General features: G+C 48.2%; 50 protein-coding genes and 4 tRNA genes. 17 read left to right on the top strand and 37 right to left on the bottom strand.

The genetic code is table 11. The annotated features are described in order from the left end of the window. Nucleotides 1–8 precede the first annotated feature (8 nt). The 19 genes from AC27IB_RS10475 to aspS form a co-directional block, all read right to left on the bottom strand. Complete coding sequence (locus AC27IB_RS10475; RefSeq protein ID WP_487120744.1) at nt 9–5,384, bottom strand: hypothetical protein; 5,376 nt, start codon at nt 5,382–5,384, stop codon at nt 9–11. A gap of 408 nt (nt 5,385–5,792) precedes the next feature. Beyond that, nucleotides 5,793–5,883, bottom strand: a tRNA-Ser gene (locus AC27IB_RS10470). Between the two features lie 156 nt (nt 5,884–6,039). Continuing rightward, nucleotides 6,040–7,098 carry a quinolinate synthase NadA gene (nadA, locus tag AC27IB_RS10465; RefSeq protein ID WP_487120742.1) on the bottom strand — a complete coding sequence of 353 codons (1,059 nt, stop codon included), beginning with the start codon at nt 7,096–7,098 and terminating at the stop codon, nt 6,040–6,042. Between the two features lie 328 nt (nt 7,099–7,426). Beyond that, nucleotides 7,427–7,502, bottom strand: a tRNA-Lys gene (locus AC27IB_RS10460). A gap of 46 nt (nt 7,503–7,548) precedes the next feature. Beyond that, a tRNA-Lys gene (locus AC27IB_RS10455) sits at nt 7,549–7,624 on the bottom strand. 27 nt (nt 7,625–7,651) lie between these two features. After that, a tRNA-Lys gene (locus AC27IB_RS10450) sits at nt 7,652–7,727 on the bottom strand. Nucleotides 7,728–7,947: 220 nt separating this feature from the next. Next, the gene (ybgF, locus tag AC27IB_RS10445) at nt 7,948–8,709 is read right to left on the bottom strand and encodes a tol-pal system protein YbgF (RefSeq protein ID WP_487120847.1); all 762 of its coding nucleotides are present in this window, start codon (nt 8,707–8,709) and stop codon (nt 7,948–7,950) included. 49 nt (nt 8,710–8,758) lie between these two features. Then, complete coding sequence (gene pal / locus AC27IB_RS10440) at nt 8,759–9,325, bottom strand: peptidoglycan-associated lipoprotein Pal (RefSeq protein ID WP_296048509.1); 567 nt, start codon at nt 9,323–9,325, stop codon at nt 8,759–8,761. Between the two features lie 45 nt (nt 9,326–9,370). After that, nucleotides 9,371–10,729: a Tol-Pal system beta propeller repeat protein TolB gene (tolB, locus tag AC27IB_RS10435; RefSeq protein WP_487120845.1), complete on the bottom strand. Its 1,359-nt coding sequence runs from the start codon at nt 10,727–10,729 to the stop codon at nt 9,371–9,373. Nucleotides 10,730–10,734: 5 nt separating this feature from the next. Then, nucleotides 10,735–11,505: a cell envelope integrity protein TolA gene (tolA, locus tag AC27IB_RS10430; protein ID WP_296048511.1), complete on the bottom strand. Its 771-nt coding sequence runs from the start codon at nt 11,503–11,505 to the stop codon at nt 10,735–10,737. Between the two features lie 15 nt (nt 11,506–11,520). Beyond that, a complete protein-coding gene (tolR, locus tag AC27IB_RS10425; protein WP_296048514.1) occupies nt 11,521–11,943 on the bottom strand; it encodes a protein TolR in 423 nt (140 codons plus the stop codon). A gap of 27 nt (nt 11,944–11,970) precedes the next feature. Then, entirely contained in the window at nt 11,971–12,654 is a 684-nt protein-coding gene (gene tolQ, locus AC27IB_RS10420) for a protein TolQ (RefSeq protein ID WP_296048517.1), read from the bottom strand. After that, nucleotides 12,644–13,078, bottom strand: coding sequence for a tol-pal system-associated acyl-CoA thioesterase (gene ybgC, locus AC27IB_RS10415; protein ID WP_487120739.1), 435 nt, complete (start codon nt 13,076–13,078; stop codon nt 12,644–12,646). Before ybgC ends, tolQ begins: the two co-directional genes overlap by 11 nt. A gap of 439 nt (nt 13,079–13,517) precedes the next feature. Continuing rightward, on the bottom strand, nt 13,518–13,703 hold the full coding sequence (locus AC27IB_RS10410) for a YgaP family membrane protein (RefSeq protein WP_296048522.1): 186 nt from the start codon (nt 13,701–13,703) through the stop codon (nt 13,518–13,520). A 99-nt stretch (nt 13,704–13,802) separates the two neighbouring features. Then, nucleotides 13,803–14,807 carry a Holliday junction branch migration DNA helicase RuvB gene (gene ruvB / locus AC27IB_RS10405; protein ID WP_296048525.1) on the bottom strand — a complete coding sequence of 335 codons (1,005 nt, stop codon included), beginning with the start codon at nt 14,805–14,807 and terminating at the stop codon, nt 13,803–13,805. A 35-nt stretch (nt 14,808–14,842) separates the two neighbouring features. Beyond that, nucleotides 14,843–15,475: a Holliday junction branch migration protein RuvA gene (ruvA, locus tag AC27IB_RS10400; RefSeq protein WP_487120736.1), complete on the bottom strand. Its 633-nt coding sequence runs from the start codon at nt 15,473–15,475 to the stop codon at nt 14,843–14,845. A gap of 42 nt (nt 15,476–15,517) precedes the next feature. Then, a complete protein-coding gene (ruvC, locus tag AC27IB_RS10395; RefSeq protein WP_296048625.1) occupies nt 15,518–16,039 on the bottom strand; it encodes a crossover junction endodeoxyribonuclease RuvC in 522 nt (173 codons plus the stop codon). Beyond that, nucleotides 16,036–16,476: a dihydroneopterin triphosphate diphosphatase gene (gene nudB, locus AC27IB_RS10390; RefSeq protein WP_487120734.1), complete on the bottom strand. Its 441-nt coding sequence runs from the start codon at nt 16,474–16,476 to the stop codon at nt 16,036–16,038. Before nudB ends, ruvC begins: the two co-directional genes overlap by 4 nt. Further along, a complete protein-coding gene (gene aspS, locus AC27IB_RS10385; RefSeq protein ID WP_487120732.1) occupies nt 16,476–18,239 on the bottom strand; it encodes an aspartate--tRNA ligase in 1,764 nt (587 codons plus the stop codon). The genes nudB and aspS overlap by 1 nt, the downstream gene beginning before the upstream one ends. A gap of 235 nt (nt 18,240–18,474) precedes the next feature. Here aspS and AC27IB_RS10380 point away from each other — a divergent pair, with 235 nt between their 5' ends. Next, nucleotides 18,475–19,323, top strand: a complete 849-nt coding sequence (locus AC27IB_RS10380; protein WP_487120730.1) for a DUF72 domain-containing protein — start codon at nt 18,475–18,477, stop codon at nt 19,321–19,323. Between the two features lie 15 nt (nt 19,324–19,338). On the opposite strand, the gene AC27IB_RS10375 is transcribed toward AC27IB_RS10380, so the two are convergent. The 5 genes from AC27IB_RS10375 to AC27IB_RS10355 form a co-directional block, all read right to left on the bottom strand. Continuing rightward, nucleotides 19,339–20,715 (bottom strand): hypothetical protein, encoded by a 1,377-nt coding sequence (locus AC27IB_RS10375; RefSeq protein ID WP_487120728.1) that lies wholly within the window; start codon nt 20,713–20,715, stop codon nt 19,339–19,341. 216 nt (nt 20,716–20,931) lie between these two features. Then, a complete protein-coding gene (locus AC27IB_RS10370) occupies nt 20,932–22,272 on the bottom strand; it encodes a sigma 54-interacting transcriptional regulator (protein WP_296048547.1) in 1,341 nt (446 codons plus the stop codon). Beyond that, nucleotides 22,269–22,850 (bottom strand): hypothetical protein, encoded by a 582-nt coding sequence (locus tag AC27IB_RS10365; protein ID WP_296048550.1) that lies wholly within the window; start codon nt 22,848–22,850, stop codon nt 22,269–22,271. Before AC27IB_RS10365 ends, AC27IB_RS10370 begins: the two co-directional genes overlap by 4 nt. A gap of 2 nt (nt 22,851–22,852) precedes the next feature. Next, entirely contained in the window at nt 22,853–24,310 is a 1,458-nt protein-coding gene (locus AC27IB_RS10360; protein ID WP_296048554.1) for a sensor histidine kinase, read from the bottom strand. A gap of 55 nt (nt 24,311–24,365) precedes the next feature. Next, entirely contained in the window at nt 24,366–24,614 is a 249-nt protein-coding gene (locus AC27IB_RS10355; protein WP_296048556.1) for an EF-hand domain-containing protein, read from the bottom strand. Nucleotides 24,615–25,023: 409 nt separating this feature from the next. Between AC27IB_RS10355 and AC27IB_RS10350 the strand changes: the two genes are divergently transcribed. Further along, the gene (locus AC27IB_RS10350; RefSeq protein ID WP_296048558.1) at nt 25,024–26,151 is read left to right on the top strand and encodes a TonB-dependent receptor; all 1,128 of its coding nucleotides are present in this window, start codon (nt 25,024–25,026) and stop codon (nt 26,149–26,151) included. Further along, nucleotides 26,139–26,576, top strand: coding sequence for a hypothetical protein (locus AC27IB_RS10345; RefSeq protein ID WP_296048560.1), 438 nt, complete (start codon nt 26,139–26,141; stop codon nt 26,574–26,576). Before AC27IB_RS10350 ends, AC27IB_RS10345 begins: the two co-directional genes overlap by 13 nt. On the opposite strand, the gene AC27IB_RS10340 is transcribed toward AC27IB_RS10345, so the two are convergent. The 4 genes from AC27IB_RS10340 to AC27IB_RS10325 form a co-directional block, all read right to left on the bottom strand. Continuing rightward, entirely contained in the window at nt 26,577–28,595 is a 2,019-nt protein-coding gene (locus AC27IB_RS10340; RefSeq protein ID WP_296048562.1) for a putative bifunctional diguanylate cyclase/phosphodiesterase, read from the bottom strand. 75 nt (nt 28,596–28,670) lie between these two features. Next, the gene (locus AC27IB_RS10335; protein ID WP_296048565.1) at nt 28,671–29,111 is read right to left on the bottom strand and encodes a tellurite resistance TerB family protein; all 441 of its coding nucleotides are present in this window, start codon (nt 29,109–29,111) and stop codon (nt 28,671–28,673) included. A 98-nt stretch (nt 29,112–29,209) separates the two neighbouring features. Then, nucleotides 29,210–30,886, bottom strand: a complete 1,677-nt coding sequence (locus AC27IB_RS10330; RefSeq protein ID WP_296048569.1) for an ATP-binding SpoIIE family protein phosphatase — start codon at nt 30,884–30,886, stop codon at nt 29,210–29,212. Between the two features lie 20 nt (nt 30,887–30,906). Further along, nucleotides 30,907–31,209, bottom strand: coding sequence for an STAS domain-containing protein (locus AC27IB_RS10325; protein ID WP_487120723.1), 303 nt, complete (start codon nt 31,207–31,209; stop codon nt 30,907–30,909). A gap of 135 nt (nt 31,210–31,344) precedes the next feature. On the opposite strand from AC27IB_RS10325, the gene AC27IB_RS10320 reads away from it, so the two are divergent. The 3 genes from AC27IB_RS10320 to pheA all read left to right on the top strand — a co-directional run bounded on the left by AC27IB_RS10320 (nt 31,345) and on the right by pheA (nt 33,934). After that, a complete protein-coding gene (locus tag AC27IB_RS10320; protein WP_296048605.1) occupies nt 31,345–31,671 on the top strand; it encodes a translation initiation factor in 327 nt (108 codons plus the stop codon). Between the two features lie 56 nt (nt 31,672–31,727). Continuing rightward, nucleotides 31,728–32,528 carry a response regulator gene (locus tag AC27IB_RS10315; protein ID WP_296048608.1) on the top strand — a complete coding sequence of 267 codons (801 nt, stop codon included), beginning with the start codon at nt 31,728–31,730 and terminating at the stop codon, nt 32,526–32,528. 221 nt (nt 32,529–32,749) lie between these two features. Then, on the top strand, nt 32,750–33,934 hold the full coding sequence (gene pheA, locus AC27IB_RS10310) for a prephenate dehydratase (protein WP_296048611.1): 1,185 nt from the start codon (nt 32,750–32,752) through the stop codon (nt 33,932–33,934). Nucleotides 33,935–33,989: 55 nt separating this feature from the next. Here pheA and AC27IB_RS10305 read toward each other — a convergent pair whose 3' ends face one another. From AC27IB_RS10305 to AC27IB_RS10295, 3 genes are all read right to left on the bottom strand, one after another. After that, nucleotides 33,990–36,314 carry a methyl-accepting chemotaxis protein gene (locus AC27IB_RS10305; protein ID WP_296048615.1) on the bottom strand — a complete coding sequence of 775 codons (2,325 nt, stop codon included), beginning with the start codon at nt 36,312–36,314 and terminating at the stop codon, nt 33,990–33,992. An 81-nt stretch (nt 36,315–36,395) separates the two neighbouring features. Beyond that, a complete protein-coding gene (gene tyrA / locus AC27IB_RS10300) occupies nt 36,396–37,547 on the bottom strand; it encodes a bifunctional chorismate mutase/prephenate dehydrogenase (protein WP_296048617.1) in 1,152 nt (383 codons plus the stop codon). Between the two features lie 3 nt (nt 37,548–37,550). Next, nucleotides 37,551–38,642 (bottom strand): 3-deoxy-7-phosphoheptulonate synthase, encoded by a 1,092-nt coding sequence (locus tag AC27IB_RS10295; RefSeq protein ID WP_296048620.1) that lies wholly within the window; start codon nt 38,640–38,642, stop codon nt 37,551–37,553. A gap of 332 nt (nt 38,643–38,974) precedes the next feature. Here AC27IB_RS10295 and AC27IB_RS10290 point away from each other — a divergent pair, with 332 nt between their 5' ends. Genes AC27IB_RS10290 through AC27IB_RS10270 form a run of 5 tightly spaced genes read left to right on the top strand, consistent with a single transcriptional unit; the run spans nt 38,975 to nt 44,063 of the window. Next, nucleotides 38,975–39,652, top strand: a complete 678-nt coding sequence (locus AC27IB_RS10290; RefSeq protein ID WP_296053326.1) for an ABC transporter ATP-binding protein — start codon at nt 38,975–38,977, stop codon at nt 39,650–39,652. Further along, a complete protein-coding gene (locus AC27IB_RS10285) occupies nt 39,649–40,638 on the top strand; it encodes an HlyD family secretion protein (protein ID WP_487120719.1) in 990 nt (329 codons plus the stop codon). The genes AC27IB_RS10290 and AC27IB_RS10285 overlap by 4 nt, the downstream gene beginning before the upstream one ends. After that, on the top strand, nt 40,628–41,626 hold the full coding sequence (locus tag AC27IB_RS10280) for an HlyD family secretion protein (RefSeq protein WP_487120717.1): 999 nt from the start codon (nt 40,628–40,630) through the stop codon (nt 41,624–41,626). Before AC27IB_RS10285 ends, AC27IB_RS10280 begins: the two co-directional genes overlap by 11 nt. Beyond that, nucleotides 41,623–42,807: an efflux RND transporter periplasmic adaptor subunit gene (locus AC27IB_RS10275; protein ID WP_296053320.1), complete on the top strand. Its 1,185-nt coding sequence runs from the start codon at nt 41,623–41,625 to the stop codon at nt 42,805–42,807. The genes AC27IB_RS10280 and AC27IB_RS10275 overlap by 4 nt, the downstream gene beginning before the upstream one ends. Next, nucleotides 42,807–44,063 carry an ABC transporter permease gene (locus AC27IB_RS10270; RefSeq protein WP_487120715.1) on the top strand — a complete coding sequence of 419 codons (1,257 nt, stop codon included), beginning with the start codon at nt 42,807–42,809 and terminating at the stop codon, nt 44,061–44,063. The genes AC27IB_RS10275 and AC27IB_RS10270 overlap by 1 nt, the downstream gene beginning before the upstream one ends. A 560-nt stretch (nt 44,064–44,623) precedes the next feature. Here AC27IB_RS10270 and AC27IB_RS10265 read toward each other — a convergent pair. Then, nucleotides 44,624–45,565, bottom strand: coding sequence for an RDD family protein (locus tag AC27IB_RS10265; RefSeq protein WP_487120713.1), 942 nt, complete (start codon nt 45,563–45,565; stop codon nt 44,624–44,626). Nucleotides 45,566–45,791: 226 nt separating this feature from the next. On the opposite strand from AC27IB_RS10265, the gene AC27IB_RS10260 reads away from it, so the two are divergent. Beyond that, nucleotides 45,792–46,847: a serine hydrolase domain-containing protein gene (locus AC27IB_RS10260; RefSeq protein ID WP_487120711.1), complete on the top strand. Its 1,056-nt coding sequence runs from the start codon at nt 45,792–45,794 to the stop codon at nt 46,845–46,847. A gap of 100 nt (nt 46,848–46,947) precedes the next feature. After that, nucleotides 46,948–47,676, top strand: a complete 729-nt coding sequence (locus AC27IB_RS10255) for a glucosaminidase domain-containing protein (protein WP_487120709.1) — start codon at nt 46,948–46,950, stop codon at nt 47,674–47,676. A gap of 25 nt (nt 47,677–47,701) precedes the next feature. Here the strand turns inward: AC27IB_RS10255 and AC27IB_RS10250 are convergent, their stop codons facing one another. The 5 genes from AC27IB_RS10250 to rpsP all read right to left on the bottom strand — a co-directional run bounded on the left by AC27IB_RS10250 (nt 47,702) and on the right by rpsP (nt 50,250). Continuing rightward, nucleotides 47,702–48,208, bottom strand: a complete 507-nt coding sequence (locus AC27IB_RS10250; RefSeq protein ID WP_487120707.1) for a maltose acetyltransferase domain-containing protein — start codon at nt 48,206–48,208, stop codon at nt 47,702–47,704. Between the two features lie 102 nt (nt 48,209–48,310). Then, complete coding sequence (gene rplS / locus AC27IB_RS10245) at nt 48,311–48,670, bottom strand: 50S ribosomal protein L19 (protein ID WP_070174949.1); 360 nt, start codon at nt 48,668–48,670, stop codon at nt 48,311–48,313. 18 nt (nt 48,671–48,688) lie between these two features. Further along, the gene (trmD, locus tag AC27IB_RS10240; RefSeq protein ID WP_487120843.1) at nt 48,689–49,405 is read right to left on the bottom strand and encodes a tRNA (guanosine(37)-N1)-methyltransferase TrmD; all 717 of its coding nucleotides are present in this window, start codon (nt 49,403–49,405) and stop codon (nt 48,689–48,691) included. Between the two features lie 45 nt (nt 49,406–49,450). Beyond that, nucleotides 49,451–49,972 (bottom strand): ribosome maturation factor RimM, encoded by a 522-nt coding sequence (gene rimM, locus AC27IB_RS10235; protein ID WP_487120705.1) that lies wholly within the window; start codon nt 49,970–49,972, stop codon nt 49,451–49,453. A 26-nt stretch (nt 49,973–49,998) separates the two neighbouring features. Then, nucleotides 49,999–50,250, bottom strand: a complete 252-nt coding sequence (gene rpsP, locus AC27IB_RS10230) for a 30S ribosomal protein S16 (RefSeq protein ID WP_070174859.1) — start codon at nt 50,248–50,250, stop codon at nt 49,999–50,001. A gap of 246 nt (nt 50,251–50,496) precedes the next feature. Here rpsP and AC27IB_RS10225 point away from each other — a divergent pair, with 246 nt between their 5' ends. The 4 genes from AC27IB_RS10225 to AC27IB_RS10210 all read left to right on the top strand — a co-directional run. Next, nucleotides 50,497–52,254 carry an ABC transporter transmembrane domain-containing protein gene (locus tag AC27IB_RS10225; protein ID WP_296049030.1) on the top strand — a complete coding sequence of 586 codons (1,758 nt, stop codon included), beginning with the start codon at nt 50,497–50,499 and terminating at the stop codon, nt 52,252–52,254. A gap of 110 nt (nt 52,255–52,364) precedes the next feature. Further along, nucleotides 52,365–53,423, top strand: a complete 1,059-nt coding sequence (locus tag AC27IB_RS10220; protein WP_296049029.1) for an efflux RND transporter periplasmic adaptor subunit — start codon at nt 52,365–52,367, stop codon at nt 53,421–53,423. Continuing rightward, nucleotides 53,416–56,523, top strand: coding sequence for an efflux RND transporter permease subunit (locus tag AC27IB_RS10215; protein ID WP_296049027.1), 3,108 nt, complete (start codon nt 53,416–53,418; stop codon nt 56,521–56,523). Before AC27IB_RS10220 ends, AC27IB_RS10215 begins: the two co-directional genes overlap by 8 nt. 563 nt (nt 56,524–57,086) lie before the next feature. Then, nucleotides 57,087–57,671: hypothetical protein (locus AC27IB_RS10210; protein WP_487120702.1), on the top strand; the 585-nt coding region annotated here is incomplete at its 3' end.

The raw sequence follows: 57,671 nt of genomic DNA, 5'->3' as shown, positions 1-57,671 counted from the left end.
TATCACGGCTATTGGCTGAACACTATATTGTCGATAAAGGCGGCGTCTTCCCCATCGCTGACACTGCTGTCTTTGTAATATCGCCATTCAATGGTGTTAACCCCCTGATTGAGGTCGAGGTATTCTGTGCTCCACTCACCGTTACTGATAGTCAGGGTTAGCGCATCATTGACATAAACCTCAAGAATATCGCAACAGGCCTCAGCAGAGACTTTTACATCAAACGCCAGGGTTCCGGTTGCGAACAATCCAGTAAGTGTCATGGAGCTAGTTTCGTTATCAGAAATAGTACCTGAGCGAACACTCTGACTCCCTTCCTGTGGTTCAAAGGTGGAGATTTGCCAGTTCGCGTCGCTTTCTGTGGTCGTATCAAACAAGGCCGGGATTGCATTCGCTTCGAAGGATTCACTATAGCTGGTGATTGCATCAGGTACCGAATTGGCATCTGAAGGATCGGTGCCATAGCGCAGCACTTCATCACCATCACTGAATGAATCAGAGTCAGAATCAACCTCAAGTGGCGAAGTGCCATGGGTTAATACCTCATCGCCATCGCTTAGCCCGTCTGCATCGGTATCGGCTGTTAACGGCCCGGTCTGATAGGTGTTTACTTCAGTGCCATCCAAAAGGCCGTCGCTATCGGTGTCTTCAAGCTCAGGGTTCGTGCCCAGAGTATATTCTTCAAGACTGGTTAAACCGTCAGCATCGTTATCCCAAAGCGCATCAGAGGCGTCTTCATCAGACAAGCTGTAGGTGACTTCCCACCAGGCCGGGATACCATCGCCGTCACTGTCACCGGTGTTGGACACAGAGAATGTAAACTCACCACTTTCGCGGCCGACCATAACAAGCTGTTGGCCCCACGGGAATATAGCAAACACACTGGCGTCGAGGGGTTGAGAATCCAATAAACGATGACTGTCATTACGGAATGTATTGAGTGTCTGGCTACCATTGTCTGCAACGATTGCCATAAACACTTCATCGAAACCTACTACGTCGGTCACTTCTACGCCAAGGTTTGTAGCAATGGTGAGATCGCCAGCATTATAAATAACACCGCTCCCCAGTACTACATGCTCGCCATTATTAATGACTCTGATTGGCAAGTTGATGTTACTACTATCATGGTAAGGGGTCTCGCCGTCGGCGGTAATTTCACCCGATGTCGGATTAATTTCCTCGAAGTGCAAATCGTTTGGCGATGTTTGATCACGGAAGAAATACACCCGATTGTTCGCTTCATTCCAGGCATATTCACGGGAGTAACGATTCCAGTCTTCGCTGTCCGTTAAGGTACCATTTTCATTAATAATATAATGTGTATTCCATGCACCGCTTGCGTCCTGAGCAAGCACAAAGTTTCCGGTTGCAGCCAGTCCGCCCACTGCTAACGGTAATCTGAAATAGGACTGTTGTGACAGGTCGCTATCCAGATTAATGTAGGTAATTGCACCGTCATCGTAGCCAAAATATAAGCGGCGGTGTGCCGCTGAATAGGCCATATGAGCAGGCGACTCTAATAACAGCCCATTGAGCTGGCCTGCCTGAAGCGGATTGAGGTAAGTCTCAGTTTCACTGCTCCAGCGGTATACCTTGCTATCTTGTGAGTTTAATAGATAAACCACACCGAGTTCATCGATAACGGTTTCAGACGGCGTAAAACTGGGTAAAGTTGCCGCATAATCACAGGTACCGTTGCTTGCGGCATGTTCTGCAAGCCAACAAGCAGACTCATTAGGAAATGCATCGAGCATTAGCCCGGTAGTAGAATCAGCTTCTGTAAACCCGCTATTCCAGTTGTCGGGATATCCATCAGCATCGGTATCTACTGAGGCTGCAATGTCCATTGGAAAATCATCCGCTGTATTTACTACGCCGTCGCCATCAGTATCATCATTAGCAACCACTGGTGTTAAGCCAAACGCACCATCATTTATAGTAAACAGAAGGTGATTGGTTCCGTTACTCATGAGGCTCGCCTGCTCGACGTCTAACGAGTACTCTTCAAGAGCTCGGTTTGTGTCATCCATCCTGACGACGTTAAAGCCCCCGGAGGTCTGACGAAGCAAGAGTAATTGGCCATTACTTAATGTTACTGCATCATCAAATCTGCCAATATTACCCAGCCAGGTTAAATCATCAGCGTCGTAATAGTCGCCAGAGCCAAGCAGAACACGTTGACCGCTTGCGGTAATCAATATGGGCCCCTCAATAATGTAATCACCATGATAGGGCGTTTCACCGCTGTCGGTGATAAGACCCGAGTTTTGATCAATCACTTCATAATGCAGATCATTGGGAGATGTAGTACTTCTGAAAAAATAGACGCGTTGGTTAGCTGGATTCCAGGCGTAATCGGTAGAGTAATGATTCCAGTCCTGACTATCGGTCAGATTGCCATTCTGATCGATAACATAATGAGACTCCCAGGACCCACTTGAATCCTGAGCAAGAACAAACTCGCCCACAGCTACCAGACCGTCAACTTGCTGTGACAAGTTATAAAATGGCTGTTCTGTCAACTCGCCCTGCACGTCTACAAAGGTTATTTCACCATCTGAATAGCCAAGATACAGTCGCTGTTGACTACCTGAGAATGCCAGCGCGGTCAGTGTAGATTGCACAAACCCATTACTCTGACCAAGACGGATAGGATTAATATAGTCCTCAGTAATCGAAGACCAACGATAGACAGTGGCATTGTTTGCATTCAACAAATAAACAATACCATTATCATCGATAAGCGTATCGGCAGGTGTAAACTCGGGCATGGTGGCTGCGTAATCACAGTTTCCGTCTTCCGCCGCATGAGAGTCTAACCAACATGCTGAGTCTGCTGGAAAGGCATCCAGCGCTAAGCCCGATGTGGAGTCGGCTGCGGAATAGCCCGAATTCCACTCATCCGGATAGCCGTCATTATCGGTATCGACTGACGCCGAAGCATCGGTTGGGAAGGCATCAATGGTATTGTCTGTACCATCGCCATCACTATCGTTGTTGGCAACGAAATTCTCTACCACTAATTGGCCGTTTAACGGGTAGACCAATATTTGTTCATTTTCGGTAGAGACAATGTGCACATTAGCGGTGTCTAACCGAATACTTTCCAACACCCGGTTAGACGAGTCTTTGCGAAACAGCTGTGTAGCCGATCCCGTGCGGTTAACAATTAAGGTCTCGTTATTATCCAGCCCCACTATATCATGAAGCGGGCCATAGGAACCTTGCCACACCAGCGTCTCGGCATCGAAGATGTTGCCTGCACCGGTAACCACTTCGCGGCCATTATTAATGACTTTGATTGGACCATAGTGAACAAAGTCACCATGATAAGGTGATTCGGTTGCTTCAGAAAACAAACCGGTTGTCTGGCTTATTTCAGTAAACATTATATCGTTTGGTGAAATGCCATCCCGGAAGTGATACAACTTGTTATTAACAGCATTCCAGGCCAGGGTATTTGAAAAATAGTAGCCTGTATCGGAATCAGTCACGACACCATTCTTATCCAGCAGGTAACGTGTACCGAAGCTGCCCTGCATTTTCGCCAGCAGGAAGTCACCCACCGAGAATGACAGTTGCAGCACTTCCTCACCTTCAAATGTCGCTATTTCAAACATCTCTGCTACCTGCCCCTCACTGTAGTCCGAAGCAAATAAGATGTTGTCACCGAAATGGAAATAGAATCGCTCATGGGCAATGCTGTATTCGATATGCTGCGGGCTCTGGACATGACCTAACAACATATTTGCCGAAAAACCCAGAGATGCAGTAAAGGTGCCTGAGTCAGCATGAAAAACATAAACGCGTCCGGTCTCCGCCAGGTAAATAAATGCCGTATCATCAGGACCCGCCATTGTGATAGTAGGCATTAAAGCAGGTACCGTGGCCGCGTAATCGCATGTACCATCGGCTTGAGCATGGTCAGTTAACCAGCAATCGTATTCTTGAGGAAACGCGTCAAGGGTCAGGCCGGTCGTAGAATCGGCTGCTGACATGCCTTGATTCCAGGAGTCTGGATACCGATCATTATCAGAGTCTGTTGAGGCCGCGGGATCACTGGGAAACGCATCCGCGGCATTACTCACCGAGTCCTCGTCAACATCGTCGCTAAACTCAAAAATGTTTAACTGTAGATATGCAAGACGCTCTGTAATAACAATAGCGCGAGACTGGTTCTGGGCAATGGCAAGCGGCGAACCATCATAGGTTTGACTGGTGTATTCATCCAACTGGTTATTGAACCAGCTCAGAGAGGTATCACCTGCCACGTAATTGAGCGTAACCAGCCCGGTTTCGCTAGTCCATGAATGCGACGAAGACGCCATATCAATGGAGGCCATCTGATTCAGGGTGCCTTTTTCATAGATTTTGCCCGCATAAATAAAATATTCAGATTGCTGAGGCGGCAGCAACAGGTCGCGACTGGCTTGTGAGGAGGGTACCGGGTAAGTCTGATTCAGAGATTCAATCTGGCCGTTGTCAGGATTCAGCGTCACAGCAAATAAATTATGGTCGTTGCTAGTCTCTGTTGCATATAAATAAGCAATATAGGAAGCCTCATCCCACTGCATAGCAAAATGACCGCCGTATAAATACTCATCGGCCAGACTAACACCATTTTTATCAAAGATTTCCAGGTTAGCATTATTGGTAAAGACGCCGACAAACGCCCCCATAAGATAGATCTCATTGATGAGGTTGTTGGACTGATAGAAAGTTTCGATGGCGCCATCCATGTCGACTTTATAAATAGCTCCCTGAGCGCTACCGGCATAAAACTTAGCCTCTGTTGGCGCGTACACCAGGGTGGTAATGCGTTCATCCAGATCAATTTGAATGGGTGACTCGAAAGAGCCTGTATTACTACTCAACTGAATAATTTGGTTGGTAGAATCATCCAGAAAGGCAATTTTTTCATTAAACGAATAAGCATGAATATTGCGAATATTCTGTTTGAAATAAGTCAGGTAACACTGGTCACCATTACCGTCTTGCTCACTAATACATCTGGCATCCTGCGCATAGAAATCCGCATTGTCACCCGTTCCGTCACTATCGCTGTCGACAGACTCATCAGGATCGAGGGGAAACGCATCTTCCGTATCATTAACGCCGTCGTTATCATCGTCCTCATCGGCATTATTACCCGTGCCGTCACCATCGGTATCCACAGATTCCATCGCGTCAAAAGGAAACGCGTCGTTGACATCCAGTACCCCATCGTTGTCATCATCGGTATCGACAGAGTCTGCAATGCCATCATTATCAAAGTCAGCAATTGGCGCAGGAGGAGATGAATTGCCTGAACCTCCGCCTCCCCCACAGGCAGACAAAAGAGCAGACATGATTAGAACGTACAGCAGGCGTTTATGTTGCATATGCTCATCCCTAAGCGAGAAAATGTTATCGTTATTGGCTTAGATCTAATTAATTTTAAAAAACTTTATTACAGGTGTTCCTTGCGCTTATTTGAATTCAGAAACTGCAATTAATTAAGCCAGTTACACGTTGAGTGACAACTTATTCGAATCCGCGTTACAGGTCAAGATAATCAATATTTCGAAAGAATTAGCCAATGCGAAGTGACCATTTGGAAGGTCATAAAGCCGTTACAGTAATGACGCAATAAGAAGGATTTGACTGTCCATAGCCCCGCCCCGCAACTTGTGAGCCACGCTTTAAGTCCTGCAAAATAGCGCGGGGGATTTTATCGAACCCGACGTTCGGGTTCTGGCTCACTATCTTCCGGACATAAAAAAACCGGCAAAAGCCGGTTTCTTTGTATTTGGCGGAGAGAGAGGGATTCGAACCCTCGATACGCTATAAACGTATACACACTTTCCAGGCGTGCGCCTTCAGCCACTCAGCCATCTCTCCAAATTTTTTCGACAACCGAATGTTTACCCACTCAGCCATCTCTGAAAAATTGTTTTTACCGCATCGCTGCGGATAAGTGCGCGTATAGTAGGTAAAGCCGCGCCGCGAATCAAGAACTACCCTCAAAAAATCAGCCAAATGCTGATTAATTAAACACTATGCGCTTTTCTTTGCTTTTAGCTGCGCTGAAAAATCTAACATTCTGTTCAGCGGGATCAGAGCTTTTTCACGCAGAGCATCATCAACAAAGATTTCATGTGCGCTCGTGTCGTTGGTAGTAAGCGACTCATAAATAGCTTCCAGACCGTTCATGGCCATCCAGGGGCAATGTGCACAGCTTTTACAGGTAGCACCGTTACCTGCTGTAGGCGCTTCAATAAATTGCTTCTGAGGCATTAACTGCTGCATTTTATAAAAGATGCCTTTGTCTGTGGCGACAATAAACATTTGATTAGGCATATCCTGCGCAGCCTGGATCAACTGGCTGGTAGAACCTACGGCATCAGCCACCTCAACCACGCTGGCAGGTGATTCAGGGTGAACCAGTACGGCGGCTTCAGGATACAGCGCTTTCATGTCCAGCAGCGCCTGAGACGAGAATTCGTCGTGTACGATACATTCACCCTGCCACATCAGCATGTCGGCACCGGTTTTCTTCGCAATGTAAGATCCTAAGTGGCGATCAGGCCCCCAAATAATGGGTTTACCCAGGCTATCCAGATGCTCAACAATTTCAAGCGCGATACTGGAAGTCACTACCCAGTCGGCACGGGCTTTAACCGCAGCAGAGGTGTTGGCATAAACGACTACCGTGTGGTCGGGGTGCGCATCACAGAACGCCGAGAACTCTTCAATAGGACAACCTAAGTCCAGCGAGCACGTGGCTTCCATGGTCGGCATAAAAACGCGTTTTTCAGGGCTTAGAATTTTTGCCGTTTCGCCCATAAACTTCACGCCCGCAACCAGCAGGGTTTGTTCAGCGGCATCTCGACCGAAACGGGCCATTTCCAGAGAATCAGCCACACAGCCACCGGTTTCTTCTGCCAGCGCCTGAATTTCAGGATCGGTATAATAGTGCGCGACCATGGTGGCATTTTTTTCTTTCAGCAACGCTTTGATTTTATCTTTTAGCTGCGCCTTGCGGGCGTCAGACAGCACGGCAGGTTTTGCCGGAAACGGATAATCAATCTGGTCGATACGATACGCTATTGTCATGGCTACTAAATACCTAACCTGGTTATGGCTCAACGGGCGGCGATTATACACGAGTGTCATAAAAATTTCATACACTCAGACGATTGTTTATTAAATAATCAGGATAAAAAGCCACGCCCCTTCTGTCTTAAAAAGGTGGGGCTGATAATGCCGCTTTTCAAGCGGGCAGCCGGCGGGCACATAAAGGTGAATGCAGCACCTTATACAAGTAGTTAACTAAACATGTTTAGTGTTGAACAGCTTAGCGGGTGATTATGCATTACAGGCAAATATGATAAGCCGTCGTGTAAACGCCAGGTGTTCAGGAGATTGCGTATTGTCAGGAAGATGGTGGGTCGTGCTGGATTCGAACCAGCGACCAATTGATTAAAAGTCAACTGCTCTACCAACTGAGCTAACGACCCATCTTAATCTGGTATAAAACCGGGAGTTACTTGAGAATCTTTGAAATGGTGGGTCGTGCTGGATTCGAACCAGCGACCAATTGATTAAAAGTCAACTGCTCTACCAACTGAGCTAACGACCCATTTCAAATTGGTGATAAATCGGGAAGTGGTGGGTCGTGCTGGATTCGAACCAGCGACCAATTGATTAAAAGTCAACTGCTCTACCAACTGAGCTAACGACCCTTCGATTTATCGCGTCACCTTGTCTTGGCAACGGGCGCATATATTACTCATTTCCGGCGGCGGTGCAACCTTAAAAAACGATTAATTTGCACTTTTGTGTCAAAAACCGTTTAACCGCTTAAAAACAAATCAATTCGCGTAGTAAACGAACCGTTTATTCGCACAAAAAATAAAAAAGGAGCCGTAGGCTCCTTTTTCAACATTGATACTACGTCAGAAATTATAGTCTGGCTTCTGCCAATTTTCGAGCAGACGAATCAGGATAAGTATTAATCACTTCTTCGAATAACGCTTTAGCTCGTGCCTGATTACCTACCTTCTCGGCAATCACACCCAGTTTAAGTAGCGCATCGGGGCGCTTGGCAGAATCGGCAAACTTAGTCGATACCACTTCAAACTGCGCGGCGGCTTCCTGCCACTGCTGCTTATTAAACAGTAACTGCCCTAACCAGTAATGCGCATTGGGTGCATAACTGCTGTCCGGGAAGCGTTCGATAAAGGCCTGAAACTCAGGAATGGCTTTATCGTACTCACGGGACTTAAGGATCAGATTAACCGCTTTTTCGTAAGCGTCAGACTCCGACATTGCCGCTGAACCGGTGGCCGGTGTTGAAGGCGTAGAAGCAGGCGTCACACTGGGTTGAGTGCCGGTAGCAGCGGCTGCGCCGTTACCTGCACCACCACTAAATCCTGACTGTTTTAACGCCTCTACCCGCTTATCGATTTCCAGATACAATTCACGTTGCCGGTCGAGCACTTTTTGCAGTTGGTTGGTATGCACCTCAACCGCACCACGTAGCTCATCCAACTCGTTTTGCATGTTGTCGATCTGCTGTTGCAGGCGATGTTGCATTTGCGAGCGGTTATCAACTTTCCTTTCTAACACGGTTAACCGTGATTCAAGGTCGTTGTCGTTAACGTTGTAAACAGGCGCACCTGTTGACTGCGCTAAAGCACCTAACGGCAGACACAACAAAGCCATTGCAACCGGTGCAATGGCTTTCTTATAGGATTTATTGGGATTGCTCATCTTATTGGTAAACAATTACACCACGACGGTTCTGAGCAAATGCGTACTCAGATGAACCCATCACTTCTGGTTTTTCTTCACCGTATGATACTACTGAAATCTGGCTTGAACTCACACCTGCATTCAACAGGTAGGTTTGTACAGATTTAGCACGACGCTCGCCCAGGGCGATATTGTACTCTGGTGTACCACGACTATCAGTATGACCTTCAATCACCACTTTAGTCCCTGGATTCTTAATCAGGAACTCGGCATGCTTATCCAGTACCGGGAAGAAATCAGATTTGATATTTGAACGGTCAAAATCAAAATAAACGGTCTGTTCATTTTGCAGAGCCTGCAGCTCTTGTTGAACCATTTCTTCAGCCATTTGCTGACGTTTAACTGCTTCAGCTTGAACGCGCGCTTCTTCTGCTTCCTGAGCGGCTTGCTCTTCAGCGGCTTGTTGTTGCGCGATGCGGTTACGCTCTGCAGCCAGTTCCTCTTCGCTAGGACCTGATGAACATGCCATCATAGTCACCACTGGCAGGGCGATGATGAAGCTCTTCATTACTTTATTCATTTGCATCCTCTTAATCCTTATACTTATATAGTTGTGATTCTATCAAATCTGTTAAAACAAATAAGGTGACCAGCTCGGCGATTTAACCTGCCCGTCAGCCACCGGTAATCTCGCTTTAAAGCGCCCATCCAGTGACACCAACGACAATACCTGAGTATCCCCGTATAATGTACTATAAATTATCATGCTTCCATTCGGAGCGATACTGGGAGATTCATCTAAATATGTTCTCGTCAGTACCTGAATCGCACCGCTATCCACATCTTGTCTGGCAATGTGATAGTCGCCGCGGGTCCTGTTCACCAAAACAACCTCCTGGCCGTCAGGTGTAAAAGTGGCTCCTAAGTTCTGTTCACCCTCAAAGGTTAAACGTCTAACTGTGCCAGTATCTAAATTTACGCGATAAATCTGTGGTTTACCACCCCGTTCAGAGCTAAATATCAGACTCTTACCATCCGGCGCCCAGGCGGGTTCGGTGTCGATTGCCCGATTTCGGGTAATCCGGCGCAGATTTTTGCTGGCTAAATCCATCACGTAGATTTCAGGGTTACCGTCTTTCGATAATACCATGGCCATCTGCTTGCCATCCGGTGAAAACACCGGGCTGCCGTTAATACCCGGGAAATTCGTGATCCGCTCACGCTCCATGGTATAAATATTTTGTACAAAAATTTGCGGGCGTTTATTCTCAAAGCTCACGTAAGCGAGCTTTTCACCGTCCGGCGACCATGATGGTGACATTAATGGCTCTGGCGACGACAGCAATCGGGTTTCGTTAAAGCCATCGTAATCTGCGATTACCAGTTGGTATGGCAGCTTCACTTTGGTCCTGTCCCGTACAATCACGTAAGCAATGCGAGTCAGAAAAGCGCCTTTTACGCCGGTCAGCTTTTCGTATATCACGTCGCTGATGCGATGTGAGTACTGGCGGAAATCGTCACCACCAATCACTACCGCGCGCTCATCAATAATATGGTCTTTACTGTTAATCAGACCGCCGTCTTTGTTCAGGACTTTCGACTGACCACCGGTTATTTGTCCGCGCAGCACATCGATAATCTCGAAACTTACCAGGAAGCGATCAACCCCTTGCGGTTTTACACTGCCGACCACCACGGTATCGATTCCCTGCGCAGCCCAGGCACCATAGTTAACTTCGCCGTCGGTAGAGGGGTATTCCGGCATCGCAGAACGGGTTACCGGGTTAAACTTGCCACTGCGACGTAAGTCATTCATCACAACGTCGGTCAGATCACCGGGTAATATTCCCTCGCCTTCCCATTTGAAAGGCACCACTGCAATAGGCCGGGCACTGTCGACCCCTTCAGTGATTACAATTTCAAGCGCGGCCTGTAACTGGCCAACCACGCTAAAATAGGCCAGGGCAATCCAAAAACCCAGTTTTCTCATAGGCATTACAACTCCACTTTCAAATCAATGTCTTTCAGTTCTTCATAAACCGCCGGGTCATCTGACATAGGCAGCGTCTCCGCTCGTCTTACCGCGCTTTCAGCAGCCCTGCACAATGCGGCATCACCGCCCACAATACTGACCTGAGAAACAAAACCGGTTGTCGCCAGTTTTAATTTCAACCGGCAGCTCTTGCCTTTAAAATCTGCATTCAGATACCGCATAATGGTTTGCTGAATCATTATTTGATAACGCTCAACTTCCGACAAGACCTGCTGGCGACGTTGCTGTTGCATAGCCGCCTGCTCTTTTGCCAGTTGCTCTTGCATAATTCTTTCCATTTCGGCGCGTTCTTTAGCTTCTTTGGCTTTACGCACCGCTTCGGCTTTTTCTGCCTCTTCCCGCTCTTTACGTTCTCGCGCCTTTTGTTCAGCTAGTCTTCGTAACTCAGACTGACGTTTAGCTTCAGCCGCTTCCCGGGCTTTTTTCTCGCGGGCCTTGCGGGCGGCGGCTTCCTGACGTTTACGTTGTTCGGCAGCCTGCCGTTTACGCTGTTCCTCAGCCCTTGCTTGCGCTTCAGCCTGGGCTTGCGCACGCTGCTGGTCGTAGATTGCCTGCGCATCTATAAAGGTGGCCTTTATTACCGGCGCAGGCGTGCTGTTCGCCACCGGCATTACCGGTGACGACGACAAACTGACGCTTATTAGCAACACTATCACAAGGAGCAGGTGCAAACCCAATGATTTCACTAAGGCCGATTTATCCGCTTGAGTCACAATCAGAGCCCGTAGCTATTTTTCAACTGGATCGGTCATCAAACCGACCGAAGGTACGCCGGCTTTTTGCAGCAGGACCATCAGTTGAATCACTTCATTATAAGCAACCTGACCATCCCCTTTCACCACTACCGGTGTGTCCGGGCTTTGTTTTAACTGGGCCTGAACCAGGGCGGCCATTTCTTCCTCGTCTACTGCCTGCTCCTGATTATCGCCTAAGTTAAGGTAATAATTCCCCTGGATATCCACGGAGGCAATAATAGGTGGCTTGTCTTCCTGCTCAATAGGCTGGGCGCTGGCTTTGGGTAAGTCCACTTTTACGCCCTGCGAAATCAGCGGCGCAGTGACCATAAAAATGATCAATAGAACCAGCATTACGTCGATGTAGGGCACCACGTTAATTTCAGAAACCGGGCGACGGCGTTTACGCACATACATAGCGTTATCTCCTGTTAGATAAGGATGTTATGCGCTTGGCTGCGACGCATGAGCCTGCCGTTGCAGGATGGCAGAAAACTCTTCCATGAAATTCACGTAACTGTTTTCGAGCTTTTCAACCTGGTGACTAAAGCGGTTATAGGCAATAACGGCAGGGATCGCAGCAAACAAGCCTATTGCAGTGGCGATAAGTGCTTCGGCAATACCCGGAGCAACCATAGACAGGGTGGCCTGTTGGACTTCACCTAAGGCAATAAAGGCGTTCATAATCCCCCACACCGTACCAAATAATCCGATGTATGGGCTGATGGATCCCGCCGTTGCCAGAAATGACAAGCGGCTCTCGAGGTTATCTACTTCGCGGGACAAGGCTACCCGCATGGCGCGGTAGGTACCGTCGACCACGACATTAGCATTGGTATTGCTTTTGCGTAGGCGCACAAACTCTTTAAACCCGGCACAGAAAAGATGACCCATGCCGCTGACCTGCTCTTCGCTGGATAACTGCTGGTAAAGACGATTGAGATCGGCCCCTGACCAGAATTCATCTTCGAAGCTTTTCATTTCACTGCGCGCACCGTTAAGTGCTTTCTGACGCTGGAAGATGAACGCCCAGGAGGCAATGGAAACGCTGATTAGTAACAACATAACCAGTTGTACTACGAAACTTGCCTGTAAGAACAAGCCAATAAAGGTTAAATCAGATGACACGCGAAAATTCCCCTAACATTGCCTCTGGTATTCGACGTGGCCGCATATTGGCCAAATCCACACAGGCGATTTTTGCTTGCACGGTAACCAGCAATTTCTGGTCCTGTGCATTTATAATATCTTGTTTAAATGTCATGCTAGCGCCCTTCAATTCTACAATGTGGGACTGAATACTCAACAATTGATTGAAGCGAGCAGGCGCATTATTGTGCATTTCAACGTGTTTGACGACAAAGGCAATGTTTTGTTCCAGAAATTCGTCTTGTTCAAACCCTAAATCTCTTAACCACTCGGTTCTGGCCCGTTCTGCAAATTTTAAATAATTTGCGTAATACACGATACCACCGGCGTCGGTGTCTTCGTAATAAACCCGTATACTGAGTGTATGCACCGCGAAATTTCTCCTTATTAAGATGCGACACATGGTAGGAAAAAGCCTGCTGCCTGTCTATAGCGCACACCAATCACGACCAAATAAATGTATCGCAAGATAAACGACCAATACACCGAACATCTATCGTAAAAGCTTAACATTACTGGGTTAGACAGCAAAAGCCCAACGCTTAACATTTTATTTACAGATTAGTTTTTCTAATCTCGAAACTAAAATATTCTCAATTGTCGGCAATCAAATTATCTCTATAATACGCCTCATCAAGTCGACAGATGAATGAGTTCTCTATTTATTGCCTGTTAGACATGAGTTCCCTGGATTTTTTCCTTCAACACTTGTTGTTCTCACCCCGCTTCTCTGAAGCGGGTTTTTTTTGCCTGTTTTTCGGTCAGCCTTTATTCAGCTCACACTAAAGCACGCCAGCGTAAACGCTAGCGAGCAGGAAGATAATGAAAAAATACTGACTGAATTATTCTTTTTTACAGGAAGAAAGACCAAACGGCAGGTACAACGGACAAAAGTTAATAAGACCAGTGATCAGCATGACTGCACCAAGGGCCCCCCACCAGGACTGATAATAAACCCCTGCCGAAATGATAAGTAGCCCAAACACTACCCTTACTACTTTATCTATGCCACCAACGTTTGCGTTCATACGCTATCCTCCACTGATACGATAATCTCATCGTTATAGTAAGTACGCTGGATAATTAGTTATTGATTAAAATCAGACTGTGGGGAAATTGAGCAGCGCTTAGCCGCCCACCTGAAAGCCCAGATGCAAGTAGGCGCGCTGAGTGGCAATGCGCCCACGGGGAGTACGTTGCAAAAACCCTTGCTGAATAAGAAATGGCTCAATCACGTCTTCAATGGTTTCTTTTTCCTCGCCAATAGCCGCGGCCAGGTTTTCCAGGCCTACCGGCCCGCCATCAAATTTTTCGATAATGGCATTAAGCAGCTTGCGATCCATATAATCGAAGCCTTCTCTATCCACATCGAGCATGTCGAGCGCCGCCGCAGCGACCTCGCCATTCACCGTACCGTCGGATTTTATCTCGGCATAATCCCTAACGCGGCGTAACAAGCGGTTAGCAATACGCGGCGTACCACGAGAACGTTTAGCCACCTCAAAGGCACCGCTCTGGTCCATTTCTAACTGCATATAATGGGCACTTCGAGCCACAATGTCGGTCAGATCTTTGACCGAATAAAACTCCAGTCGCTGTACGATACCAAAGCGGTCTCTCAGTGGTGAGGTCAGTGAGCCTGCCCGTGTCGTTGCACCAATCAGCGTAAACGGTGGTAAATCGAGCTTGATAGAGCGTGCCGCCGGTCCTTCGCCAATCATAATATCCAACTGATAGTCTTCCATAGCGGGATAGAGTATTTCTTCCACCACCGGACTGAGACGGTGGATTTCATCAATAAACAGCACGTCGTTACGCTCGAGGTTGGTCAGCAACGCGGCTAAATCGCCAGCTTTCTCCAGCACCGGTCCGGATGTGGTTTTAATATTTACGCCCATTTCGTTGGCTACAATATTCGCTAGCGTGGTTTTTCCCAAACCGGGCGGTCCGAAAATGAGCAGGTGATCAAGCGCATCCTCGCGACGACGAGCGGCTTCGATGAAAATTTCCATCTGATCGCAAACATGGGGTTGTCCGGTATAATCCTGTAAAAGCTTAGGCCGAATCGCCCGGTCTATCACCGCGTCTTCGTCACTCTCACTGGCAGAAATTAAGCGATCCGCTTCAATCATTAACTTTTCTCTCTATACCTGCTGGCTTGTTGGTATTACAGGGCAGCTTTTAATGCCTGGCGGATCAGTGCTTCACTGTCCATATCATCCTGGTAAACCGCATTCACCATTTTGCTCGCCTGAGGCGGCTTGTAACCCAGCGCAACTAAGGCACTCATGGCTTCTTCTTTCACATCGCTCAATGCTACGATGGCGTTTTCACCACCGTTGTCGATACCACCGGCAGATAACAGCTCGCTGCCGGAAGTTTGCAGATTCTGAGTAAACTTCGCCAGTCGGTCGCGCAGTTCGACCACTAAACGCTCTGCGGTTTTTTTGCCGATACCGGGCAAATTGGTCAGCGACGTCACATCTTCGTGCTGTACCACCTGCAAAAATTGCTTGGCAGACATCCCCGATAAAATCGCCAGCCCCAGTTTAGGGCCAACGCCATTGGCTTTAATCAGTTCACGAAACAAGCCGCGTTCTAACTTATCGGCGAAGCCAAATAATAGCTGTGCATCTTCACGCACCACAAAATGGGTATATAACGTGCAGAGTTCACCCACGGCAGGTAATTGATAGAAGCTGGTCATGGGGAGCTGTAACTCGTAGCCCACACCGCCTACATCCACCAATACATCCGGCGGCGCTTTTTCCAGTAGCTGGCCGTGAATACGTCCAATCATGTTATTATTTTACTCCGTTTTTCATTACCTGCTGTGAGGCACTTAGCGCAACCGGCCGCGAACCGTTTTACGGGCTTGCCCGGCTAACTTCACCAGGTTTTGTTCGCTGTGGGCATGACACAAAGCCACTGCCAGTGCGTCGGCTGCGTCGGCCTGCGGTGTGCCGGATAACCCCAGCAGATGTTTAACCATATGCTGTACCTGGGTTTTATCTGCTCCCCCGGTCCCCACAACCGCCTGTTTAATCTGCCGTGCTGAATACTCTGAAACACTTAAACTGGCTTGGGTTGCCGCTATTATCGCCGCTCCCCGGGCATGACCTAACTTTAAGGCGGAGTCCGGATTACGGGCCAGAAACACCTGCTCTATGGCCAGACAATCGGGCTTAAACTGTTCAATTAGTTCGCCTACACCAATAAATATTTTATCCAGTCTTGGCGCCAGCGGTTTATCGGTTAACCGGATACAACCACTGGCAACATAGATTAATTTACTTTGCTGTCGACGGATTAAACCATAACCCGTTACACGCGAACCTGGATCTATACCCAGTATTACCATTATTTTGACTCAGGTACAAATGCCAGGATGGCAGCTTGATTAGAAGGTGACCAAACACGCTCTGCAGCAACAGATTTTTCTACCCATTCATAAGCAGAATGTTCGGTTAAAATGATAGGTGCCTGACTGCTTATTTGCACCACGAACACATATTCTGTATTCACAAACGCATCGGGCGGATAGCGGTATCGCCACTCAGGACGAATTTCGTACTGATTAATGTGCTGACAATCCACAATGTCACCAGACTCCGGTGACAATACAACGCCGGTTTCTTCAGCAACCTCACGGTAAGCCGTTCCGAGTGGGAGTTCCCCTTCTTCAATGGTACCGGTAACCGATTGCCAGAACTCCGCGTCATCATTACGCTGCATGATGAGTACCTGGTTGTGCTCATTGTAGAGCACAACCAGTACCGACTCGGGACGCTTATAAGCCATTACTCGGCGTCTTTCTTCACTGTGGCGATAGCCAAATCAGCCAGTTGCTGCGGATTAGCAGGACTTGGCGCGTCGGTTAGCGGGCAGGCAGCCGTGGTCGTTTTCGGGAACGCCATCACATCGCGGATAGACGTTGCACCGGTCATTAGCATGACCAGACGATCCAAACCAAAAGCTAAACCTGCATGGGGTGGCGCACCGTAACGCAGCGCTTCCAGCAGGAAGCCAAACTTAAGCTCCGCTTCTTCTTTGTCGATACCCAGAATGCTAAAGACTGTGGACTGCATGGTCTGGTCGTGTATACGCACCGAACCGCCCCCTAATTCAACCCCGTTCAGTACCATGTCGTAGGCATCAGACAGCGCTGTTGCCGGCGCTTCAGCCAGCTGCTCCGGAGATAAATCACGCGGTGCGGTAAACGGATGATGCAGCGCGTGCAACGCACCATCAGCTTCTTCAAACATAGGAAAGTCAACCACCCAAAGCGGGCGCCACTCACCTTCCAGTAACTCAAAATCTTCACCCAGCTTCAGACGCAGTGCGCCCATGGCTTCGGTAACAACCGTTGCATTATCAGCGCCAAATAACAGAATATCGCCATCTTCAGCGCCGGTACGGGCAAGAATTTCGGAAACGATTTCAGCATTCAAGAACTTAAGAATTGGCGACTGTAATCCATCCAGGCCGTTGGCTTTTTCGTTAACTTTAACCCAGGCCAGGCCTTTCGCGCCGTAGATGCCAACAAACTTGGTGTACTCATCAATTTGCTTACGCGACAGCGATGCACCACCCGGTACACGGATAGCGGCAACACGACCTTTCGGATCGTTGGCCGGGCCACTGAACACTTTAAAGTCAACGTTGGCCAGCAGATCTGCTACATCGGTCAGTTCCAGCGGGTTACGTAAGTCCGGCTTGTCACTACCATAGCGCTTCATCGCTTCGGCGTAGGTCATTTGCGGGAAGTCGCCTAAGTCCACATTGAGCATTTGCTTAAACAAATCGCGGATCAACCCTTCGGTAATGGCCATTACACCATCGGCACCTAAGAAGGTAGTTTCGATATCGATTTGGGTAAATTCAGGCTGACGATCGGCACGTAAATCTTCGTCACGGAAGCACTTAACGATTTGATAGTAGCGGTCCATTCCAGACATCATCAGCAATTGCTTAAACAATTGTGGTGACTGCGGCAAAGCGAAGAATTCGCCTTTGTGGGTGCGGCTCGGCACCAAATAATCGCGAGCCCCTTCAGGTGTCGCTTTAGTCAGAATTGGCGTTTCGATATCCAGAAAACCTTCGCCTTCCAGATAACGGCGTACTGCTGCGGTCACCTTGGCGCGAAACTGCAGTTTATTGCTCATTACCGGGCGACGCAGATCAAGGTAACGGTAGCGTAAACGCTGTTCTTCAGAGTTTTCCTGATTCCAGTCCAGTGGTAACACGGCCGACTTATTAAAGATTTCCAGGCCAGTACCCAGAATTTCCACTTCACCGGTGGACATTTGCTTATTGACCTGGCCTTCAGGGCGAGCGCGCACTGTGCCGGTCAACTTGATACAGAATTCGGCACGCAGCGTATTGGCAAGGGCCTGTACTTCCGGTAAATCAGGGTCAAAAACGACCTGTACTAAGCCTTCGCGGTCGCGCAGGTCGATAAAAATCAGGCCACCCAAGTCGCGGCGTTTGTTTACCCAGCCACACAGCGTGACTTCTTGTCCAATATAAGATGCGTTAATTTTCCCACAGTAATCTGTGCGCATGGTCTTCGACCCCTAATTACTTTGTTAGCTATTTTGTCGTTGCGTGAAGGTGCTGGCTCTACCGACTTGAATCTACCGATAATTACCCGATTATTCCTTTACCTGCTTTACCGGCATGAGGATAATGACCGCCAACGCGTCTGTTATGTTTTAAATTTAAGGCCGCATAGTATAAACAAATGCTACCCAAAGCCCAATGACAAATATCCACTCAACAAGCACATTAGGCCCTGTTTTGATCGGCCTGCCTTTATGGCAGCACAGTAGCTGGCCAAAACGCTGGTTTGCTAACCGATCCACAACCCAACTGGCCGACTATGCCCTGCAGTTAAACAGTATTGAGGGAAATACCACATTTTATCATTTACCGTCGACATCGACGGTAGATAACTGGGCAGCTGTCACACCGGCTAATTTTCGTTTCACTTTTAAGTTTCATAGCGACATAAGTCATAAAAACACTTTGCAGCACTGCGATAACATGGTGACTCAACAGCTTAATCTGCTGGCCAGATTAGAGCACCGGCTGGGCCAGCTTATGTTGCAACTACCGGCGGGGTTCGGGCCCGACCAATTGCCACTGCTTGAGGCGTTCCTGAAGCGCCTCTCCCCGGCATTCACTTACGCGGTCGAAGTGCGCCACCAGGCATTCTTCGCTAAGGGCGAAGAAGAAAAAGCCCTCAACAGGCTGCTAATAGACCAGGGCGTAAACCGGGTGATTATGGATACCAGAGCGCTCTTTAAAGGCCCGGCGGATAATGATATTACCGCGGAAGTCCGGACTAAAAAGCCCCGCGTGCCGGTTAATGTGATTGCCACAGCAAACCAGCCTGTTATGCGTTTTGTGGGTAATAATAACAACGACGACAATGCCGCCTGTTTGCAACCTTGGATCGACAAATGTCAGCTATGGCGGCAACAGGGCAAATCCTGCTACCTGTTTTTTCATCGCCCGGACAATCAGCACGCGCCCTGGTTAGCTCAGCAATTCATTTCCAGCTATAACCAACGCTACCCACAAACCCCGTTACCGGCACTTAGCTTTGCCCCGCAACAGGACGATTTGCAGAGTCAGCTATTCTGAAAAGAGACTGGTAGATTAAGCTGACGAGCGTGAACTGCGTCGACGACGGGACGATTGTTTTTGGTTTTTAAGGCGAATATAGAAGTAACTCAGTACCGCTATGCCGGCCATCAGTAGCCCCACAATAACGATTAGTAGGTTATTAAACGTGGCTTCTTTACCGACCGCTTCTTTCTCGCTTTCGAGCGTTTGATTAAGCGACAGAATCTCCCTTTGAGTGCTGCGCTGCATTGCTGCAAAATCCTGGGAGATTTGATCCATAGTCAGGCTTAACACCCGGCTTCTTTCTGCGTCCATCCAGGCAATCAGCTCTTCATAAGCAGAAGTAATGCCCTGAATGTTGTTATTAGCGGCGGCAAGTCCCACCTGATTGAGCAAATGTTGGCGGGTAGTAAGATAAGAAAATAACGCGCCTTCATCATTTTCGAGGGTTACTGAGTCCTGCAGCGCTTTAGCAGCAGGCAGGTTGCCTGTCTCAATTAAATAGGTAATTTTATTCAGGGTATAAAGCTCAGGCGCTTTCAGTTGCGGGTGTTCACTCAGCCAGTCTTCAATTTTTTGATGCCAACGCGTTACCAGATCCATATTCTGTTGCTGAACATTGACATGCATTAGCCAGTAGCCCGCGATAAACTGACCGTTAATACTGCCCTTTTCCGCGCTCTCTTCCAGCAGTGTCAGAGCCACTTTCTCCATGTCTTGCCACTGGTTATCGGCGGCCATTATGGCCAGTAATTTATCCTGCAGGGCATTACCGGCTTCACCGCTCATGTCTTTTGAAAAATCGACCAGCTGACGCACTTTCTCAAGCGCCCGGTCAAACCATTGCATGGCGATTAATAAATCAATTTGCTGATTCACCACTTCACGCCAGGAAGCATAGTTACTCTGTGTCCAGAATGCCTCTTGCGCCTGATTAAAATATTCAAGCGCCGACATCACATTACCGGTTTGTATATCAGCCAGGCCAATATCAAACAGTATTTGTGCTTTATCTTCATCAGATAAACGGCGGGTTAGTAAGCCCAGCAACTCCTGCTTGCTCAATTCAACATCGTCCGGCGAGGCTATGGCCTGGTATCGGATCCTCGCGCGCAAAGTGAACGCCTGGGAACGGTAATCCTGGCGTCTAACGGCGGTGGTTAGCACTTCGTCCGCCATACTGCGGACCGGTTCAAAGTTTTCCTGCTGCGCCGTCACTAACAACTTGTAAGCCAGAATAGCATTTTCCGCTGCATCGGCATGCAATGCGTTGGCACTGGCCAGTAATTCGTTGATTTGGTCGATTTGTTGATTGGCGGGGGTATTTTTTGCCCGGATAATGTCATTTAACCGCGTAACAATCTGCGACTCATTCATCGCCTGGGCCTGAGCAGGGAGCCCAATAAACATGAAGATAAAGCTTGTTACAACAATCCAGATTCTAATACGTGGTTCCATCACTAGCGATCAAAAGTTAGTTATCGTCCAATATCGACACACTATCCCACGACTGACTCACTTTGCCAACCCAAAAATAGGCTCTGTTTACTATTTATTAACGACCTGATGGCGGGCCCGGAAAGCCGGGGAAAGCAATGTCCTCCGGCGTGACCAGATAATATTGGCCTAGCGGAAGTCGCCGGCGTCGAGGTTGTGCTTTTTCATCAGTTTGTGCATATCTGTGCGGTTTCGACCGGCGAGCTCGGCAGCACGGGTAACATTGCCATCGGTCATTTTAAGTAACTTAAACAGATACTTCTGTTCAAACGCATCACGCGCCTCAGTGAGTGTTGGCCAGCTTTGGCGGGTAGCCGATAACGCCTGCTCTACTAGGTGTAGGGGAACCACTGGTGTTTGCGTGAGTGCCACACATTGTTCCACAACGTTTACCAATTGCCTGACATTACCCGGCCAGTCACTTTTTACCAGTAATTGCATGGCATCTTCGGAAAACTGGGTCACTTTAACGCCATGGCGCTCAGCGCTTTGTTTTAAAAGACTACGGGCCAGCAGGGGGATATCTTCGCTACGTTGTTTAAGCGCCGGTAACTTGAGGTTAACCACGTTGAGGCGATAGAACAGGTCTTCCCGAAAGCTACCCTCTTCCATTTCTTTGTGTAAATCTTTATGCGTGGCTGAAATCACCCGCACATCGATATCAACCGATTTACTGCTGCCTACCGGCCGAATTTGACGCTCTTGCAGTGCACGTAATAACTTCACCTGCAATGTCATTGGCATATCGCCAATTTCATCGAGGAACAAAGTACCGCCGTGAGCTTCACGGAATAAGCCCTGATTCGCGGTAACGGCGCCTGTGAATGCCCCTTTAACATGGCCGAATAGTTCAGATTCGAGCAGGTTTTCCGGTAACGCACCACAGTTTATTGCAACAAACGGAAAGTCTGCACGGTCACTGGCACGATGAATAGCATTGGCCAGCAGCTCTTTACCTGTGCCACTGGCGCCGGTTACCAGCACACTGACTTCCCGCTTTGCAATACGGTAAGCCTGGTCCAGTACATGCAACATTTCCGGCGAACGGGTAATAATTTCCTTGCACCATTCGCCGGGCTCAGCCGCTTTGGAATGTTGCAATGCCCTGCCTAGCAGTTCTCTTAGCTTATCGTGATCAACCGGTTTGGTAAGAAAGCCAAAAACACCCCGCTGGGTGGCTTCAACCGCATCAGATATGGTGCCATGAGCCGTCATCAGGATCACCGGTATATCGGAACGAACGGCCATAATTTCTTCAAACAGACTTAAGCCATCCAGACCCGGCATCCGCAAATCACTTAGCACCAGATCGAAGGTACCGGTATTGATTTTCTTGAGTGCGGCCTGACCATCCTCAACGGCCGTTACCTGAAAGCCTTCGCTTTGCAGGCGAATGGTCATTAACCTTAACAGGCTTTGATCATCGTCGACCAAAAGAATATGTGATGGTTGCTCTGCATTAACACTCACTGCTGTGTCTCCTCTTCCTGACTCATCAGGTTTGATTCGATATTGAGTAATGCCTCAAGCTGGGCTTTTAACTCGCTAATTTGGTTTTCCTGAGCCTTGATGGTTTTATCCTGGCCGTTATTCATCTTGCTCAACAGGGTCACGGCTGATTCAAACTCAAGCATGTGTTCACTGGGCTTATGAATAATCGCACTCAACCGCTGCTGATTGGCTGTCGTTAGAGCAGGCAAAAGCTGCTCAAACCAGTGCTGGGCGCGCAATCTGGCTTTATAGGGGGTATTCACCGGCTGTGACAAAATGACTTTTTGTAATAACTGATCGGGGGTATCACCAAGCTGCTCAATCAGTGACTCGCGCTTCGGCCAGGTCATCTGTTCAACTTGTGCCCAATAATCGAGCCAGAAGCCTATTTCACAACGCGCGGGATCTAACCGCCCGCTTGACTGAAACACGCAGTCGTCGGATATCGATTCTACCGCGGCCTGGTGGCTTTCTGGCTGTATTTGCCCTTCCTTTTCCGGCGTTAATGAACATCCGGTCAAAATCAAAGCTGCACTCATGGCAGCATATTTTTTCATTGTTATTGGTCTTCCTGCTGAGGGATCACCACCCGAAAACAGACCTCGGCGTAATCCACGTCAATCACCTTTACTTCTCCGTGCATGATCCTTGCGCAATCTGCCACAATGGATAATCCCAGTCCGGTGCCAATCACGTTATCGTTACGGGCACCATCCCCTCGCACAAAGGGTTCAAATAAGTTGCTAATTTTCTCCGGCGGTATCTTATTACCATGATTGGCCACATCGATTAGTGCCGCATCATCCTCCACCGAGACCCGAATATAAATGGTTTTATTCAGCGCGCCATGGGCTACGGCGTTTGACAATAAATTGTCGAATATACGCCTAAGCAACTCTGCATCAGCGCTGATATTACCGGCTTCAATGGTCACCGACAATTGATGGTTTTGTAAGGCCAATTGATAATCTTCGATGCACTGTCCGACCATTTGTTCCACGTCAACCTGAGTAAAACTGGCCTGCGCCTGTTGCAACAGAATATTGTAGTCCAGCAGTTTTTCAATCAGCGTGTTCAAACGCGATGTACTGCTGGCTAACAGACTCATGACTTCCTGCTGAGGCTCTGACAAAGCGCCAACTGTCCCATCAGTGAGTAAGGCACATCCCTCCTTTATACTGGCTAAAGGGGTTTTTAATTCGTGCGCCGCATGCCGCAGCAGTGCCGTACGAATATGTTCTAATTGTGCCAGCCGTTCGCCGAGCCAGTGAAGATCTTTTTCAACACCCACCAGTTCTTTGGGGGCCCGCGTGGATAAAGGGGGTAACCGACCCTGCTGCCTGGCGAGCATACGGATGATCAATTTGAGCTTACGCACCGGATTAATCACCAACTGACTACCCAGCAATATAAGCACTAGTGATACCGACACTAACAGCGCACTTAGCCATGACTGTTTGGCCTGCATATCTGCCACATCCTGACGTTGCAACATTAGTCGCGCCTCAATGGCATCATCCACGCTTTCATGGACATGAACCAGCGCGGTTCTCAAGCGCCCTAAGCCCGGTACTAAATCAGCTTCACTGGTAAACGCGGCAAACGCTTTGAGTTCGGCCAACACGGTTTCTACCGACTCACATCCTTCCACGCTGACCTGAGCATAACAAAGGGCGGCGTATCGCTCATCGAAGCGCGCCAGGGCATTATTCACCAACCCTTCGGCCACATCATTCTTGAGCACCTGAAATTGACGCAGGGAGCGCTCCAATACCACACTGGCACTCTCAAGCTGTTGCACTTTAGAGACGATACCGGCTATTTGCTGGGTTTCATCAATCGTCATCCGACTGACCCGGGTCAGGTCGCTATGACTTTGCCACAGCAATGCTGCCAGGGGGATGAGGGCAACCAAAAAGCTGCCAATAATAAGCTGACGAAAGGAGCCTAAACGCAAGAGCGAACCACTATCTATTAAACGTGACGCAAGCATCGCATAGCGTTGAGAATTCGACAACGTGTTAACGCCTATTTGGCTATTTCAACGGACTAAATCGCTCTGTAAAGCCGATTTAAACCGACAAAGACAACACTTCACGGCCATAATCTGAGCTAATCAGCTCCGCTTCGCTTATTTTGCCGTCTTCGTTAATGTCGATATCGCCAAACTCACGCAGTAAATCGGTATTCTTTACCGCTTCACGCAAGGTGATAAACCCATCATCATCAGAATCCATTTTCTCCATGAATTCCTGACTGGTTGGGATCGCTGCTGCTGAAAAGGTGGTTACTGCTGCTAATGCCAGAATTAAAGTACGCATGGCTGTCTCCGCTTTTTGTCTTTATTAGTTGCTTCAACTCAATAGAGCAGGACCCGTGCCATACTAGAATATTTTAATAATATCAAATACTTAAACAAAAACATGAGTTTACCGAATGGCTATACACCGTTATTATGTTGCAATTAAGCAACAGCTTATGGCAATTAAATCCCACTCGATAGCGGCTTCAGAGTGTTCGGTCTACGGTAAACCTTAGCTTTGCAATATAGGCTTCAAACATCACAAGAAATAAAGGCTCGGATAAACTTGTGAAAAGCCGAGGCTTGGATTATTTTTAGTTCATTAGTTTGTTTGGTCATTGACGATGTGGTTTAAAAAGCATTTATCTCCTGTCTTGTGTCTGATTTGCGCTTATACTTTGCTCTCCCCCGCTACAAGTCAGGCAAATATGGAGTCTGATTCTGCGTTTAAATTGTCTGGTTTCGGCCGTATCATTGGTGGTTATCTGGATACCGATGACGCCGCCTATCTGGATTATACTGACGAAGCAAAATTTGACAGTCAGTCACTGGCCGCGCTGCAGGCCGATTGGCAAGCCACTGACAAGTTGAGCATCACCACGCAACTGCTGGCTCACAGTAACTCAGACAGAGAGTCCGGGATTGAATGGCTCTACCTTACCTACCAGGCGAATGACAACTGGCAGTTTCGTGCAGGTAAACAACGCACACCTTTTTTCCACTATTCAGATGTGCGGAATGTGGGCTTTGCTTATCACTGGATTAACCCGCCTCAGCAACTATATAACGGCGTTCTGTTTCCCACCTACAAAGGCATAAACGTTAATTACCGGTTTGGTAACGAAGACATTCAGGCATCCATTGAAGCGTACTGGGGTAGCTTTAATGGCGCTTACGAGATTGCTGAAGTCGAAGTTAAACCCGATGTAAAAGACCTGCATGGATTTATTGGGCGCATACGTAAACAGAACATTCAGTTTACCCTGGCTTTCCATCGGGGCGACATTGATATCACCTTACAGGACCTCTCAGATTTCAGAACCATCCTGCGCTCAGCCGGCTACACGGTTGCCGCAGATTCGTTGTCAACAGTAGGCAAGGTGGAAGTGTTAACTGCCGGCATGTCTTACCACAGTTTTGACTATTTTGTCGAAGCTGAAGTGATGAAATTGGTGGGCGAGCCAACGCCCTTCCCTGATACATTAAGCGCCTACCTGACAACCGGTATTTATAGTCCACCAATGACCTACCACGTAACGGTAGCCACGTCATCGATGTCATATTCGGCGCCAGTTAATGAGATCCCGCTGGGGCTCGCACCAGAATTAGACCTGTTATCTGTTACCTATGATTCAATTTACGCCCAGCTTCCACGGGATTCATTAAACAGTCTGGCAGTGGGAATGCGCTACGACATCAATGCAAACTTTGCCATTAAAGGCGACGTTTCCTTGTTGCGCGGGCAAGGCCAGCAACGAGCCTTTTTTGAAGTCAAAAATGCCAACTTCGACAATTCTGCCACGCTTTACCAGGTGGCTTTGGAGTGGGTATTCTGATGAAACGCCTGCTGCTTATAACCTGTCTGCTGCTTAATAGCGCAGCAACCCTTGCGAAAAGTAATGATCACGTGATGGTAGTGACCCATCGGGACTCATCGATAGACAGCATCAGTAAATCACAGCTGAGAAACCTGTTTATGGGGAATCTTGCGCTGCCAGGCGTCACCCCGATAGCCTTATCTCCTGGTGAAGTAGCCCGTTCGATTTTTAATGTCAGGGTCATCGGTCTCACCGAATCGCGTATTCAGGCCTATTGGGCGCAGATGCGCTTCAGTGGACGTCAGCAACGCCCTGAAACGGCCGACACCATAGATGAATTAATATTAATGATAGAGTCAACAACCAATACCATTGGCTACCTGCCGGAAAATGCTACGCTACCAGATGATGTTAAAGTGATATACCGCAGTTCGGAACAGTAATCAGCCAGCCTGACGCTGGTAATCGGGTTGGTTTTTGATATCCGCTAATGGTCGCGGCTTACTAAACAGGTATCCTTGTACCGTGTCGCAGCCTAACGCTTTGAGATATTCCCATTGTGAAACGGTTTCCACACCTTCAGCACAAATCTTCAGTGACAGCCGACGGGCCAAATCAATGATCGAAATCGTCACCAAACGGCTACGTTCAGAGGTATCCAGCTCCATCACGAACTGACGGTCAATTTTGAGGGTATCTATCGTAATCTGGGTCAGATAACTTAGCGAAGAGTAGCCGGTACCAAAGTCATCCAGCGCGATGGTACAGCCAAGGTTATGCAGGCGTTTGAATAACGACTCACTGCTGGCAAAGTTATCCAGGTAGGCCGATTCCGTTACTTCAAACTCCACATTTTCCGGATTAACCGAGTGCGTCTGAAATGCGTTGTAAATCCAGTCGAACAGCTCGCTGTGCCGTAAGTCATGCACGGAAAGGTTAATCGCCAGACGAATTTTAGGCGAATAAATGCTGGTCAGTTCGGCCAGCTCCTTACTGGCCTGATTCAATACCCACTGAGTAATTGAGGTAATTTTACCCGCTTGTTCAGCGACCAGAATAAATTCCGACGGCATAACCGGCCCAAGTTCAGGATGGTGCCAGCGAATTAACGCCTCCAGAGAATCTATCTCGCCGTTAAGATTAATTTTGGGCTGGTAATACAAGCTAAACTGATTTTCTTCTATTGCCGCCTCGATGCTGTTAGCGATTAATATTTTACGTTTGTGCGACTCCGACATTTCCGGACTAAAGATGGTATATACCCCCCGTCCCCGGGCTTTGGAGCGATACATGGCAAGGTCAGCATTGCTCACTAACTGGCTCAGATCGTAACCGGCTTCACGGGCTTTCGCCACGCCGATACTGACCCCGACTCTCAGTGACAGCCCTTTCAGCTTAAAGGGTTCGACGAATGCCGACAGCACCCGTTCAGACACGCTGGCCATATTCAGTTCAGTGACATCGCGGTCTGGTATTATCAGAAATTCATCGCCGCCAAGCCGGGCTAAAATATCACCTTCGCGTAAGATGGCTTTAACCCGCTCTGCCACCTCGATTAATATCATATCACCGGTTTCATGACCCAGAGAGTCGTTAATCCCCTTAAAACCGTCAAGATCGAAAAACATCAGGATAATATCACTGTTAGCCCGTTTAGCCCGGGACAGCTCAATCCTGATGGTATCCATCACAAACTGCCTGTTGGGCAAACCGGTCAGGCTGTCAAAATTGGCCAGCCGGGTCATCGTGACCTGCTGCTCCATCAACGTTTGGGTTTGCTGCTGGTTAATCGATAACTCGTCTTCAATGGTCGCCATAAGACGGTTGATATGTTCACCAAGGCGCTTAATTTCAGACGTCCCCTGAACATCATGACGGGATGTGTAATCCTTGGTATCGACAACCATTTGGGTAAAACGTGATAATAACTCCAGCGGTTTAAAGGCGCGCCGCAACATTATCCAGGAGAGAAAAATGGTAGCGGTCAGGAGAAGAATTACCCAGGGAGTGGTTCTGAAAATCAAAGAGCGTCGGCTATCCGCCAGACTGGTGTTTAAGTCGTTAACGATTAACAGATATCCGACCGGGAAGGCCTGTTCACCGATCCGCTCGAGGCTAATAAGTTTACCTTGCTCGATATTAATGCCCAGTTCGTAAATCAGTGGGTCGATAGGCGGATCGAGTAACGTTTTTTCAGTGCGGCGAGCCCCTCGGCCTACATAATGCTCGACCTGGTTAAAATCGTTATCGTAGATTGTGGCATTTATCACGTTGTTATAAGGCTCCAGCCGCAACAACACAATACTCAGCGCAAAGCTGTCCCGTTCAGTCTGCTCCATAAAGGGCACTAAATCATTAGCCATATTCCGGGTTAACGCAAACAGGTTATTCTTCTGCGATTCGAGAAACAGCTTTTCATGTTCAGCAACAGCGAGCCATAGCACCCATGTTGATGATGTCATCACAACGATGCTCAATATCACGGCCATTGCCGTTCGGATACTACTGAACATTATAAGGTTTATCTCATCGTTATCTTATTGCGTGGATTGCGCTTCCAGCTTCGCCTTAATGAAACGGCTGTGAGGTATATAGAGCAAGTCGGCAATCTTACGTATTATATATTCTTCGTCCGGGCTCAGCGTTGCATCTGCGTAAGCAATCTGCCACAACCCTCTCATCACCCGCTCCTTGTGTTCAGCACTCATTCCATCATTCAATGCTTTGGTAAACTGAACTAAATCTACCGCTTCTTCTGAACGCTTTTCACCAACGCTGACAATATTTGTTATCTCTTCTTCAGTCAGATCAAAGTTTTCGCGGATTAACTGTGTAAGTGTAGCCAATTCTCGGTCATCAGACAGGCTGTCTGCTCTGACCACTTCACTCAGTAGCGCCGCGGTGGCAATTTCCAGTTGATGCGGACTCTGGCTGTCGCCTGGTGAATCTTTAAACAGATTCAGGATGGATTTCAACATGCTTTACTCCACTTTGCTATTGTCCATTAGTTTCAATAATTGGACCGCGCCTCACACCAGGAAATCTATCGTTAATCTTACAATTTGTAACACTGAACCTATTCTGGAATATCGGTATCATCTACGGTTGGCATCAGGGACATGATGATCTTAATCTGTTTACCTGAGTCGGAAATCTGCAAGGACTCACATAACTCTCTGATTAATACAAATCCCCTTCCGAAGGTCTGATCCTCGGAGCTTTGCAGCACAGAAACATCAAACCCTGGCCCACTGTCCTGCATACAAATTTCCAGCACGTTGTCTGGCATCAGTCGCTGAACGGTGATCCAAATGTCGCCTTGCTGCAGGTTTTCAATGCCTTCCCGGCGGCGTTCATAATATTCAATGAATCCTTCCGGTTCGGCTTTCAGATCAGACGATAAGCCCAGAATGCCATGTTCTATGGCGTTGTTGGTGAGCTCCGTTATCACGGTAAAAAGTTCTGAACGTATAGCCGCTAAGCCCGGAATGCTGTTTACGATAGCCACCACCTGATCGATCACATAAACATCTTTAATATGCTCTGCGGTTAAGTGAAAAGACAAATTAAAAGGCACTGGTTTTGCCAGCAGCTCCGGCGGCTTAAACTGGAAAGGACGACACTGAAAAAGCGCAATGGTGATATCATCATCAGCGGCTTCTCCCGCACGATATAACTCGGCCTTATCGACCAGTAATTGTGCACTGACCTGCTGATTCATCGTGAACCACTTTTCCACTCCCTCTTCGCCAAGCATGCCTAACTCTTTATGATGACTTTCCATCAGGCCGTCGGTGTAGAGTAGTAGAGTATCGCCCCACTCGGTTTCGAAGTATTGTGTTTGATTATCAAACTCATGCTCTTCGAGGATACCCAGTGGCATATGTTGCGGGTCAATAAGCAGGCGAATCTGTTGCTCAGGGGTTTTCACCGCCAGTCTTGGTAAGCCGCCACTCCACACCGTAAAGTTTTTACCATTAGCGTTAATCTCCAGAATGCTTGCGACGCAAAACATATCGGCGGGTAACAAATTTACCAGCAAGCGGTTAATCCTGCTGGCCATTTCACCCACCGCAAGGCCCTTTAGGGTCATAGCGGTAAATAGCTGGGCTACCGGAATAGCGCCAATCGCCGACGCCAGGCCATGACCGGTGAAATCGCCGATAAACACATAAACCCCGCCGGAAGGACTTTGTTCGCACAAAAACAGATCGCCGTTAAATTGCGCTTCAGGCTGGGTGTAAAAATCGAAATAATCGACCGCTATCGAATTCTGACCAATAGCATTATCGAAAATATGCTCAACAATGCGATGGTTTCTTTCAACCTCCAGTTGAAAATACGTCAGAGAGCGGTTTTTATCCTGAATTTCCAGGCTCAGTTGCCGGGTTCGCTCGTGTGCTTTTAACTTGGCATGCAGAATGATTTTTTCAAAGGGTTTGGAGATAAAGTCATCTCCGCCACTTGCCAGACACCTGACCAGGCTTTGTTCATCGTCGAGACTGGTGATAAACAATATCGGTAAATAACAATCCGGTGATGATGCTTTAATGTGCGGTGCAGCCTCGGTACCGGACATTCCCGGCATTATCACATCAAGCAACACAATATCCGGTTTATGACGACAGGCTAACTCCACCGCTTCCAGGCCATTTCCCGCTTCTATAAAATCACTGTAGCCAGCCTCACTGAGCATTTCCCGCAACATAATGCGGTTGATTTCTTCATCATCAACAATCAGGATTTTTACCATGCAGAAGGGTTCGCCTGTGGCTATTGAATATCGAATTTTTTATTAAATCGCGAAATTTGCAGGATCCGGGCAATTTGAGGCCGGGTATTAAGAATACGGTAGGTGAGATGACGGTCTGCCAGTACTTTCTGCATGTTAAGCAGCATCCCCAGAGCAGAGCTGTCCATATATTGTGTGGCCGATAAATCAATATCAATTTGTTTTACTTTGGGGTCCAGATCTTCATACGTGTTACGAAAATCAGTCACCAGCGAAAAGTCGAACCTTTCGCCAATTTGAATAGTGAAGGTCGAATCATTGACAACTTCAGTTTTTATACTCATTTGTGCTCCCACTCACAACTGGCGTTTGCTACTATTAATACTAGCAACGCATTAATTTATCCACTACAGAATAAGTTGTTATAACCACTTCGGCTTATTTGATTGTAGTCCAGTTTTAAAGAGTTACAGCAAAGTATGCAAAATTCGAGACTCGTTTACAGTACTGATGGCGGAAAAGTTGATCTGTCCCGGGAATCTAATGATACCCGCTCGGTAAATAAAGATGGCATCGCCCGTATACAACGGGAAACTAAAGGTCGCAAAGGCAAGGGGGTATCTATTGTTACCGGGCTTGACCAAAGCGCTGATGATCTAAAAGCGCTGTGTACCGTGCTAAAGAAAAAGTGTGGCTGTGGCGGTGCGGTAAAAGCCGGCACCATAGAGCTGCAAACCGACGACCGCAGCAAAATTCAGCAGTTACTTGAACAACAGGGTATAAAGTCCAAAGTAGCCGGTGGTTAGTATAAGCCTCATACTCAACAGAATAACAATTAGAATAAACAACTAAGAGAAATTGAATGGAAAAGTTATCAATCTCAGACCTGAATATCGTGTTGGTCGAACCTTCTGATACCCAGCGTAAGATTATTTCCGGCATGCTCACCAAAGAAAATGTGAAGCAAATCGACTCGGCAGCCAATATCGCTGAGGCCCGAAAGCTGGTAGACCTTCACGGTGCCGACCTGATTGTCAGCGCTATGTACTTTGAAGACGGCACGGCGCTGGATTTACTGAAGTTTACTAAAGAACATCCGTCGTTTAAGCATATTCCGTTTATGCTGGTTTCCAGTGAATCACGCACCAGTAAGCTTGAAGAGTTTAAACAAGCCGGTGTCGCTGCTATTTTGCCTAAACCCTTTGAAACCATTCATTTGCACAGGGCGCTGAATGCCAGTTTGGATTTACTGAATACCGACGAACTGGAACTCGACCTGTTTGATGTACACGAAGTGCGTGTGTTGCTGGTAGATGACAGCAAACTGGCCAGAAATCATATCCGCCGCGTCCTGGAAGGGATGGGACTGCAAAAAATTAAAGAAGCCGAAAACGGTGCGATGGCGCTAACATTAATTAAAGACGAGTCCTTTGATTTGGTGGTCACCGATTACAACATGCCGGAAATGGACGGCCGTGAGCTGTCGGAGTTTATCCGCTTCAATCCGGAAACCTCACATATTCCGATTATTATGGTCACGTCAGAGGCGGCTAACAGCGTTCATATGGCAAACATTCAGCAAACCGGTGTGAATGCGCTATGTGATAAACCCTTTGAACCGGCTGAAGTCAGAACCATGTTGGCGGCATTGTTGAGTGACTAATAATGTCAAGTACACACCAGCAATAATGTCGACTCTGGCGTAAAAATGAGTTGACAGCGAGGCACTGGCGAAATAAAGTACCGGTATGAAATTATGTAATCTAAATATCATCGCTCGCTTCTTCGTGTTTATTACCTTCATCTGAGGGAGGATACGTAGCGCGTGCGAATAAACCTCCCTACGGGAGGTTTTTTTTTGCCTGAAGTGTTAAGAGAGAATGTATGTCTGCCCCTGAATTAGATCAAATTAGAGAGCGCATTACTGCGCTGGATACCGAGCTACTCAGCCTGTTATCTGAACGTCGTGGCCTGACCAATCAGGTTGCTGAAACGAAAATTAAGCACCATATTCCGGTCCGCGATCAGGCCCGCGAAGAGCAGTTGCTCATTCGGCTGATTAAAGAAGGCCAGCAAAGGGGTCTCGATGCTCACTACATCACGCAAATTTTTCACGTGATTATTGAAGACTCGGTGTTAAACCAGCAAGCAATGCTCGCTGAACGCGCCAACCCAGGCAGTGCCCTGCCCCTCAATCGCGTAGCATTTTTAGGCGATCGAGGATCATACAGCTATCTGGCGACTCAGAAATATTTTTCCCGCCGCCCGGGCGATTTGCTGGAGCTTGGCTGTCAGAGTTTCCGTGAAGTGGTGGGTAAAGTTGAAAGTAACGAAGCAGATTACGCCGTACTACCGGTCGAAAACACCACTTCGGGCAGTATTAACGAAGTCTACGACCAGTTACAAAATACTGAACTAAGCATTATTGGCGAACTGACTCATGCCATTAAACATTCGTTGCTGGTAGCCAAAGAAACGACGCTGGCAAACATTAAAACCCTTTATGCGCACCCGCAGGTTTTCACCCAGTGCAGCCACTTCCTGGCAGAGTTGGGTAACGTAGAAGTAAAAACTATGGATGCCACGTCTTCGGCCATGCTGAAAGTCAGTGAACTGAACCGTGATGACGTAGCCGCCATAGGCAGTGAAGCCGGTGGTAACCTGTATGGGTTGTTTGCGATTAAATCTAACCTGGCTAACCAGAAAGAAAATCACAGTCGCTTCATCGTCGTGGCCAAACAACCGGTGGTTGTGCCATTGCAGGTACCGGCCAAAACGACCTTTGTTATGTCAACGGTGCAAAAACCCGGCGCGCTGGTAGAGGCCCTGATGGTACTCAAAGAAAACAACATCAATATGACCAAGCTGGAATCCCGTCCGATCCCGGGCAATCCCTGGGAAGAGTTGTTTTATATTGACGTGGAAGGGAATACTCAGGATGGCCCGGTGCAAAGCGCATTAATTGAGCTTAAGCGCATTACCCGTTATCTGAAAGTATTGGGTTGCTACCCCAGTGAAGAAATTAACCCCACTAAGGTTGCCGCCTCCAAGGCGCTGACAGCCGGCTAACGTCTTTCATTAACAAAGCACTCTGCTCCAGCAGAGTGCTCTGATTAATGTCTGATTACACTTTAAAGCGCGACACCATGGTGCGGGTATGACTGGCAATACTGGCCAGTTCCAGTGACGCACTGCTGATTTGCGCCGCACCGCTGCGTACTTCCGTAGACAAAGCATTGACCTTACTAACACTGCCAAGCACCATACGCGAGGTCTGGTCCTGCTCTTCTGTGGCCTGGGCAACAAGATCGGCCATTTCCTGCACCTGTTCTATCGTTGTGCTTAACTCCTTCATGGCTTTGGTCACCAGCTCTACAAGGTGAATACCGCCACTGGCTGCGGCTTCGGCTTTTTCCATCGCCTGCACCGACTTCACCGATGAAAGATTCATTTTCTCTACCAGGCGGCCGATCTCCACGGTGCTTTCCTGAGAACGGTTGGCCAGCGCGCGAACTTCATCGGCCACCACTGAGAAGCCCCTGCCAGCTTCGCCAGCCCGCGCGGCCTCAATAGCAGCGTTAAGCGCCAGCAGGTTGGTCTGGTCGGCAATGCTGGTGATCACATTAAGTAAATCTGTAATCTGACCCACTTCATCTTTCAACGAGCTAATAACGTGGGAGGAGTCTTTGATAAGCTTCACTAACAGCTGAATATTATCGGCTACATAATCCGCTCGCTCCTGGTTTTCCGTCAGGCTGGACGTGGCCTGTACGCCGTGGTCGCGGCTTTTAGCCGTTGACTTGGCCACTTCGCCTACCGAAGTGGATAACTGTGAAATAGCCTCATCCACCAGCTCGGTTTGCTTAACCTGGTCCACCGCATTTTGCTCTGATTGCTGCGTTACGGCGCTCAATTCTTCAGCCGCCGAGGCCAGTGAATCAGCATCGTCTTTGACCTGCGCAACAATAGTGCGGATCTGGCCGATAAAATGATTAAACGGCTCAATGATCCGGTTAATCTCAGGAATATTGGATTTGTCCAGTACGATGGTTAAATCCCCTTCACCAGAGGCTAAAGCTGCGCAGGTGTCCCCCACTTTATTGAGCGGTTTCACCAGGCGTCCTGCTAGCCAGATGGCCAGCACCGCTGCCAAACCAGCAATCATTATCACCGCAAACACCGTTCCGCTAATTAATTTATTGCGCAGTGAAACGGCTGGCAGCAGAGCCTCTTCAACATCAATCTCTGCTAGCAGAGCATAACTGTATTCGCCAATGTTAACCGTAGAGTAGTAAGAAAAGACTTCAACACCACGGTAATCGCTGATCCTGTCGAAGCCTGACTCTCCAGCGAGCGCTTTGTTCACAACCGGTGTTGTGACAGGCTGAATCCCCACGGTGGTACCAGACTGTTTTACCTGTTGCGCTACTTGAGGCAGGCTGGTTTTCAGCGCAGCGAAATAACCTTCAGGGTCTTCCAGAAAGAAACGGCTTTCGGTGACCAGCGTACTTTGCTTTGACACAATGTAAGTTTCACCCGATGTGCCAAGACCGGCGCTCTGCCAGGTTTCGCCATGTGTCATGATATGACTGATAACATCCAGAGGAATTTGATAAATCAGCACCGCAATGGTCTTGCCGCCCGCATCCACGACAGGCGATGAAACAAACCCCGCCATCGCATCGTATGAGGGTAAGTAACTGTCTAGACTACTGTGCTTGACGCTATCTGCTGAGTTAGCCTGAAGCGCCTTTTGAAACGCGTTACCAATTCCGGTGTCCGCGTACGGCCCGGTTTTCACGCTGGTTGCAAAGTCGAGCTCTTTATACACCGAGTAAACGATGTTACCGGTTTGCGCGTCAGCGATAAAAATATCGTAGTAGCCAAATTCCTTCAGAAAGGTTCTGAAATAATCGTGGTACTGCTCGTGCAGCTTCGCATAATCGGTGGTATTACCGAGGTTGTACAAACTGTCTTTTTCACCAATCGGAAATGAGGAACCAGCAATAAAATCATACTGTAACGTTTTGGCGGTAACGGGCAATGACTCCACCAGCGATAACGGACGCGGTAACACCTGGTTATTACGTTGCTCATAAAGTCCGGCAAAGTCTTCACTATAATAAGCATTGAGTTTAGCCAGCTGTGCCGGGGTTAATGACCCACGCTGAGCACTGTATTGATTATAAGCGCTGATAAACGCGCTGGCGGCAGCCTCTACCTGAGATTCCGAAGACATTATCCGAACCTGGCTGTCTACGGTGTCGATGTAACGCCTGATAGCTTCGCTGGTCTGGCGATTTTCAATACTGAGCTTTTCTTCAGCAACAGTTGTTAGTGCCTGCTGTGATTCACTGACTCCAAGTTGAAGCGCGACAACGGCCATAATGAGGATACCGGCAACTACCAGCGGAATAATACTCAGTAATAAACGTAACTTTAGGGTCATGGCGAACACATCCACTTAAACAATTATTCAGTGCTTTATAATCTTTCGCCGGCCAGAGTGCTGCTGCTACGCTGCCTGTAATCAGGTTCTCAGCATTTGGTCATCATCCGCTTTAAGCAAAAGGCGTTTACTATCTATCAGGCAAGTTTTTGCGTAATCACCGAACCATTCACCAATGTCGTTAAACTGGCGGATAAATTCGGCTTTGTCTCCTGAATCCAAAACGGATAAAGCTTCCCCAAAACGTTGGTGGAAACGTTTCAATAATAAGAAGTTTTCAGGATTATTAAAAATAATATCGGCATAAAGTTGGGGAGATTGAGCAAAAAGTCGTCCAACCATTGCCAGTTCCAGCCGATAAATCGGTGAACTCAGTTGTGTTAGCAAATTAAGATTCGGGTTTTCACCGGCTAAATGGGCACCATAAACAAAGGTATTGAAGTGGCGCATAACCTGAATGAAGGCCATGGCTTTATCGTGTTCCTGCGCCGACACTTCAAACAGCGTCGCCCCCCAGGTTTGCATTTGCTCCAGTAACCAACCGTAATGCGAGACTCCCCGTCCGTGACACACCACCACAACCTGCTTAATCATGCCCGGCGCGTCTGGCCCAAACATTGGGTGCAGCCCCACAACCGGCCCCTTGTGAGCCTCCATCATGGCATCCAGCGGTTTATGCTTAATACTGGTGATGTCGGCAAGAATACAGTCGTCAGGTAAACCCTTGAGTTTAGCGACTACATCGACAGTGAGATTAATGGGTACCGATACCAACACCAGGCTGGCTTGTGCAAACAGACTGTCGGCCCGGCTCCAGTCTTCTTTTTCGAGTATTTCCACGTGGTAACCACTGCGCTCAAACAGCCCGACAAACACTTTACCCAGTGCCCCGGCGCCACCGATAATGACGACTTGTTTGATCCCCGGATTAATACAACGATAGCGATTATTTTGAATATGGTAGGATTCGCGCATAATACGGCGCATAAGATCTTCAACCAGAGATCCGGACACACCATGACTGGCGGCCTGTTCCTGGCGCTTCTCCAGCATTTGCGCTTCGCGTTCCGGCACATAAATTGGCATGCCGGTTTTCGCTTTCACTTCACCCACCTTACTGGTGAGCGCCGCTCGTTTTGCGAGAAGTTCGATGAGCTGGGTATCCAGCTCATCAATGCCATGGCGTAATTCACTCAGTTGCTGAGCAAACTGTTCCTGGTCGTTTTGTGACATAGATTAGGCTAATTCCGTACGCTTATTTTGACGCAATGGTAGCACAGTAATCAATTTGTCACGCATCTGATCTAACAGGCTTTCCGTGGTTTCCCAGTCAATACAGCCGTCGGTAATCGATACGCCGTATTCCAGATCTTTAAAATCCACGCCGTCAGATTTCTGGTTACCTTCTTTCAGATGGCTTTCCAGCATGATACCGATGATTGACTGATTTCCCTCAAGGATCTGGTTTACCACATTCTTAGCCACCAGCGGCTGGCGACGATAATCCTTGTTAGAGTTTGCATGGGAGCAATCCACTACCAAGCCCGCGGTAAGGCCGGCTTTATCCATCCATTCCTCGCATTCAGAAACACAAACCGAATCGTAGTTAGGTTGCTTACCGCCGCGCAGAATAATGTGACCATCAGGGTTGCCGGCAGTTTCGATAACACTCACCTGCCCCTGTTTGTTGATCCCCATAAAACGATGAGAAGAGGCAGCTGAACGTAATGCGTTCACGGCAATATCGAGGCTACCATCCGTGCCATTTTTAAAGCCCACCGGCATCGATAACCCACTGGCCATTTCACGGTGAGTTTGCGACTCAGACGTGCGCGCACCAATGGCACTCCAACTGAACAGTTCAGCCAGATATTGCGGACTGATTGGATCCAGCGCCTCAGTAGCCACAGGTAACTCCAGTTCGGCCAGCCAGATAAGCAATTCACGGGCTTTGCGCAAACCGGTTTCGATATCAAAAGTATCGTTAATATGCGGGTCGTTAATCAGCCCTTTCCAGCCGGTAGTCGTTCTGGGTTTCTCAAAATATACCCGCATCACGATATACAGGGTGTCTTTATAACACTCATGAAGTTCTTTCAGGCGCAGCGCATAATCTTTCGCCGCTTCAATATCGTGAATAGAGCACGGGCCGCATACAACCAGTAAGCGATGATCACGACGGTGAATAATGTCAGAAATGATCTGACGGGATTGTCTGATAACGTCCAGTGCCCGTTCTGAGGCAGGAAGTTCCGCCGCCAGCGCGTCTGGCGTTACCAGTACCTTTTCTGCGCTAACGTGAATATTGTTAATAGTGTCCTTAATCATAGGGTCGCTCTTATTTGGTGAAAAGTCATTTCAGTGCCGCTTCAACAGGGCATCAGCCTTGTTATTAATTAAAGCAGAGCCAGGCAAAAAATACAGATGTACACTTATATTTACAATGAAATATTACTACATTGTTTTCAGGCGTTGACTTTTTACCAAGATTCTATAAGCGAAGCAAGTGAAAGTTCCAATTTTATACTTATTTGTAACGAACTGTTACCAGAGCTCATGTGGCGAATTTATTGGGTTGTATGAGAACACAGACACCACTAAAGTAGCATTCCGATGTCTGAGAATCTTATCCAGGACACAATAAAAATGAGCGAAGACAGATGATTACACTCAAGGATATTCGTAAGAGTTTTACCAATGGTGAAGAAACCATTGTCGCACTCAACGATGTTTCTTTATCCATTCAGGAAAATGAATTTGTTGCCTTTATGGGCAGTTCGGGGTCTGGTAAATCTACCATGATGAATATCCTGGGCTGTCTCGATACGCCCGACAGCGGTGAGTATTTGTTAAATGGTAATGCGGTAAACCAGTTAAGCGATGAAGCACTGTCGAAAATTCGCAACGAACATATTGGCTTTATTTTTCAGACTTTCCACCTGCTCCCCAAGTTGGATGCTGTCGGGAATGTCAAGTTGCCGCTGCGCTACAGTGATGTATCTGATGATGAAGCCACTCAGCGAGCACAGGCGCTGCTGGAAAAAGTAGGCCTTGGTCATCGTATGCACCACCGCCCTTTTGAAATGTCTGGCGGCCAGCGTCAGCGGGTGGCCATCGCCCGTGCCTTAATTAACCGCCCCACTATGATTCTGGCAGATGAACCGACCGGTAACCTCGATAGTAAGACGTCTGACGATATTATGGCTTTACTGACTGAGTTACACCAACAGGGCCAAACCATAGTCATGGTGACCCACGAAGAAAATATTGCCGAGTTCGCGCAAAAAGTGATCACCATGAAAGACGGTCAAATCATCAGCGAGAAAACCAACTCATGAAACAGTCTATTGTTTGTTTATTGATGTGCAGCGTGAGCCTGGCAGCCGCTGTTGCCAAAGCCGACAGCACAGAAAGCCAGCTTATTGTTACCGGTAAGATTACCTCATCCAATGTGCAGGTTGTAACAGCGCCCCGCACCGACCGCTGGAATATACAAATCCAGTGGATGGTGGATGAGGGCAGTATTGTTGAACCCGGCGATACCATTGCGTTATTTGACTCAGGCAGTGTTGATGCCCAATTGGAACAAAATGAAGATTCACTCAATACCCAGACGCTTGAAATGGAAAGTAAGCGGGTGGAATTGGATCAAGCGGTTGCCGATGCCCGCAGCGCTTTAAAAATTGCCAACCTTGAAGTAGAAAAAGCCCGCATTGAAGCCGAAATTGAAAGTAAAGACGTTAGCGAATACGACAAAGGTCAGTACAAGCTGGCACTGGAACGAGCGCTGGTTGAACAGTTTAAGGCCCAGCAAGCACTGGAACAAAAGCTGATAGAGCAAGAGAACACACTGCAAAAACAGCAGATCGAAATTACCAAACTGGAAGAGAACATCAATTACCAGCGTTATCAGCTCACCCGGTTAAAAGTGCAGTCAGCTATTACCGGCGTGGTCAGCCATATGTACCACCCGTGGACCAATGAGAAAATTACTGCCGGTACAACATTGCAGGCAGCCATGAAAGTTATGGAGGTGCAGGACATTGATGGATTTAAAGTGGATGCCTGGGTACACGAGATAGATGCTGATCGTGTTGCTGTTGGCCAGCAGGCACTGGTCTCGCTGGATGCCTATCCGGGAGTCAGTTATGCCGCCACTGTCACCAGTGAAGTGTCTCAGCCAGAGAAAAAAGCCGGCTGGGGAGATAGCGCCTATTATCAGATAGAACTGTCATTCAGCGACATCCCCAACAAAAAACTGTTGCCTGGTATGAGTGTCCGGGTGGTGATCCCTGCTGCAAAGGAGTTAAGTCATGCACGTTAAATGTTCTGTTTTGCTATGTGCCGCATTGATGCTCGGCGCCTGCAGCAATGATAAAACGGTTGAGCAGTCATCCGACAAAACGCTGAGTGCGCCGCTTACCGCATCCGGTGAAATTGTTTCGCTCGACAGTGCCAGTGTGTCGCCGCCTTCCATTCGCGGCATGTGGCAAATGAAGGTGCAGTTTCTGGTGCCGGAAAATACCAATGTGAAAGAAGGCGATATGCTGCTCAAGTTTGATGGTCAGCAATTGCAAACCAAGCTAATTGAGCAACAAAGTGAGCTGGATGCCGAGAAAAAGAATTTTGAAAAAGAACTGCTCGAAAATGAAGCCCGGGCGGAAGAATTAAAACTCGCGCTAGCCGAAGCACAAATGAACTATGAAAAGGAAAAGCGGCTCGCCGAAATTGTTGATATTTCTACCAAACGGGTAGAAAAAGAAAAGCAGCAAAAAGAGTTTGAAATCGCGAAGGCAAAACTGAGTCAGGCCACTCAGCAGGCCAAACAATTTGCCGAAACCCGCGAGCTTAATGAGCAACTGGCGCAGAGCAAAATAAACCGTCTGCAATCCAAGCTAGGACAAACCCAGCGCGACATTGCCAAACTTACCGTACAGTCACCTAAGCCGGGCTTAATAATGTATAAAGCGGCGCCGGATGGCGAAAAAGTGGCGGTGGGCGATTCCGTTTTTATGGGCCGGACCATACTGACCATTCCCTCGCTGGATAAGCTGGCGGTTAAAGCTCAGTTTGACGAAGCCGACACGGCCAAACTCAGTATTGGATCGAAGGTAAAAGTGACTTTGGATGCCTATCCGGAAGTCCCTTACGCCGGTAAAATCGTATCCCTTGGTGAAGCCTATAAGGAAAAGTCCTCAACCAATTTGAGTATTGTGTTTGACGTACAAATTGAACTGGAAAAAATCGATCCGACAAGGATGCGTCCTGGTATGAAAGCAAATATTGAAGTACAGGAGGATAACTTATCATGATGCCTAAATGGTTCTCCTGCCTTGTGGCAGCCACACTGATTAGCGGTTGCGGCGAAACAGAACAAACAACCCCCACCTATCAGGTTGAACGTCAGCCGTTTGAACTGATGGTGCCGGTAAAAGGTGAACTGGAAGCCGCCAGTGCCACCGCCATTGGCGCATCAAGTCGCCGTCCCATGACCATTGCATGGCTGGAAAAAGAATACACCAATGTAAAAAAAGGCCAGTTAATCGCCCGTTTTGATGCCGAGCAGCTCAACCTCGACATGCGCAAAGAAATGCTGGCAATGATGCTGTTAGAGGAAGACATGAAGCTGAACCGCTCTACCCTGACACAGGAAGAGCGTGATGTGGAAATGGACAAAGCCCTGGTGGTCAAGGAATTTGCCTTTGCAGATGAATTTACCATTGATGATTTGCGGGTGTATTCACGCATCGAAATTATCGAAAACATGCAGAATAAAGAATATCTGGGAGCCAAAGACAACTACCTGGATTGGAAAAAAGAAAGTGTGGTGGAACAAAACTCCAGTGCCATAGATGTGCTGAGCATTCGCAAGAAAGGCAGTGAACAAAAGTATAACCAGATTAAATCAGCCATTGAAACACTGGAAATCCATGCCCCTTACGACGGTTTGCTGGTGTATGAGTCCAACTGGCGAGGTGAAAAGCCTTCGGTAGGTGAAACGGTTTTTCCGGGCCGCCCCATTGCTAAACTACCGGATTTGTCGAAAATGCAGGCTAAAGGCTATGTGCTGGATAAGCAGGCCATTGGTCTTGCTCCTGGCCAGCGTGTAACCATTTCACTGGAGGCGTATCCCAATAAAGTATTTACCGGCTCCTTAAAGCAAGTCTCCGGCTTTTCCAGAACCATTTCCCGCTCCGATCCGACCAAATATTTTGAAGTCACCATTGATATTGATGATCAGGACTCCCCTATCCTCTCGCCGGGGCGTAAATTAAATGCCCGCATTGAGGTGTCTAAAGGTGAGAGTAAATTACTGGTGCCGATTCAGGCCATCTATAACGAACAGGGGATCAACTACGTTTTCCGTGAGGATGGCAGTGGTTTTAGTCGCCAGCAAATTGAAATTGGTCAGAAAAACCTGCACTTCGTGGAAGTGACCAATGGCCTTAAAGAGGGCGATAATATTGCCCTGTCATACCGGGAGCTCATTTAATGTTAAACCAACTCACACTAACCAAAACCCGGTTGCTGGTCGGTGACGCTCTGCATGAATTGCTGGCGCAAAAACTGCGTACTTTTTTAACCCTGCTGGGCATGATATTTGGCGTTGGAGCGGTTATCGCCATGCTCAATATAGGTAAAGGCGCCGAACAGGAAGCGCTGAAGATGATTGGTTCCATGGGGCTGCAAAACCTGATTGTGGAATCAAAAAGCTATACCGCTGAAGAACTAAAGGATATTCGCGAAGAGTCGCTGGGGCTCAATATTGCCGATGTGGAAGCGGCTATGTCCACACTGCCCTTTATCACGCATTACAGCGGCGAGAAGCAAATTAAATTGTTTGCACTATACAGCGATTATGCCAAAGCCGATGCCTCGGCAGTTGGTGTAACCAGCAGCTACTTTGACCTTGCCAGTATGACCCCCGCCCAAGGCCGATTGCTCAGCGATGATGATGAATTGCACGTATCACAGGTTGCCGTGCTGGGCGCCGATGTGGCCAACACCCTGTTTCCGGATGACGAGCCGCTGGGTCAGTTTTTAAAGATCAACCATGTTTGGTTTGAGGTGGTGGGCGTAATTGCGGCCCCGCAATTCAATAAAGAAGCCTTTCAGGGCGTTAAAATTAATGGTGACAGAAACCGCGTATTTATTCCGTTATCCACCAGCCAGAAAAAACTCAACATGGAACCCCTCGCCAGTGAACTGGACGTAGTGAAGTTTGAAGTGAAAGAGGATTATTCAACGGTGCTGGCTGCGAAAGCAGTTACCCAGTTGCTTGCTCAGCGCCACGGGGGCGTTGACGATTACAGCCTGATCATTCCTGTGGAGTTGTTGGCTCAACAGGAAAACACTCAACGCATATTCAATATCGTTATGGCGTGTGTGGCCGGCATCTCTTTGTTGGTGGGCGGCATCGGTATTATGAACATTATGCTGGCAAACGTACTGGAGCGAACCAAGGAAATTGGCTTACTGCGCGCGGTAGGTGCCACTCAGCAGGATATTAAATTGCAGTTTATCGCCGAGAGTTTTGTGATTTCAGTGATAGGCGGCCTGCTGGGCATTTTCTTCGGTCTGGTATTATCCGAAATTATCGGTTTTTACTCAGACTGGGCGGTTAGCTGGTCGCTGACAGCAATTGTCTTATCTGTATCGATTTGTTTATTGGTAGGCGTAGGCTTTGGAGTATTCCCGGCCATAAAAGCCTCAAAACTAAACCCAATAGACGCCCTCCATTCAGACTAAAACCGGACAAAGTCCGGTTTTATCCCGGAAACACCGTAAGGGGTTATCCGGGATCTCCCCTTATCAAAGTCCGGTTTTATCCCGGAAACACCGTAAGGGGTTATCCGGGATCTCCTCTATTACATAGTCCGGTTTTATCCCGGAAACACCGAAGGGGGTTATCCGGGATCTCCTCTATTACAAAGTCCGGTTTTATCCCGGAAACTCCGTAAGGGGTTATCCCATCGAGCTAGCCTTAACACGTCATGCCGGAAGCGGCAATAGCCGCTATCCGGTATCTCCTGAAAAGTTTTACTCCCACAATAAGACTATTGCCTTCATAGAAGAATCTGCATCGGAGGCCGATGTGTAGACTCTTAAACAAGTTTACTCAGTAAAAGATACTGATTGATAACGCTGGCACTCTCCACATTTTGTCGGGGTGCCGACAAAAAGTAGAGATTACCTTGGGGTTTCAAAAGAAACTTTAACCGCGTCAGCCTGTTAAGAAGATCCCGGCTAGAAGGCCGGGATGACGTGATAGGGCTATCCCTGAGGGCAACCCTTAGGGCGTTCCCGGCTTACAAACCGGACGGATTAAACTCATAACTACCTATCTCCCAACTCGACCAGATACCAATGTCATAGCCGTAATAAAGGTCGACAGAGATAGCATCTTTACCCCTGGCGTCGGGATAATTCGCTAACACTTTTTCAGCAAACTCCCTGGCATATTCCCTGTCATTCACCCGATCTGAATCAATGTATATCTGCAGATCCACACTCGTCTGTGAATTCTTTGCCTGGTCCTCGGGATCGGCGTAGTAGCTGGTTGAGCTGGCCATGATCCCTACGGTATTAACACCTGGCTCCTGCATTAATGCGGCCCGCGTTACGAGCATCTGTTCAAACTCGCCGGAGGAAAAAACTATGAAGATAAATCTAGGGCTGATAAAACCAATTATGAACAACAGTGCAACGATTACCAGGTGTGGCTTCCACACCTCTCTGACTTCCTCCTGTTGTGCACCGGCATAAACCACATATGTACCAACGACAAGGTCGTGCAGGGATTGCCGTGTTCGACGGTTAAACACGTACAAATACAGTATCGAGAAGGAACCGCCTATAAGTAGTGCCCCTATCGGATACAGGACCCAGAAAAAAGTACCGTCTGCCGGCAGAAAATCAACCTGTAAAGCAATAGGGATACCATAAACACAATATCTCAGCAGTGAACGACCCAGCGAGATAGTCTGGTTATTACCGTCGACAACCCGAATACCCAGAAGCTTTTTACCCAATGTTTGGCCCTCAGCGTAGCGACTGTTCATCACGCCGAAATAACCAAGTGAGATAAAGAAGCCTATGAATACCGACCAGCTACCCATTTGTATAAACACCGATTCGAGCACTACCCCCAGTGCAAATCCCCCCAACGCCAGTAATATTGAGTCGACAATCAGTGCGACAATTCGCCGCCAGAATCCGGATATCCAGGGTAAATCAGGTTGCTGCGTCATTTTCCATTCCTTATGTGCTTTGACTGACTTGTTGGGCGCATTAAATGCCTGAGAAGCCGCTGCCCGATAATATTGTTATTCGCTTTGCTTAACCAATATAGCAAGCATAATCAAAATGTTAAGCAAAAAACCGCCAATAAAACACCTTGTTACAAAGGTTGCTGGCAATCCATCACAACTAGCCGTAATCTGTTTGCTATTCTCCTAATCACACAGACTCACGGCAATGAAACGTAGAACCGTTAATGCCTTACGGATACTGGCACTGGTTGTCGCAGTAACCTGTATAGCGTTATTCGCACCACTTAATGCCCTGTTCATTTATCTGGCGCCGCAATCCGAAACGATACAGACAGAGCTTAATCGCGCGGTAGAGCACGGCATTGCGGGGATGGTTGTTTATGTGGATGAAGGCAACGATGCGCCAGCGAAAAGCTATGCCGCAGGCTGGCATAACAAGCAAACCGGGCAGCCAGCGCAGTCCGACGCACTGTTTAAAATAGCCAGTGTGAGTAAGCTTTATGTGGCAGCAGCCGTTACCCGACTGGCAGCCAGGGGGCAGTTGAATCTCGATACCACATTGCTTGAGTATTTGCCCGAGCAAGCCGCCCGTATAACCCATGCCGGAGAAGTTACTTTGCGCATGCTGGTTCAGCACCGTAGCGGTATTGTTAATTACACAGATGATCCGGCTTATGACTGGTTTGCCCCGTTTGATAGTGCCAGTGTAACCCACAAAAGCCTGGCTTTGGTTTATGACAAACCGGCACTGTTCGCCCCCGGTGAAGACTACGCCTATTCAAACACCAACTATTTATTGCTTGGGCGTATCATGGACAAAACCCTGGGTTACCGTTACCAGGATTACATCAGAACCGAATTCCTTACTCCGCTGGGACTGAAAAACACCTTTGATGACTTAAGCCAGGTTTCATCACAGCGGCTGATGAGTGGCTATGTTTCAGGTTACGACGAGGATCTTAAACGCCTTGCTTTTGTCAGTCCCGCCGGCGCCATGGTCGCTACCGCGAAAGATGTAGCGGCCTTTCTCAGAGCACTCAATAACGGGTCTCTGTTTACCGCTGAGGAACAAGCGTTATACACCACCCTGTACGTCAACAGTCACGATGGCTGGTTACCCGGTTATTTAAGCTTTGCGCGTTATCATGAACCAAGTGATACTGTAGTCGTGATTTTTGCCAGCACCAGCGGGGATTCGCAATGGCTGATTGGCGATATTATTTATCGCCGTATTATTAATATGTTAGAGGAAAGCAGGTGAGACGCTTACCCAGGTCTACAATGATCTGTTTTTGCTTCTGAACGCTATTAATTGTACAGAGCCTGTGTGTTCACCCTAAAAAAAACCAAACGGGGAAAGTATGATTAACCTTAAAAACAATAAAATTTTGCTGACTGTAGTCACGGTACTGATAGCCATTGCCTTATGGTTTGCGTTCTTTAGCAGAGTTACCCCACCCGACTTCTCACAATACCCCGCCGGGCCTGAACGTAAAACCGCATTTTTCACCTATTTTGAACCGCTGGTAGCCGACGTAAACAGTGAAATTCAGGCCGACAGAGCCGAAGTGCAGGATGTTTGTAAAAAAAATGCAGAAAATAACGCAGACCTGTCTGACCTGGCAGTGAAATACCGGGTAGATAAAACAGATATTGAGGCTGAGTCGCTGTGCACAGTATTACTGCGCAGAGTGGATATCGTGCCGGCGTCGCTGGCGCTGGCTCAGGCTGCTAACGAAAGCGCCTGGGGCACCTCACGCTTTGCCCAGCTGGGCAATAATTTCTTTGGTCAGTGGTGTTTTGTAAAAGGCTGCGGCATCGTGCCTAACGATCGCGGTCAGGACCAGGTGCATGAAGTGGCTGACTTTCGTTCACCAAAAGACTCGGTAGCCAGCTACATGATGAACCTTAATAGTCATGATGCATACCGCTCGTTAAGAAACATCCGTCAGACATTACGTAAGCAGGATGCGAATATTACTGGCATTGAACTCAGCCACGGGTTAAACAGTTATTCAGAGCGCGGCGAGGAATACGGCAGAGAGCTCAGAGCCATGATTAACTTTAATAAACTCACGCAGTACGACTAACACCACAAACCGCTTCAGCCGCAAACTACCGGGTAACCACTTTACCCGGTTCGATAACCGTGCCAGCCGGGATGACGACGCCCGGAAGAACTGTGCAACCTGCGGATAAAACAACGTCATCGCCAATTTCAATCGATTGTGCCTGCTGCCAGCCTGCTTTACGTTTTGCCGCTTCCAGCGGGTGTGTGAGCGACGCAATGACAACGCCGTCCTCAATGCTAACGTTTGCCCCAAAAGACACGGGCGCCGCATCCAGGATCACTACCCTGTCGCCCATAGTAACGTGATCCCCGGCATGAATATTAAATCCGTAGTCACAGGCAAAATCACTGCCTATACCTATATGTGCTGCGTTGGGTAAGAGCTGGCTGAGAAGCACCTGGCGCTTTGCCTCTTCGCTTACCGGCAGTTGGTTGAGCTGAACGCATAGCCGCTTAGCGTGATCACGCGCTGCAATTAGCTGCGGATGCTGGGTCTGATACCACTGGCCGCTGTAAACCTGCTGCCAGATAGCTTCTTGCGGTTGGGTCATGATAGTGTTGTCTGGTGAATGTCTTACCGATAGTAAGCCACAAAAAAGCCCGCAACAATAGCGGGCTTTTCGAAGTTAACAGTAACGCAAGGATTAGTAATCTTAGTTAAGCTTTTCTTTGATACGTGCAGATTTACCTGAACGCTCACGCAGATAGTAAAGCTTGGCGCGACGCACTGCACCGCGACGTTTCACTTCAATAGAAGATACCGCCGGGCTGTGTGTTTGGAACACACGCTCTACGCCTTCGCCACTTGAAATTTTACGTACTGTAAAAGACGAGTGAAGACCACGGTTACGCTTAGCGATAACAACACCTTCGTATGCCTGAAGACGTTCTTTGTCACCTTCAGTTACACGAACTTTAACAATCACTGTGTCACCTGGGCCGAACGCAGGAACATCAGCTTTAAGCTGTGCTTGCTCAATTTTTTTGATGATATCTTGACTGACTTTGCTCATCATATCCTCTCATCCTAGTTAACTGTCATCTTGCTGCAACGACGCCTGAAAAGCTTCCAGTAACCGTTGTTGCTCCTCAGTCAGAGCTAGGTCGTTAAATAACTCAGGGCGGCGCAGCATAGTTCTACCTAAAGATTGCTGCAGTCGCCACTGTCTGATTTTTTCGTGATCACCACTTAGTAACACACCTGGTACCGCTTTACCGTCGAGTACTTCCGGGCGAGTGTAGTGTGGACAATCCAGCAAACCATGAGTAAATGAATCTTCAATTGCTGAGTCGCTGTGACCGAGTACTCCCGGCACTAACCGTGCAATTGCGTCCATCATCACCATGGCAGGCAGTTCGCCACCACTTAACACGTAATCACCAATTGACCATTCTTCGTCAACATGGCTTTCAATTACGCGCTCATCAACCCCTTCATACCGGCCACATAACAAGATTAACTTGTTGTTGGCTGCCAGCGACTTAACGCCAGCCTGGGTTAGCGGTTTACCCTGTGGAGACAGGTAAATCACTTTACTGTTTTCACCACCTGCCTGTTTGGCGGCGGCAATTGCGTCAGTGAGCGGTTTAACCATCATTAACATGCCAGGACCACCACCATAAGGGCGATCATCGACAGTGCGATGACGATCGTGTGTAAAGTCTCTTGGGTTAAAATGCTCTACTGCCAGTGTGCCGTTCTTCACTGCCCGCCCTATTACTCCTTGTTGAGTAAAGGGAGCGAACATTTCAGGAAACAAACTGATAATGCCGAACCATTTTTCCGCGGTCACTTAAAACCCCGGATCCCATTCAACCGTAATCACCCGCTCGGTTTTATCTACTGTTTGTACGACTGAGTCGAATACAAACGGTAATAGTCTTTCTTTTTGACCAAAAGCGTCGTTTGCCTTTGCCTTAACGCGAATCACGTCGTTGGCGCCGGTATTAAACACTTCTTTAACCACACCCAGTTGATAACCTTGCGTAGTTACCACCTGCATGCCGCTAAGCTCACGCCAGTAAACCTCATCGTCACCCAGTTCAGGGAGTTGCTCAGCCTCAATAACAATATCCAGGTTTTTAATGCGCTCGGCATCATCCCGGCTATCAATATCAACCAGCTTTGCTACGATGGCTTTACCATGCGGTCGCCATTGATCAATCTGGTATTCTCTGTCATCAGCCAGTAACCACGGGCTGTAGTCGAAAATACCTTCTGGCACCTCGGTATAGCTGTTGATCTTGACCCAACCTTTCACTCCGTATGGAGCACCGATTTTGCCAATAACCACTTTGTCAGACGCTTGACTCATCTAAACCTACCAGAATTAAGGACAGCTTATGCTGCCGCTTTTTTAGCTTCTTTTACCAAGCTGTTAACGCGCTCAGATAAGCTTGCGCCAACACCAACCCAGTACTCTACACGTTCCAGGTCTAAACGCAGACGTTCTGCCTGACCTTGTGCAGTTGGGTTAAAGAAACCGACGTTTTCAATGAAACGACCGTTTCTTGCACGGCTGCTGTCTGCAACCACTACTTGATAAAATGGACGCTTTTTGGCGCCACCACGCTGTAAACGAATAGTAACCATAAATGCCTCAAACTCGTTGTAGCGTTACCGTTAACTTACCTTTTCAAACCCTGAATGAAATACAGACAAGGCGAAAGGCCGCGGAATTATACGTATACGCTATTAAATTGCAAGGCTTATCAGCAATTAAATGGTAGTGAAACGAAGCGGAATAGGCAGGCCAAAGTAACCTGGCTGGTCCTTTACACTTCTTAACTCATCTTAACTGGGCATTAATGACTCTCTCACTCATAATGCCACTCACTAATGAACCACTTCCCGGCAACGCCCTTGATATTAACCAAAGACGTACTCAAATGGCTGGGCCAGTTGCTCTGGCCATACAAATTAAAAGTCGCCTGCGCGGTTACCGCGCTAACCATTGCGGCGGCGGCCTGGTTGCTGCTCGGCCAGGGCATAAAGCTGACGGTTGATGAAGGGCTCAGTGCGGGCAACATTAACCGACTGGATGCAGCGATTGGCTGGGTTATTTTGTTTGCCGTGGTTGGTTGCCTGGCAACGTATTTTCGATTCTACCTGATGACCTGGCTTGGCGAACGGATTAGCGCCGACATCCGCATTCAGGTTTATCATCACCTGCTCACTCTCACGCCGGGCTTTTTTGCTGAAACCCGCACCGGAGAAGTGATTTCCCGGTTTACCAACGACACCAGTGTGATTCAAACCGTTGTGGGTATGAGCTTGTCGATGGCGCTGCGCTCGCTGGTGGGGTTTGTTGGTGCCATTATTTTAATGACCTTCACCAGCCCTATGCTAACGCTATGCGTGTTAATTGCGGTACCTTTTATACTGGTGCCACTGAAAATAATAGCACCGAAGGTGCGCCATTATTCCCGCCAGAGTCAGGATCGTATCGCCGACATGGGTTCACAAATAGACGAAACCCTGCACGAGATAATGGTGGTTCAGGCCTTTAATGCGGTTTCCAGTGAGCAACAAAAGTTTAGTCAAAAAGTCAGCTCAGCGTTACAGGCCGCCTCACGTCGTATTCATTATCGTTCCATGTTAATTGGCGTCATCATGCTGGTGAGCATGTTATCGGTAATCGGTATCGGCTGGCTGGGGATTCGCCAGGTCATGACAGACCAGATAAGTGCCGGGCAATTATCCGCCTTTTTATTTTATGCGGTGCTGGCCGGCAGCAGTATTGCTACCATCAGCGAAGTACTCGGTGAGATCCAACGCGGAGTGGGCGCCAGCGAACGTTTACTTGAGCTTCTGGCCACTACCGCCAATAATAATACCGGCCAGCTGGCCATCGCGCCGCTGGACAAGCCGCCCCTGATCGCATTCGAGCAGGTCAATTTTGGCTACACCGAACACGCCAGATTATTTGAAAACTTCTCATTACAGGTGACCCCGGGAGAATGTGTTGCCCTGGTAGGCCCCAGCGGGGCTGGCAAATCATCGTTATTCCAGTTATTGCAGCACTTTTATCCGATTCAGGGCGGTGACATTAAACTGAATGATACCCCGGTCACCGAGCTCACTCTGGACAGTCTGCGTCAACAAATTGCCCTGGTGCCTCAGGAGCCGGTTATTTTCGCCAGTACCGTGATAGAGAATATCCGCTATGGCCGGCCCACCGCGAACGAAGCAGAGGTAATTGAAGCCGCAAAACAGGCCTTTGCGGATGACTTTATTAACGAATTAAGCGACGGCTATTATACCCAGCTCGGTGAACGCGGGGTTAAACTCTCCGGCGGACAACGCCAGCGCATTGCTATTGCCCGGGCATTCCTCGCCGACCGCCCGGTATTGCTGCTTGACGAAGCCACCAGCGCGCTTGACGCAGTGAGTGAGCACAAAGTACAGCAAGCGCTGAAGTACCTCATTAAAGGCCGCACAACTCTGGTTATCGCTCACCGTTTGGCCACGGTACAAATGTGTGACCGCATCGTAGTAATGGATAACGGCGCTGTGCGGGCATCGGGAAAACATGAAGAATTAATAAAAAGCGACACCTTGTATAAGGAGTACGCCGAGTTGCAACTCATTCCCTAGCCCGCCATCACACCTTTAGCGATAATACGAATTATTAACAATAAAATAATAATGCTCCCTCTTTGTGTTAACTACGTAGCAGTTGATGATAGAGGTATTCAGGAAGCGACATGATAAAAAATTTGAAAAGAATGCTTTGTATAGGTGCCCTGGCACACCTGGTGTTAATGACAGCGCCAGCCTCAGCACAGAGCTGGGGCGGCAGGGGCAACAGTGCCAAGCTGGTAGTGCTCAATAAAATTGAGTTTATGCACGAACAAAAAAACGTAGAAGCCGTGGGCACAGCGGAAGCCGTTAAATCTGTTACGCTCTATCCGGCAGTAGCCGATGAAGTAACAGCGGTAAACTTTACTCCCGGTCAGAAGGTCAATAAAGGTGATGTTTTACTGACCCTGGACGATCGCCGTCAGGTAGTTGCGGTGCGCCGTGCTGAATTACAGCTTGAGGATACTGAGCGGGCGCTCAAGCGCCTGGTCGATAGCCGCGACCGGGGCGCAGTGGCAGAAAGCGAAATCGACATCGCCCGCACTGCTCGCGACCTGGCTAAAGTCACCCTCGATGAAGCTAAAGCCGATCTGGAAGACCGCCACATTACCGCGCCTTTTTCCGGCTATGTAGGCTTAACCGATGTGGAGGTCGGCGACCGTATTACCACCACAACGGTTATCACCACCCTCGATGACCGCACCAGCCTGTATGTTAATTTCCGGGCGCCGGAGTCTGCCGTGTCTCTGTTAATGTCTGAGACCTCGGTGACTTTGCAGCCCTGGTCTTCCCGCGATGTATCGCTGACCGCTGACATTGCCCAGTTAGATTCCCGTATCAACAACACCGATCGCACTATGGCGGCCAGAGCTCTATTACCCAACGAACGTGATATCTACCGCCCTGGCATGAGCTTTCGGGTGAAACTCAATCTGCAGGGTGAGCGTTACGCAGCAATCCCTGAAGCCGCCCTATTGTGGGGCGCTACCGGCGCGTATATTTACACCGCGGTGGATAACAAAGCCAAACGTGTGGATGTGAGCGTGCATCAGCGCCTGCGCGGAACAATTTTAGTAAGTGGCGATTTAACCGACGGCGATCTGCTGGTTGCAGAAGGTATTCAATCACTGCGTGAAGGCCAGTCTATTACTACCTCATTGGCGCGGAGAGACAGCAATGAGTAACCTTGCTGACAATCATAACGACCTGCCTTCGTTATCGATTCGCCGTCCGGTACTTATTATTGTTTTAAACCTGCTGATTGCCATCGCAGGTTATGCAGCCTTAAACGGGCTGGAAGTTCGGGAATTGCCGGATGTGGATACCCCCACCATTACGGTCAGCGCGCAGTATCCCAATGCATCACCTGAAACCGTGGATGCAGAAGTTACCGCTCACCTTGAAGGTGCAGTCGCCCGGGTTAGTGGCGTGAAAAACATCTACGCGCAAAGTGAAGAGAACTCTGCCCGGGTACGGGTGGAGTTTCGCCCCGGCATCAATCTTGACGATGCCGCCAACGAAACCCGTGAATCAGTCAGCCGTGTACAACGGCAATTACCCGATGAAGTGGAACAGGTTTCTATTATCAAGGCAGACAACGATGCTCAGGCCGTTGTCAGCCTGGCCATTTCCAGTGAAACACTGGATGCCGAAACCCTTACCGAACGGGTAGATACCGATTTAGCGCCGTTATTTTTAAGTATTCCTGGTGTGGCGGATGTCACCCTCAATGGCGACCGCGAACGGGTGCTGCGGGTATCGGTAGACCCGTTACGACTCACCAGCTTTGGTTTGTCGATGACAGACGTAGCCAATGTACTGCGCACTGCCCCGTTTGACGTACCAGCTGGCAGTATCCAGTCAAGCGATCAGATGCTTATCGTGCGGGCCGATGCTACCTCGCTTACCGCCGAAGACATCAAAGACATTGTGATCACCGGCGATACCCGTATTGGTGATGTGGCCAGTGTGTACTTTGGCCCGGCCGACTCCACCAGCGCGGTGCGCCTGGACGGCAAACCGGTTATTGGTATTGGCGTTATCCGTCAGGCCAGCTCAAACACCATTGAGATTTCTGATGAAATTCTGGCCATGGTCGACACCTTCGATGAGCGCTTTCCTGAAATGCAAATTCAGGTTACCTCCGACGACGCCGAATTTATTCGTGATTCGGTAGAGGAAGTTGCGTTTTCATTAGGCCTCACCATTATGCTGGTGATCTTTACCCTGTTGTTTTTCATCGGTTCATGGCGCGCAACCATTGTACCGGCGTTATCCATTCCGGTCTCTCTGACCGGTGCCCTGGCAATTATCTGGCTGCTCGGCTTTTCAGTAAATATTCTGACCCTGCTGGCGCTGGTACTGGCCACCGGTATGATTGTAGATGATGCTATCGTGGTATCAGAAAACATTCAGCGTCGCCGTGCTATGGGCTTAGGTGCCAGAGCTGCTGCGGTAATTGGTACACGGGAAGTATTTTTCGCAGTTATCGCGACTACGGCGGTGCTAGCGTCGGTATTTATCCCGATTGCTTTTCTGCCCTCAACAGCCGGGCGATTATTCCGTGAGTTTGGCGGTGTACTGGCCGGCTCAGTGATCATCTCCTCTTTTGTGGCCTTGTCACTGGTGCCCGCGCTAACCGCCCGATTGCCGGTAAAATCACAAAAAGCCAATAAACGCAGTTTGTTTGATGCCACGCTGGGCCGACTCGGTCACTATTGCCTGCAGTTTTATAAAACCACATTGGTATGGTCTTTAAAATACGCCTGGTTAGTGCTGGTTCTGTGTTTGCTGGCAGCTGGTGGCGCTTACTTTACGTCACAGAGCATTGAAAACGAGTTACTGCCCAGCGAAGACCGCGGCACCATTCGGATATTTGCCCGCGGACCGGATGGTGTGGGCCGCAACTTTATGGACCGCCAGGCCATGAGTATGGAAAGCCTGCTGATGCCTTATGTGGAAAGCGAGGAAATCGCTTCTATTTACACCGTGGTAGGCAGCTGGGATCCGAATATCGTATTTATCACCGCCGATTTAAAACACTGGGATGAGCGTGACAAATCAGTTCAGGAAATCATCGGTGAAATACGCCCTAAGCTGCAATCAGTGCCAGGCGCACCAGGTAATGCCTTTGGTGGCAACAGCCTTAACCTGCGCGGACAGAGCGGCGGCCTTGAGCTAGCGCTTACTGGTGACACCTACGAGCGTATTTACGATGCTGCACTCATTTATGCTGCCGCCATTGAAGAGCAAATGCCGGAACTGGGTGCGCCCCGAATCAGCTATAAACCCACCCAGCCACAACTGCGGGTTAACATCGACCGTCGCCGGGCTGATGAGTTGGGTGTACCACTTAGTGACATCTCCTCAACTCTACGAGCCGCTATTGGTGGTAATGACATCATTGATTTGAATATTGGCGATCAGGCTATCCCTATTATTCTGCAAACCAATGACAGAAATACCAGCGATCCGTCTGACCTTACCAACCTGTATGTGAAGTCGGATAACGGCAGTCTTATCCCATTATCCAGCGTCGCCTATATTACTGAAGAAGGTGTGGCAGCGGAGCTAGAGCGACAGGCCCAACGCCGCGCAATTAAGCTCGACATGAGCATGCCGGAAGATATCACCATCAATGATGCCGTAACGAAGCTACGAGACATTGGCGATGACGTACTACCGGAAGGCATTGGTACCATTTTCCTCGGTGAGGCACAGGCCTATGAGGAAACCTCACAGCAGGTCGCCATGACTTATATCCTGGCGTTTGTCATTGTCTTTTTAGTACTGGCCGCGCAATTCGAAAGTGTTAACAGCGCCGTGGTTGTTATGCTGACCGTACCTTTTGGGATCGCCGCTGCGATTTATGCCCTTTACCTTACTAACACGTCAATTAATGTGTATTCGCAGATTGGTCTGGTAATGCTGATTGGCCTGCTGGCCAAGAATGCCATCCTGCTGGTTGAATTTGCCGACCAGTTGCGTGACCGTGGCTACGGTGTTTACGACGCGATCGTTGAAGCCGGTAAGGTTCGCCTGCGCCCGATTATGATGACGCTGGTGTCCACCATTCTGGGAGGCTTACCGCTTATCTTATCCAGCGGTGCCGGCGCCGAAGCCCGTAACGCCATTGGTTGGGTTGTCTTTGGCGGACTTGGTATTGCGGTAATCTTTACACTTTACCTAACGCCGGTTATCTACCTTGGTCTTGCGCGTTTTACCAAACCAAGAGCCGATGAAACAAGACAGCTTGAAGATGAACTGGCCGCTGCCGAAGTATAAAGCCGTGTATTAACCATTAAACAGCCCGCTTAATGCGGGCTGTTTTTATTAGGGCAGTAAATAATTTAGCCAATTTTCCAGAACGGCTAAAATCGAATAGCAGAAATATACGATGGCGAAAATGCTCACTTCTAATTTCTCATAGCGGACCTTCTCAATTCGTACTCATATCCCATCACATTAGTTGAAACTACGTTAATTCATTTCTTCCGGAATTACTGAGAATTCTTAGTAACACGCATTGTAAAACTATAGAAATTTGCATGGAGGCAGCACCAATGTAGGGGTTTGGTATAAAACAGAGCTGGGATTAATGAGACTTCTCAGTAGATACATGCAATCAGGCTAAGTATTAGCTAGGCTATTGTTTTAAAAAAACTTTACTTAATATGAGTGCAGTTATTACTGAGAATTCACAGTAACACTCAAATAAACCATTGGAAAATGGCTCATAATCAGGTGTAAGGTATTGTTATCAATAAATTATGTAGGGAGTTCAGGGATGAGTAAGACTGCGTGTTACTGTGAAATCTCTATAATAAGATGTTAGGCAAAAATAGTATATGGATGATTTAGCAGAAGTTTTCAAAGATGGACCGCATGAAAAAGGAAGCTTCTTGTCCAGAGTTTTCGGCATCTTCAACGAAGAAATTGTACGAATTTGGGCAAGAGATATCCGAAGTCCTTATAATATTAACGAAACTCGACCAACTCTGTATGATAAGAACAACAAACCATACACGCTCGATTTCTTGTTCGAAAAAAATGGTAAGTATTATGTTTCCGAGATGAAATGTGAAATTCAGTACAATAATTATCGATTTTGGAGACTCGAAAGCCCAAAGCAATTAGAACATCATAAAAAGAATGCATTTAAGCTATTTCTAGAAATCGCCAAAGAACCCAATTCGGTAAAAGTTAAAGCAGGTTCATTTGTTGATCCATCCGGTACGATTTTAGTTTGGGGAGCTGCATGTGATGAGGGAGTTCGATCTGTAAAAGAAAAATATGGGTTCTCAGATATTCTGACTGTCGAAAATTGCATTCGTGATTTAGTCGAGTGGTCAAATTCTGAATATGTTGATTTATTAGAAAAATATGAGTCTTGGTGCGGTGCATTGTTCGGTGCTCTGAAGGGGGCCTCTGCC

The sequence above is a fragment of the Alteromonas sp. 4NH20-0104 genome (assembly GCF_057547795.1).
The sequence above is the reverse complement of the archived record's forward strand: the minus strand, read 5'-3'. Positions and strand labels throughout refer to the sequence as shown.

Bases quoted from the DNA above. Each gene is read 5' to 3' on its own strand.
- rplS (WP_070174949.1), bottom strand. From the start codon at position 48,670: ATGAGCAAAGTCAGTCAAGATATCATCAAAAAAATTGAGCAAGCACAG.
- AC27IB_RS10220 (WP_296049029.1), top strand. From the start codon at position 52,365: ATGATAAAAAATTTGAAAAGAATGCTTTGTATAGGTGCCCTGGCACAC.
- tolB (WP_487120845.1), bottom strand. From the start codon at position 10,729: ATGAGAAAACTGGGTTTTTGGATTGCCCTGGCCTATTTTAGCGTGGTT.
- AC27IB_RS10320 (WP_296048605.1), top strand. From the start codon at position 31,345: ATGCAAAATTCGAGACTCGTTTACAGTACTGATGGCGGAAAAGTTGAT.
- AC27IB_RS10215 (WP_296049027.1), top strand. From the start codon at position 53,416: ATGAGTAACCTTGCTGACAATCATAACGACCTGCCTTCGTTATCGATT.
- AC27IB_RS10325 (WP_487120723.1), bottom strand. From the start codon at position 31,209: ATGAGTATAAAAACTGAAGTTGTCAATGATTCGACCTTCACTATTCAA.
- tolR (WP_296048514.1), bottom strand. From the start codon at position 11,943: ATGTATGTGCGTAAACGCCGTCGCCCGGTTTCTGAAATTAACGTGGTG.
- AC27IB_RS10265 (WP_487120713.1), bottom strand. From the start codon at position 45,565: ATGACGCAGCAACCTGATTTACCCTGGATATCCGGATTCTGGCGGCGA.
- AC27IB_RS10290 (WP_296053326.1), top strand. From the start codon at position 38,975: ATGATTACACTCAAGGATATTCGTAAGAGTTTTACCAATGGTGAAGAA.
- nudB (WP_487120734.1), bottom strand. From the start codon at position 16,476: ATGGCTTATAAGCGTCCCGAGTCGGTACTGGTTGTGCTCTACAATGAG.
- ruvB (WP_296048525.1), bottom strand. From the start codon at position 14,807: ATGATTGAAGCGGATCGCTTAATTTCTGCCAGTGAGAGTGACGAAGAC.
- AC27IB_RS10295 (WP_296048620.1), bottom strand. From the start codon at position 38,642: ATGATTAAGGACACTATTAACAATATTCACGTTAGCGCAGAAAAGGTA.
- ybgC (WP_487120739.1), bottom strand. From the start codon at position 13,078: ATGTGTCGCATCTTAATAAGGAGAAATTTCGCGGTGCATACACTCAGT.
- AC27IB_RS10260 (WP_487120711.1), top strand. From the start codon at position 45,792: ATGAAACGTAGAACCGTTAATGCCTTACGGATACTGGCACTGGTTGTC.
- AC27IB_RS10410 (WP_296048522.1), bottom strand. From the start codon at position 13,703: ATGAACGCAAACGTTGGTGGCATAGATAAAGTAGTAAGGGTAGTGTTT.
- ybgF (WP_487120847.1), bottom strand. From the start codon at position 8,709: ATGGCTTTGTTGTGTCTGCCGTTAGGTGCTTTAGCGCAGTCAACAGGT.
- pheA (WP_296048611.1), top strand. From the start codon at position 32,750: ATGTCTGCCCCTGAATTAGATCAAATTAGAGAGCGCATTACTGCGCTG.
- AC27IB_RS10285 (WP_487120719.1), top strand. From the start codon at position 39,649: ATGAAACAGTCTATTGTTTGTTTATTGATGTGCAGCGTGAGCCTGGCA.
- pal (WP_296048509.1), bottom strand. From the start codon at position 9,325: ATGCAAATGAATAAAGTAATGAAGAGCTTCATCATCGCCCTGCCAGTG.
- ruvA (WP_487120736.1), bottom strand. From the start codon at position 15,475: ATGATTGGACGTATTCACGGCCAGCTACTGGAAAAAGCGCCGCCGGAT.
- AC27IB_RS10375 (WP_487120728.1), bottom strand. From the start codon at position 20,715: ATGTTTATTGGGCTCCCTGCTCAGGCCCAGGCGATGAATGAGTCGCAG.
- AC27IB_RS10330 (WP_296048569.1), bottom strand. From the start codon at position 30,886: ATGGTAAAAATCCTGATTGTTGATGATGAAGAAATCAACCGCATTATG.
- AC27IB_RS10225 (WP_296049030.1), top strand. From the start codon at position 50,497: ATGAACCACTTCCCGGCAACGCCCTTGATATTAACCAAAGACGTACTC.
- AC27IB_RS10255 (WP_487120709.1), top strand. From the start codon at position 46,948: ATGATTAACCTTAAAAACAATAAAATTTTGCTGACTGTAGTCACGGTA.
- nadA (WP_487120742.1), bottom strand. From the start codon at position 7,098: ATGACAATAGCGTATCGTATCGACCAGATTGATTATCCGTTTCCGGCA.
- AC27IB_RS10270 (WP_487120715.1), top strand. From the start codon at position 42,807: ATGTTAAACCAACTCACACTAACCAAAACCCGGTTGCTGGTCGGTGAC.
- AC27IB_RS10475 (WP_487120744.1), bottom strand. From the start codon at position 5,384: ATGCAACATAAACGCCTGCTGTACGTTCTAATCATGTCTGCTCTTTTG.
- rimM (WP_487120705.1), bottom strand. From the start codon at position 49,972: ATGAGTCAAGCGTCTGACAAAGTGGTTATTGGCAAAATCGGTGCTCCA.
- tyrA (WP_296048617.1), bottom strand. From the start codon at position 37,547: ATGTCACAAAACGACCAGGAACAGTTTGCTCAGCAACTGAGTGAATTA.
- AC27IB_RS10340 (WP_296048562.1), bottom strand. From the start codon at position 28,595: ATGACATCATCAACATGGGTGCTATGGCTCGCTGTTGCTGAACATGAA.
- AC27IB_RS10275 (WP_296053320.1), top strand. From the start codon at position 41,623: ATGATGCCTAAATGGTTCTCCTGCCTTGTGGCAGCCACACTGATTAGC.
- AC27IB_RS10280 (WP_487120717.1), top strand. From the start codon at position 40,628: ATGCACGTTAAATGTTCTGTTTTGCTATGTGCCGCATTGATGCTCGGC.
- AC27IB_RS10250 (WP_487120707.1), bottom strand. From the start codon at position 48,208: ATGACCCAACCGCAAGAAGCTATCTGGCAGCAGGTTTACAGCGGCCAG.
- AC27IB_RS10335 (WP_296048565.1), bottom strand. From the start codon at position 29,111: ATGTTGAAATCCATCCTGAATCTGTTTAAAGATTCACCAGGCGACAGC.
- AC27IB_RS10355 (WP_296048556.1), bottom strand. From the start codon at position 24,614: ATGCGTACTTTAATTCTGGCATTAGCAGCAGTAACCACCTTTTCAGCA.
- rpsP (WP_070174859.1), bottom strand. From the start codon at position 50,250: ATGGTTACTATTCGTTTACAGCGTGGTGGCGCCAAAAAGCGTCCATTT.
- AC27IB_RS10305 (WP_296048615.1), bottom strand. From the start codon at position 36,314: ATGACCCTAAAGTTACGTTTATTACTGAGTATTATTCCGCTGGTAGTT.
- AC27IB_RS10350 (WP_296048558.1), top strand. From the start codon at position 25,024: ATGGAGTCTGATTCTGCGTTTAAATTGTCTGGTTTCGGCCGTATCATT.
- aspS (WP_487120732.1), bottom strand. From the start codon at position 18,239: ATGCGCACAGATTACTGTGGGAAAATTAACGCATCTTATATTGGACAA.
- trmD (WP_487120843.1), bottom strand. From the start codon at position 49,405: ATGTTCGCTCCCTTTACTCAACAAGGAGTAATAGGGCGGGCAGTGAAG.
- AC27IB_RS10315 (WP_296048608.1), top strand. From the start codon at position 31,728: ATGGAAAAGTTATCAATCTCAGACCTGAATATCGTGTTGGTCGAACCT.
- AC27IB_RS10365 (WP_296048550.1), bottom strand. From the start codon at position 22,850: ATGAAAAAATATGCTGCCATGAGTGCAGCTTTGATTTTGACCGGATGT.